Origin of the sequence: Sphingomonas edaphi (assembly GCF_003583725.1) — a bacterium.
GTDB classification, from domain to species: Bacteria; Pseudomonadota; Alphaproteobacteria; order Sphingomonadales; family Sphingomonadaceae; genus Sphingomicrobium; species Sphingomicrobium edaphi.
The window spans coordinates 112,761-168,916 of sequence record NZ_QXTF01000001.1 but is presented as its reverse complement, the minus strand read 5'-3'; the positions used below and the strand labels follow the sequence as shown (position 1 = coordinate 168,916).

General features: G+C 62.2%; 52 protein-coding genes, 3 tRNA genes and 2 pseudogenes (2 of these 57 cut by a window edge). 27 read left to right on the top strand and 30 right to left on the bottom strand.

All coding sequences use genetic code 11. The annotated features are described in order from the left end of the window. On the top strand, positions 1-512 hold the 3' portion of the coding sequence (locus D3M59_RS00850; protein ID WP_119530642.1) for an alpha/beta hydrolase. 145 nt of this gene lie to the left of the window's left edge; only the last 512 of its 657 coding nucleotides appear in the window; the start codon falls outside the window, past its left edge; it ends in the stop codon at positions 510-512. Between the two features lies 1 nt (position 513). On the opposite strand, the gene D3M59_RS12000 is transcribed toward D3M59_RS00850, so the two are convergent. After that, positions 514-681: a hypothetical protein gene (locus D3M59_RS12000; protein ID WP_158581910.1), complete on the bottom strand. Its 168-nt coding sequence runs from the start codon at positions 679-681 to the stop codon at positions 514-516. Between the two features lie 37 nt (positions 682-718). On the opposite strand from D3M59_RS12000, the gene D3M59_RS00840 reads away from it, so the two are divergent. Then, complete coding sequence (locus D3M59_RS00840; RefSeq protein WP_119530637.1) at positions 719-985, top strand: hypothetical protein; 267 nt, start codon at positions 719-721, stop codon at positions 983-985. On the opposite strand, the gene D3M59_RS00835 is transcribed toward D3M59_RS00840, so the two are convergent. Next, complete coding sequence (locus tag D3M59_RS00835; protein ID WP_199662332.1) at positions 982-1,941, bottom strand: threonine ammonia-lyase; 960 nt, start codon at positions 1,939-1,941, stop codon at positions 982-984. The genes D3M59_RS00840 and D3M59_RS00835 overlap by 4 nt on opposite strands. Before the next feature lie 191 nt (positions 1,942-2,132). On the opposite strand from D3M59_RS00835, the gene D3M59_RS00830 reads away from it, so the two are divergent. The 3 genes from D3M59_RS00830 to D3M59_RS00820 all read left to right on the top strand — a co-directional run bounded on the left by D3M59_RS00830 (position 2,133) and on the right by D3M59_RS00820 (position 5,021). Further along, a complete protein-coding gene (locus D3M59_RS00830) occupies positions 2,133-3,332 on the top strand; it encodes a type III PLP-dependent enzyme (RefSeq protein WP_119530635.1) in 1,200 nt (399 codons plus the stop codon). A gap of 91 nt (positions 3,333-3,423) precedes the next feature. Beyond that, positions 3,424-4,506, top strand: coding sequence for a 1,9-bis(guanidino)-5-aza-nonane synthase (locus D3M59_RS00825; protein WP_119530632.1), 1,083 nt, complete (start codon positions 3,424-3,426; stop codon positions 4,504-4,506). Between the two features lie 65 nt (positions 4,507-4,571). Further along, positions 4,572-5,021, top strand: a complete 450-nt coding sequence (locus D3M59_RS00820) for an MAPEG family protein (RefSeq protein ID WP_119530630.1) — start codon at positions 4,572-4,574, stop codon at positions 5,019-5,021. A 3-nt stretch (positions 5,022-5,024) separates the two neighbouring features. Here the strand turns inward: D3M59_RS00820 and D3M59_RS00815 are convergent, their stop codons facing one another. From D3M59_RS00815 to D3M59_RS00795, 5 genes are all read right to left on the bottom strand, one after another. After that, a complete protein-coding gene (locus tag D3M59_RS00815) occupies positions 5,025-6,209 on the bottom strand; it encodes a class I SAM-dependent RNA methyltransferase (protein WP_119530627.1) in 1,185 nt (394 codons plus the stop codon). Next, a complete protein-coding gene (locus D3M59_RS00810) occupies positions 6,206-7,528 on the bottom strand; it encodes an NAD(P)H-hydrate dehydratase (protein ID WP_199662331.1) in 1,323 nt (440 codons plus the stop codon). The genes D3M59_RS00815 and D3M59_RS00810 overlap by 4 nt, the downstream gene beginning before the upstream one ends. 10 nt (positions 7,529-7,538) lie before the next feature. Further along, positions 7,539-8,345 carry a 4-(cytidine 5'-diphospho)-2-C-methyl-D-erythritol kinase gene (locus D3M59_RS00805; protein ID WP_407695429.1) on the bottom strand — a complete coding sequence of 269 codons (807 nt, stop codon included), beginning with the start codon at positions 8,343-8,345 and terminating at the stop codon, positions 7,539-7,541. Next, positions 8,342-9,877, bottom strand: coding sequence for a tetratricopeptide repeat protein (locus D3M59_RS00800; RefSeq protein WP_119530621.1), 1,536 nt, complete (start codon positions 9,875-9,877; stop codon positions 8,342-8,344). Before D3M59_RS00800 ends, D3M59_RS00805 begins: the two co-directional genes overlap by 4 nt. 97 nt (positions 9,878-9,974) lie before the next feature. Then, positions 9,975-11,621 (bottom strand): electron transfer flavoprotein-ubiquinone oxidoreductase, encoded by a 1,647-nt coding sequence (locus tag D3M59_RS00795; RefSeq protein WP_119532793.1) that lies wholly within the window; start codon positions 11,619-11,621, stop codon positions 9,975-9,977. Between the two features lie 95 nt (positions 11,622-11,716). Here D3M59_RS00795 and D3M59_RS00790 point away from each other — a divergent pair, with 95 nt between their 5' ends. The 7 genes from D3M59_RS00790 to D3M59_RS00760 all read left to right on the top strand — a co-directional run bounded on the left by D3M59_RS00790 (position 11,717) and on the right by D3M59_RS00760 (position 17,304). Continuing rightward, positions 11,717-12,421: a uracil-DNA glycosylase gene (locus D3M59_RS00790; protein WP_119530618.1), complete on the top strand. Its 705-nt coding sequence runs from the start codon at positions 11,717-11,719 to the stop codon at positions 12,419-12,421. Further along, on the top strand, positions 12,422-14,182 hold the full coding sequence (locus D3M59_RS00785; protein WP_119530615.1) for a lytic transglycosylase domain-containing protein: 1,761 nt from the start codon (positions 12,422-12,424) through the stop codon (positions 14,180-14,182). Positions 14,183-14,226: 44 nt separating this feature from the next. Continuing rightward, positions 14,227-15,297 carry a PA0069 family radical SAM protein gene (locus D3M59_RS00780; protein WP_119530612.1) on the top strand — a complete coding sequence of 357 codons (1,071 nt, stop codon included), beginning with the start codon at positions 14,227-14,229 and terminating at the stop codon, positions 15,295-15,297. 57 nt (positions 15,298-15,354) lie between these two features. Beyond that, complete coding sequence (locus D3M59_RS00775; protein ID WP_119530609.1) at positions 15,355-16,734, top strand: M28 family peptidase; 1,380 nt, start codon at positions 15,355-15,357, stop codon at positions 16,732-16,734. A 32-nt stretch (positions 16,735-16,766) separates the two neighbouring features. After that, positions 16,767-17,036: a hypothetical protein gene (locus D3M59_RS00770; protein ID WP_119530606.1), complete on the top strand. Its 270-nt coding sequence runs from the start codon at positions 16,767-16,769 to the stop codon at positions 17,034-17,036. Between the two features lie 41 nt (positions 17,037-17,077). Then, positions 17,078-17,154 (top strand) — tRNA-Pro (locus D3M59_RS00765). Positions 17,155-17,227: 73 nt separating this feature from the next. Continuing rightward, a tRNA-Ile gene (locus D3M59_RS00760) sits at positions 17,228-17,304 on the top strand. A 6-nt stretch (positions 17,305-17,310) separates the two neighbouring features. Here D3M59_RS00760 and D3M59_RS00755 read toward each other — a convergent pair. After that, complete coding sequence (locus D3M59_RS00755; RefSeq protein WP_119530603.1) at positions 17,311-18,882, bottom strand: sensor histidine kinase; 1,572 nt, start codon at positions 18,880-18,882, stop codon at positions 17,311-17,313. A gap of 163 nt (positions 18,883-19,045) precedes the next feature. After that, complete coding sequence (locus tag D3M59_RS00750) at positions 19,046-20,281, bottom strand: tetratricopeptide repeat protein (protein ID WP_119530600.1); 1,236 nt, start codon at positions 20,279-20,281, stop codon at positions 19,046-19,048. A gap of 405 nt (positions 20,282-20,686) precedes the next feature. Between D3M59_RS00750 and gyrA the strand changes: the two genes are divergently transcribed. Both gyrA and D3M59_RS00740 read left to right on the top strand, forming a co-directional pair. Further along, positions 20,687-23,383 (top strand): DNA gyrase subunit A, encoded by a 2,697-nt coding sequence (gene gyrA / locus D3M59_RS00745; RefSeq protein ID WP_119532791.1) that lies wholly within the window; start codon positions 20,687-20,689, stop codon positions 23,381-23,383. Positions 23,384-23,437: 54 nt separating this feature from the next. After that, complete coding sequence (locus tag D3M59_RS00740) at positions 23,438-23,908, top strand: host attachment family protein (protein WP_233543088.1); 471 nt, start codon at positions 23,438-23,440, stop codon at positions 23,906-23,908. Here the strand turns inward: D3M59_RS00740 and D3M59_RS00735 are convergent. Next, positions 23,905-24,336, bottom strand: coding sequence for a DUF488 domain-containing protein (locus D3M59_RS00735; protein ID WP_119530598.1), 432 nt, complete (start codon positions 24,334-24,336; stop codon positions 23,905-23,907). The two genes, D3M59_RS00740 and D3M59_RS00735, sit on opposite strands and share 4 nt — an antisense overlap. Before the next feature lie 34 nt (positions 24,337-24,370). Between D3M59_RS00735 and D3M59_RS00730 the strand changes: the two are divergent. Further along, positions 24,371-24,541: pseudogene (locus D3M59_RS00730) on the top strand (FAD-dependent oxidoreductase); the annotation flags it as partial. A gap of 471 nt (positions 24,542-25,012) precedes the next feature. Here D3M59_RS00730 and D3M59_RS00720 read toward each other — a convergent pair. Further along, entirely contained in the window at positions 25,013-25,747 is a 735-nt protein-coding gene (locus D3M59_RS00720; RefSeq protein ID WP_119530592.1) for a hypothetical protein, read from the bottom strand. Between the two features lie 668 nt (positions 25,748-26,415). Between D3M59_RS00720 and trmFO the strand changes: the two genes are divergently transcribed. Further along, a complete protein-coding gene (gene trmFO / locus D3M59_RS00710) occupies positions 26,416-27,747 on the top strand; it encodes a methylenetetrahydrofolate--tRNA-(uracil(54)-C(5))-methyltransferase (FADH(2)-oxidizing) TrmFO (RefSeq protein WP_119530586.1) in 1,332 nt (443 codons plus the stop codon). Positions 27,748-27,842: 95 nt separating this feature from the next. On the opposite strand, the gene D3M59_RS00705 is transcribed toward trmFO, so the two are convergent. The 5 genes from D3M59_RS00705 to eno form a co-directional block, all read right to left on the bottom strand. After that, a complete protein-coding gene (locus D3M59_RS00705) occupies positions 27,843-28,454 on the bottom strand; it encodes a hypothetical protein (RefSeq protein ID WP_119530583.1) in 612 nt (203 codons plus the stop codon). A 4-nt stretch (positions 28,455-28,458) separates the two neighbouring features. Beyond that, on the bottom strand, positions 28,459-29,847 hold the full coding sequence (locus D3M59_RS00700) for a pyruvate dehydrogenase complex E1 component subunit beta (RefSeq protein WP_119530580.1): 1,389 nt from the start codon (positions 29,845-29,847) through the stop codon (positions 28,459-28,461). Next, a complete protein-coding gene (gene pdhA, locus D3M59_RS00695) occupies positions 29,847-30,938 on the bottom strand; it encodes a pyruvate dehydrogenase (acetyl-transferring) E1 component subunit alpha (protein WP_119532787.1) in 1,092 nt (363 codons plus the stop codon). Before pdhA ends, D3M59_RS00700 begins: the two co-directional genes overlap by 1 nt. 51 nt (positions 30,939-30,989) lie before the next feature. After that, positions 30,990-31,304, bottom strand: coding sequence for an FtsB family cell division protein (locus tag D3M59_RS00690; RefSeq protein ID WP_119530577.1), 315 nt, complete (start codon positions 31,302-31,304; stop codon positions 30,990-30,992). Between the two features lie 76 nt (positions 31,305-31,380). Further along, positions 31,381-32,670, bottom strand: a complete 1,290-nt coding sequence (gene eno / locus D3M59_RS00685) for a phosphopyruvate hydratase (RefSeq protein WP_119530574.1) — start codon at positions 32,668-32,670, stop codon at positions 31,381-31,383. A gap of 142 nt (positions 32,671-32,812) precedes the next feature. On the opposite strand from eno, the gene D3M59_RS00680 reads away from it, so the two are divergent. From D3M59_RS00680 to D3M59_RS00660, 5 genes are read left to right on the top strand one after another with little or no spacing between them, the layout of a single operon-like run. Beyond that, positions 32,813-33,304: a hypothetical protein gene (locus tag D3M59_RS00680; protein WP_119530571.1), complete on the top strand. Its 492-nt coding sequence runs from the start codon at positions 32,813-32,815 to the stop codon at positions 33,302-33,304. Between the two features lie 2 nt (positions 33,305-33,306). Continuing rightward, positions 33,307-33,642, top strand: a complete 336-nt coding sequence (locus tag D3M59_RS00675) for a phage holin family protein (protein ID WP_119530568.1) — start codon at positions 33,307-33,309, stop codon at positions 33,640-33,642. Then, positions 33,639-34,052: a DUF3618 domain-containing protein gene (locus D3M59_RS00670; RefSeq protein ID WP_119530565.1), complete on the top strand. Its 414-nt coding sequence runs from the start codon at positions 33,639-33,641 to the stop codon at positions 34,050-34,052. Before D3M59_RS00675 ends, D3M59_RS00670 begins: the two co-directional genes overlap by 4 nt. Next, complete coding sequence (locus D3M59_RS00665; protein WP_119530562.1) at positions 34,049-34,510, top strand: hypothetical protein; 462 nt, start codon at positions 34,049-34,051, stop codon at positions 34,508-34,510. The genes D3M59_RS00670 and D3M59_RS00665 overlap by 4 nt, the downstream gene beginning before the upstream one ends. 57 nt (positions 34,511-34,567) lie before the next feature. Next, entirely contained in the window at positions 34,568-34,810 is a 243-nt protein-coding gene (locus tag D3M59_RS00660; RefSeq protein WP_119530559.1) for a DUF4170 domain-containing protein, read from the top strand. Here D3M59_RS00660 and D3M59_RS00655 read toward each other — a convergent pair. The 5 genes from D3M59_RS00655 to carA all read right to left on the bottom strand — a co-directional run bounded on the left by D3M59_RS00655 (position 34,807) and on the right by carA (position 40,773). Continuing rightward, the gene (locus D3M59_RS00655) at positions 34,807-35,430 is read right to left on the bottom strand and encodes a rhomboid family intramembrane serine protease (RefSeq protein WP_119530556.1); all 624 of its coding nucleotides are present in this window, start codon (positions 35,428-35,430) and stop codon (positions 34,807-34,809) included. The genes D3M59_RS00660 and D3M59_RS00655 overlap by 4 nt on opposite strands. Further along, entirely contained in the window at positions 35,430-35,903 is a 474-nt protein-coding gene (gene greA, locus D3M59_RS00650; RefSeq protein ID WP_119530553.1) for a transcription elongation factor GreA, read from the bottom strand. Before greA ends, D3M59_RS00655 begins: the two co-directional genes overlap by 1 nt. 90 nt (positions 35,904-35,993) lie before the next feature. Further along, complete coding sequence (gene carB, locus D3M59_RS00645; RefSeq protein ID WP_119530550.1) at positions 35,994-39,323, bottom strand: carbamoyl-phosphate synthase large subunit; 3,330 nt, start codon at positions 39,321-39,323, stop codon at positions 35,994-35,996. Next, positions 39,323-39,607, bottom strand: coding sequence for a hypothetical protein (locus D3M59_RS00640; protein ID WP_119530547.1), 285 nt, complete (start codon positions 39,605-39,607; stop codon positions 39,323-39,325). The genes carB and D3M59_RS00640 overlap by 1 nt, the downstream gene beginning before the upstream one ends. Continuing rightward, positions 39,604-40,773 carry a glutamine-hydrolyzing carbamoyl-phosphate synthase small subunit gene (gene carA / locus D3M59_RS00635; RefSeq protein ID WP_119530545.1) on the bottom strand — a complete coding sequence of 390 codons (1,170 nt, stop codon included), beginning with the start codon at positions 40,771-40,773 and terminating at the stop codon, positions 39,604-39,606. Before carA ends, D3M59_RS00640 begins: the two co-directional genes overlap by 4 nt. 148 nt (positions 40,774-40,921) lie before the next feature. Here carA and D3M59_RS00630 point away from each other — a divergent pair, with 148 nt between their 5' ends. From D3M59_RS00630 to mtgA, 4 genes and pseudogenes are all read left to right on the top strand, one after another. Beyond that, positions 40,922-41,380: a GatB/YqeY domain-containing protein gene (locus D3M59_RS00630; protein ID WP_119530542.1), complete on the top strand. Its 459-nt coding sequence runs from the start codon at positions 40,922-40,924 to the stop codon at positions 41,378-41,380. After that, complete coding sequence (dnaG, locus tag D3M59_RS00625; RefSeq protein ID WP_119530539.1) at positions 41,377-43,233, top strand: DNA primase; 1,857 nt, start codon at positions 41,377-41,379, stop codon at positions 43,231-43,233. Before D3M59_RS00630 ends, dnaG begins: the two co-directional genes overlap by 4 nt. 11 nt (positions 43,234-43,244) lie before the next feature. Beyond that, positions 43,245-45,272 carry an RNA polymerase sigma factor RpoD gene (gene rpoD, locus D3M59_RS00620; RefSeq protein ID WP_119530537.1) on the top strand — a complete coding sequence of 676 codons (2,028 nt, stop codon included), beginning with the start codon at positions 43,245-43,247 and terminating at the stop codon, positions 45,270-45,272. A gap of 219 nt (positions 45,273-45,491) precedes the next feature. Next, a pseudogene (gene mtgA / locus D3M59_RS00615) lies at positions 45,492-46,211 on the top strand (monofunctional biosynthetic peptidoglycan transglycosylase); the annotation flags it as partial. A gap of 273 nt (positions 46,212-46,484) precedes the next feature. On the opposite strand, the gene dnaE reads toward mtgA, so the two are convergent. From dnaE to proS, 5 genes are read right to left on the bottom strand one after another with little or no spacing between them, the layout of a single operon-like run. Continuing rightward, positions 46,485-49,934: a DNA polymerase III subunit alpha gene (gene dnaE / locus D3M59_RS00610; protein WP_119530531.1), complete on the bottom strand. Its 3,450-nt coding sequence runs from the start codon at positions 49,932-49,934 to the stop codon at positions 46,485-46,487. Positions 49,935-49,994: 60 nt separating this feature from the next. Continuing rightward, positions 49,995-50,474 (bottom strand): glutathione peroxidase, encoded by a 480-nt coding sequence (locus tag D3M59_RS00605; protein WP_119530528.1) that lies wholly within the window; start codon positions 50,472-50,474, stop codon positions 49,995-49,997. Then, entirely contained in the window at positions 50,471-51,145 is a 675-nt protein-coding gene (locus D3M59_RS00600) for an ABC transporter ATP-binding protein (protein WP_119530526.1), read from the bottom strand. Before D3M59_RS00600 ends, D3M59_RS00605 begins: the two co-directional genes overlap by 4 nt. After that, complete coding sequence (locus D3M59_RS00595) at positions 51,138-52,388, bottom strand: lipoprotein-releasing ABC transporter permease subunit (protein WP_119530523.1); 1,251 nt, start codon at positions 52,386-52,388, stop codon at positions 51,138-51,140. Before D3M59_RS00595 ends, D3M59_RS00600 begins: the two co-directional genes overlap by 8 nt. Further along, entirely contained in the window at positions 52,385-53,707 is a 1,323-nt protein-coding gene (gene proS / locus D3M59_RS00590) for a proline--tRNA ligase (protein WP_119530520.1), read from the bottom strand. The genes D3M59_RS00595 and proS overlap by 4 nt, the downstream gene beginning before the upstream one ends. Before the next feature lie 369 nt (positions 53,708-54,076). On the opposite strand from proS, the gene D3M59_RS00585 reads away from it, so the two are divergent. Next, positions 54,077-54,442, top strand: a complete 366-nt coding sequence (locus D3M59_RS00585; protein WP_119530517.1) for a DUF1622 domain-containing protein — start codon at positions 54,077-54,079, stop codon at positions 54,440-54,442. Positions 54,443-54,447: 5 nt separating this feature from the next. On the opposite strand, the gene D3M59_RS00580 is transcribed toward D3M59_RS00585, so the two are convergent. Continuing rightward, positions 54,448-54,524: transfer RNA gene (locus D3M59_RS00580), tRNA-Met, on the bottom strand. Between the two features lie 123 nt (positions 54,525-54,647). On the opposite strand from D3M59_RS00580, the gene D3M59_RS00575 reads away from it, so the two are divergent. Continuing rightward, on the top strand, positions 54,648-55,058 hold the full coding sequence (locus D3M59_RS00575) for a DUF3775 domain-containing protein (RefSeq protein ID WP_119530514.1): 411 nt from the start codon (positions 54,648-54,650) through the stop codon (positions 55,056-55,058). Here the strand turns inward: D3M59_RS00575 and D3M59_RS00570 are convergent. The 3 genes in view from D3M59_RS00570 to D3M59_RS00560 are tightly spaced (at most 31 nt apart) and all read right to left on the bottom strand, a layout consistent with a single transcriptional unit that may run on beyond the window. Beyond that, complete coding sequence (locus D3M59_RS00570) at positions 55,055-55,573, bottom strand: 2'-5' RNA ligase family protein (RefSeq protein WP_233543086.1); 519 nt, start codon at positions 55,571-55,573, stop codon at positions 55,055-55,057. The genes D3M59_RS00575 and D3M59_RS00570 overlap by 4 nt on opposite strands. Further along, on the bottom strand, positions 55,558-56,124 hold the full coding sequence (locus D3M59_RS00565; protein WP_119530511.1) for a PRC-barrel domain-containing protein: 567 nt from the start codon (positions 56,122-56,124) through the stop codon (positions 55,558-55,560). Before D3M59_RS00565 ends, D3M59_RS00570 begins: the two co-directional genes overlap by 16 nt. A gap of 31 nt (positions 56,125-56,155) precedes the next feature. Beyond that, position 56,156: a 1-nt sliver of a potassium transporter Kup gene (locus tag D3M59_RS00560; protein ID WP_119530508.1), read on the bottom strand. Its footprint extends 1,949 nt past the window's final position; only 1 of the gene's 1,950 nt is visible here; its start codon lies beyond the right edge, outside the window — the gene reads right to left on this strand; its stop codon straddles the right edge of the window (only 1 of its three bases is visible, at position 56,156).

Genomic DNA, 56,156 nt, shown 5'->3' with positions numbered 1-56,156 from the left:
TCCACAAGGACTTTGTCCGCCGTGGTTTTGCGACATTGCGCTTCAACTTTCGCGGCGTTGGCAAGAGCCAGGGCACGTTCGACAACGGCATCGGCGAGCTGAGCGACGCCGCGTCGGCGCTTGACTGGGTCCAGCAGATCCATCCTGAGGCCGAGGTCACTTGGGTTGCTGGCGTCAGCTTCGGCGCGTGGATCGGCATGCAGCTTTTGATGCGCCGCCCGGAAATCCGCGGATTCATCTCAATCGCACCGCCGGCAAACATGTATGATTTCAGCTTCCTCGCGCCCTGTCCCGCATCGGGCATCATCATCCAGGGCGAAGCCGACGAGGTAGTGACGCCGGGCGCGGTCCAGAAGCTGGTCGATAAGCTGCGCACCCAGCGCCACATCACGATCGCCCATGACACGATCCCGGGCGCGAACCACTTCTTCGCGAACGAGCTCGACCTGCTCATGAAGAGCGTGGATGATTACCTCGACTTCCGCCTCGATCCGAGCTGCCCGATCCGCTGAGTTAAAGGGTCCAGATCAGGACGTTGACGACGAAGACGATTCCGCACGCGATCATCAGGAATCCGCGCTGCTTTCCGTTGGGCAGGCGAAGGCTCCGGATGCCAAATATGATGAGCAGGACGGCCGCGATCATCGTGATGGCCAATGCGGCGGATGCGGTCGTCCCCAATTCGGTTCCCTTCACGGCTTCTTAACCCGAATCCGCCATGCTGCGCGCCATGCCGGAAGTCCAGCAACAACAGGTTCGTCTCGAGGAAGCGTTCGAGCGCATCGAAGAAACCATCCTCCCCTGCATCGCAATGATGCTGGATACGTTGCTCGACGCGTCGGCAAACCTTGCGGAAATCGACCCCAAGGTGTTGATTGCCGAACTCCAGACGCTGGCCGCAGAACTGGAAGAACTAACGCGCGCGGTTGAGCGAAACTCCCCGGCGCACGTCGAACCTGGCGAATATCGGATCGCCAACGGCTAAGCGACCAGCCTGGCGTGAAGCGCCGGGTCGATATTACCGCCTGACAAGACAATCACCGTTTCCGGGACAACCGCGACCTTTTCGGAGAGAATTGCGGCAAGCGACGCCGCCCCGCCCGGCTCCACGGTCAGACCATGCTCGTGCCACGCCCAACGCACCGCTGCTGCCACTTCGGCATCGCTGACTGCGGCGCCTCGCGCGTTCCTCGCGGCGAGAATTCCGAACGTGATCGGCGAAACCTGCGGCGTCTGAATAGCGTCGCACATCGTCGCCGGCGCGTCCTTGCCAACAGGGACGATTGAACCAAGAGCGAGCGACTGAAGCATGTCGTCCCACCCGTCCGGTTCGATCGGAACTACGTCAGCGTCCGGGCATGCCAGCGCAATCCCGGCTGCGAGGCCGCCCCCGCCGCAATTGACGACAACTCGGGACAACTGGCCCGCGCCGCTAATGCTCAACTGCTCGGCGAGCTCGAGGCCGACCGTACCTTGCCCAGCAACAATGTGCGGATCGTCGAAACTCGGTACGACCGTTGCCCCAGTCGATTCCGCAAGCCGCTCCGCGATCGCGACCCTGTCTTCAGTCCGCCGGTCGTAAAGCAAGACTTCGGCGCCATGCGACTTGGTGTTCTCAATCTTCAGTTCGGGCGCGTCCGCCGGCATGACGATGGTTGCAGGCATGCCCAGCCTCTTGGCCGCGATCGCTACGCCCTGTGCATGATTGCCCGAAGAAAAGGCGACGACACCCCGCCGCCGCTCTTCATCGTTCAACTGCAACAGCCGGTTGGTCGCCCCGCGCAGCTTGAACGAGCCGCCGGTCTGCAGAGATTCGCATTTAAGCCACAGCCTGTGACCGCGAATCTGCGCTTCGATTAGCGGGGTCCGCTCCACCCAGCGGGAAATTCGCCCGGCCGCTGCCAGAACATCATCGCGTGTCACCGTCAGACTTTCAGCCAAGCTATTGTACTCCTTAGATATTCGATGAAGCGAGCCATGTAGAGGACTGCACGAGGGCCGACGACTTTATTGGGGGTCCAAAAAATCTTTACATGGGGGTCCGCCAACCATATATCGCGCCTCCGCTGCCCCATGGGACTTCCAACCGCAAGGCAGCTTTATGTCGAACTACCCGTTGGAGGTCCCTTGAATTGTTCAAGCACCATAGCGCGCTGGGGCTAGCGACTGCCCTCCGACCGGTTCAGCCGGTCACGCTTCTTCGTCCGCATGCCGCCAAGCGTGCTGCCCGCTTCTTCGTGGAGAAGTTTCCGGGTAAGTCGCTTTATGCGGTCAAAGCCAACCCGTCGCCGGATCTGCTGAAGATCCTTTGGGACGCAGGCGTCACACACTACGACGTCGCTTCGCTCGGCGAAGTGCGCCTTGTAGCGGCGACGCTGCCCGGTGCGACCTTGTGCTTCATGCACCCGGTGAAGGCCGAGGAAGCAATCGCGGAAGCCTATTTCACCTACGGCGTGAAAACCTTCAGCTTAGATACGCTTGAGGAGCTGGACAAAATCGTCCGCGCGACCTCGACCGATGGCGTGCCCGCGACCGATCTTAACCTGCTGGTGCGCCTGCGGGTTTCGTCGGATCACTCCAAGCTTAGCCTTGCTTCCAAGTTTGGCGCCGAGCCCGGGGACATCAAGCCTCTGCTGATGGCTGCGCGCCAGGCGTCCGACGCGCTGGGTCTCTGCTTCCATGTCGGCAGTCAGGCGATGAGCCCGTCTGCTTATGGTGAAGCAATGGGCCGGGTCCGCGACGCGATCGTCGAAGCAGCTGTCACCGTCGACATCGTCGATGTTGGCGGCGGTTTCCCCAGCTGGTATCCGGGCATGGAGCCCCCTGCCCTGGAAGCCTATTTCGAGGTCATCCACCGTTCGTTCGAAGCGCTGCCGATCAGCTATTCGGCCGAACTGTGGTGCGAGCCGGGCCGAGCGCTGTGCGCAGAATATGCGAGCGTGCTGGTACGCGTCGAAAAGCGTCGCGGCAGCGAACTGTACATCAACGACGGCGCCTATGGCGCTCTGTTTGATGCGGCGCACATCGGTTGGCGTTATCCGGTCAAGCTGATCCGCGAAGGTGGATCGGACACCCGTGAGATGCCTTTCAGCTTCTATGGACCGACGTGCGACGACCTCGACCACATGGCTGGGCCGTTCGAACTGCCCGCCGATGTCCAGGCTGGCGATTATATCGAAGTCGGAATGCTCGGTGCCTACGGCTGTGCCATGCGCACCGGCTTCAACGGCTTCGGCGTAGAGGATCGGGTTATCGTTGACGACGAACCCATGGCCTCGCTTTACGCGCCCCATTTGGAACGCGTGGCCGCTTCGAACGTCATCACGCTGTAGCGGCGTTGTGCTCCGGCAGGGCCGGAGACTAGTGGAAAAGTTGGACCGGTCCCCGGCATCTGCCGGGGGCCGGCCTGCATTGGAGATTTGAATGAGCATCGACACCCTCCACAAGGTCCAGGACGAGAGCCAGATCAACGACACCCGCAAGGCTGAGCTGCTCAAGACCGAAGTCGAGCATATCGACATCACTTCGTTCGACGCGCGTCCGATCATCGATGCCATGGGCAAGATGAGCTTCACCAGCCGCGATACTTCGCGCGCCGCGGGTCTCTACAACCAGATGCTCAATGATCCGGCATGCTCGGTTATCTTGGTCGTTGCAGGGTCGACCTCGGCGGGTGGCTGCATGGACCTCTACACCGAGCTGGTGAAGAACAATATGGTCGACGCCATCGTCGCCACCGGCGCGACGATCGTCGATATGGATTTCTTCGAAGCGCTTGGTCACAAGCATTATCAGGCGAACGAAATCCCCGACGACGATACGCTGCGCTCGCTTTACATCGACCGCATCTACGACACCTATATCGACGAAGTTGCGCTTCAAGATTGCGACCACACGATCGGCAAGATCGCCGACAGCCTGGAGCCGCGTCCCTATTCGAGCCGCGAGTTTATCAAGGAAATGGGCAAGTGGCTGGCCGCGGGCAATGCCAAGAAGGCCAACAGCCTGGTGCAGACGGCCTATGAGCACGATGTGCCGATCTTCTGTCCGGCATTTGTCGATAGCTCGGCGGGCTTCGGCCTGGTCAAGCATCAGGTCGATGCGATGAAGCGCGGCGGCCACTACATGGTCCTCGATGCCATCGCCGACTTCCGCGAACTGACCGACATCAAGATCAAGGCGGGCACAACCGGACTGCTGATGATCGGCGGTGGCGTTCCGAAGAACTTCACCCAGGACACGGTCGTCTGCGCGGAAATTCTCGGCCATGACGATGTCGAGGTCCACAAATACGCGATCCAGATTACCGTAGCCGACGTTCGCGACGGCGCCTGCTCCTCATCGACGCTCCAGGAAGCTGCCTCGTGGGGCAAGGTTTCGACGGCGCTCGAACAGATGGTCTTCGCAGAAGCCACCTCGGTTCTACCTCTGATCGCCAGCGATGCTTATCATCGCGGTGCTTGGAAGAACCGCGAGAAGCGCCGCTTCGCGAAGATGTTCGACTAATTCGGTTGCACACCGAAACGATCTGACGCACCCTCCCCTTGGTTTATCCAGGGGGAGGGATTTTCATGAGTTACAGCCCGCTGCTCGCGCCGGTCGTTGCGCTGGTCGGTTGGACACTCGTCGTCATGTTGTGGATGCTGGTATCGCGTGGGCGGGAATTTCGCCGGCTCGGCATCAACTTTTCAAACATTCCTGCCGGTGGCCGCGGCGTTGACCTGGAAGGCCGGGCCGACCCCAAGGCTCAGTGGAAGTCCCACAACTACAATCATCTCATGGAACAGCCGACGATCTTTTATGCGATCGTCATCTCGCTCGCGCTCATGGGCATGGACCAGCCGATCAACCTCTGGCTCGCCTGGGGCTATGTCGCTTTCCGGGTGATCCACAGCCTGATCCAGTGCACGTCCAACATTGTCCGTTTCCGACTGCCGGTATTCGCGCTGGCTTCGCTGTGCCTGTTTGGCCTGACGCTGCATGCGGGACTGCGGATCCTGCACGATTGTCTCGGCTGGTAGCCCCTAACGGCTGAAGGCAGCCGCCAGCTCGACGTGGGTCGACCATCGGAATTGCCCGACCGGCCGCACCCGGTCGAGGCGGTAACCGCCGGCAACCAGCATTTCTGCATCGCGCGCAAAGGTCGCGGGGTTGCAGCTGACGTAGGCGATGCGCGGCACCTCGGATTTTGCCAACTCACGCACCTGCTCCAGTGCGCCGGCCCGGGGTGGGTCGAGCACGATTGCATCGAATGCCGCCAATTCCTTTGGGTCGTACGGTCGGCGATAGAGATCCCGATGCTCGACTACCAAGGTCCTGCTCGCGCGCGAGGCTGCCAGCTTCAGTGACAGCACGGCGTCGCGAGCGGCCTCCGCTGCGGTTATTTGGCCCTCCAGCGAAAGCGCGAAGGTACCAAGACCGGAGAATAGGTCGCCAATGCGGGCGGCCCCGGCGCAGGCGCTGCGGACTTCCTGGACGAGCGCGGCTTCGCCATCGGAGGTCGCCTGGAGAAAGGCTCCCGAAGGAAAATTCACCGGCGTGCCACCGAGCGTTACAGTGGCGGGCTGCGGCTCAAACCGGGTTTCGGGGCCATAGCCTTCGTCAACGCTCAGCCGGGCCAGACCATGCTGCTCGCAAAAGTCGGTCAGGCGCTCGACACTTTCGAGGCCGGTCACCTCCACACCCTTCAGCGAGACGTCAACGCCTTGATCGACCAAGCTCATTTGCATTTCACCCGATCGGCGAGCCGGCAGGATGACGTCAAGCAGGCGGCGCAGCGGCGCTACAAGTTCGAACAGCGCGGGATGGAGCACATGGCATTCGGCCATGTCGACCAAGCGGTTCGACCCGGCTTCGTTGAAACCGATAAGGACACGCCCACCCGCCCGCAAGGCGCGCAGCGAGGTGCGGCGGCGGGTCCGCGGCGGCGAGAGATGCGGTTCAGCGATTTCTGTTTCCAGGCCATGCTGAGCGAGGGCGCCGGCCACCCGGGACCGGCAATAATCGGCATAGGCGGCATCGGTCAGGTGCTGGAGCTGGCAGCCCCCGCAGGCTGGAAAATGGCGGCAAGGCGGCTGCTGATGGCCGGGTCCCTGTTGGAGCGTGCCGTCGTCGAGAAGCATGTCGCCCGGAACGCCAAACGCTACGTGCTGTCCGCCTGCAGTGACCCCGTCCCCCCGGGCGGCAATGCGAACGATAGGATCGCTCATATGGCCGCGATCAGATCGTCGGCAATCATGCGAGGCCCGGCACGTTCCGCGGCGCTGCCGTGCAACCAGACACCCGCGCAAGCAGCCTCAAATGGAGGGAGGCCGCGCGCGCGCATCGTCGCGATGATCCCGGCAAGCACGTCGCCCGTGCCTGCGCTGGCTAGCCATGCGGGCGCCGGCGGCGCGAAGCCGAGGCGGCCGTCAGGTGAGGCTACCAATGTATCCGGGCCCTTGTAGACGACCACCGACTGCGAGCGACTGGCCGCGGCGAGCGCGCGCTCGGGCTTGCTGCCTTCAAGTTCTCCGAACAGCTTCACGAACTCGCCTTCGTGCGGGGTAAGGATGACGTCATGACCGTGCAATCGCTCCGGCTCGCCGACCAGGCCGATGGCGTCGGCGTCGATAACGATCGGTCGCGGCGCCGTCAGCGCGAGGGTCAGGACCTGCGGAATGTCGCCAAGACCGGGTCCGACAAGAAGGCAGCCGACGCGCGGATCATTGAGGACGGCCGTGTCCGTCTGGACGATGGCTGCCGGAAGTCCGTCGATGGCACGCGACGTGCTAACTCGAACATAGCCGGCACCGGCGCGCGCTGCCGCCCTAGCTGCCAAGGCGATGGCGCCCGGCATTTTGCCCGCAAGGCAATGCACCAGGCCGCGGTCGTACTTGTGGCCCGCCGGATCGAGCGGCGGAATCTGCGGAGCACCAATTTCAAACCAATTGCTTTCGGCCGCTATGCCAATGTCGGCGAGGACCAATCGGCCGAGATGCTGTTTCGCCGGCATCAGGCAGTGTGATGGCTTCAACGCGCCGAAGGTGACGGTCAGGTCGTAATCGCTGACCGTAGAAAGGGTCGAGCCGTCATCGGACGCGATGCCGCTGGGAAGGTCGCAGGCCACCGCTACGACTGAGCCGTCGACCAGTTCGGTCAACCGGCCGGCAATCTCCGTTTCGAGGCCTCGCGTCAGGCCGGTACCGAACAGGCAATCAACCAGGATTTCGGCCGGTCGCGCTTCGACAAAGGGTTCGACCGGTCCGGCCCATTGCGACGCCGCCCATCGCGCGGTGTCCGAGGCTGGCTCGGCAAGGGCCGCAACCCTGACGTCATAGCCTCTCGCCGCGAGGTGACGGGCCGCGACATAGCCGTCGCCGCCATTGTTGCCGGGTCCGGCAAGGACCAGCGTGGGGCGCGGGCCGATGAAAAGGTGGATGGCCTCCGCAAGAGCTTTGCCCGCGCGTTCCATCAGTTCGGTTTCCGGTACGCCCGAAGCCGCCTCGGCGGAGCGCATTTGATCGGCGGTCAGGATCGGGCGATTCATGAGCGCGCCCCTAGCGCAGAATGCTTGCCAGGCGCCACCAGTTAGACGGGCATTCATCGGCTGCGCGGGCGCGCGCTGCCTCACTCTCGAACAGGGCAAAGCAGGTCGCGCCGCTGCCCGACATTCGGGCGACGGTGACGCCATCTCGCGAGGACAGCCAGTTGAGCAACTCGCCAATTTCGGGAACGAGCGCCCGCGCGGGCGGCTCGAGATCGTTTCGTCCATTGCGCCAATCGCCGAGCGCGCCGCGATCCACTCCATCCCATCGCGCGAACACGTCCCTCGTCGATAAAGCGATGAGCGGATTGACCAGCAGGATTGGCGAACCTGGAATCGACGGATCCTGCACAAGGTCCAGCCGGTCGCCCGCTCCCACCCCCCGCGCCGTCATGCTGAGCAGGCAGGCCGGGACGTCTGAGCCGAGCCGTGGAGCTACCGCAGAAGCAAGCGCCGGGTCGATGTTCCAAAGGCGGGTCAACAGTCGCAGCGTCGCGCCCGCGTCGGCAGATCCCCCGCCGATGCCGGAAGCAACGGGGAGATTCTTGGTCAGTGTCAGCGATGCGCCGTTATCGATGCCGGCAGCGTCAGCCAGATGCTGCGCGGCATCGAGTACCAGATTGTTCGAAGTCGATAATTCTGCCGAGAAGGGTCCCTTGACTGCAAGGCTGATTCCGTCGGCGGGTTCGGCTTCGATCTTGTCGCCATCGACGCAAAAAGCGAACAGGGTTTCCAGCGCATGACGGCCGTCCGGCAGCTTTCCGCGCACATGCAGAGCAAGATTGACCTTGGCCGGAGCCGGCTCCGAAATCCGCATCAGGGCGCCGCGGTCGCCGGCGTGAGCCCCGTTTCGAGTTTCGATTCCAGCCGCGTCTTGGTCGCGTCATCGGCGTTCACCAGCGCCGCGCGCCAGGAGAAACGCGCCTCGATGCGGCGGCCTGACGTATATAGGGCATCGCCGAGATGTTCATGGATTTCGGCCTGCGACGGGTCGCCGGCGGCTGCCTTGCCGAGGGTCTCGATGGCTTCGGCAAGCTGGCCACGCTTGAACAGGGCCCAGCCAAGCGAATCCGTGATCGAGGCATCGTCTGGCTTTAGCGCGCTGGCCTTCCGGATCATCGCCTCGGCGGACTCCAGGTCTTCGCCGCGTTCCAGCTTCCCATAGCCCAGGAAATTGAGGACGATGGCGTTGTCCGGCTCGATCCTCATCGCTTCTGCGAGGTCGGCCTTAGCTTCCGCCCAGCGATTGGCCTGTTCGAGGCTGGCGGCCCGAAGCAGGTACAAGGTCCACAGGCTGTCTTCGCCAGGTTGGACTCTTGAGCGCGAAATAGCCTGCTGGTAGGCGGCGGCCGCTTCGGCGTGCCGGTCCATGTCGCCAAGCACATTGCCCAGGCGCGCGAAATCGTGGGAGCCCGCCGAGGGCAAGGCTACCGCCGCATTGGCCCGCGCTAGCGCCGCCGGATACTGTTTGCGATCACTTAGCAGGCGCACCTCGACGTCGAGCGCCTCGCCGGCAAGCAAATCGTTGGCCGGAACGGTCTTGAGGACCGCGAGCGCGTCTTCGTCCCGGTCGGCGCCGTCCAGCAGCAGCGCGAGGAGGATCGTTGCTTCGCTGTTCGAAGGATTGGCGTGCCGCGCGACCTGTGTGAGCGCGATCGGCAGGGCCTTGTTGTCGTCGCGACTCAGCTCGATCGCTAGCGCGATCAACATTTCCGCATAGCCCTCCGCGGGTGTGCGAATCGCCATGTCGAGCGATTGTCCGGCCGAGAGTCTGGCGCGCCCTGCGGCCAAGGCCTGGTCCCCGCCCTGCAGCATTCCCAGTGCATCCTGCGGCCGTTTCAAGCGCACCAGAGCGTCCGCATAGGCCAGCCGAAGGCGAGCGCCGCGCCCACCGCCCCGCTCGACGACCTGCCGAGCGATCGGCAGCGCCTCGTCGGCTTTGCCCATGGCAAAAAGCATCGCAGCGCGCTGTTCGTCCGCGATCGGCCGAAGCGGACTGGTTTCCGGCAATGTGAGGAGTGAAGCCGGTCCGCTCTCCTTGCGACGCGATGTCTGCTCCCACGCCCTCACCAAAGGAGCGAACAGGTCGACCTCAGTCGTCGTGACGCCTTTTTCAAGGTCCGTCACGGCCTGTTTCGCCTTGCCCTTACGAAGCGAATCCGCGGCCAGCATGAGCCGAGCGTCGATCGGCAATTGCTCAGCCGGCAATTTTCGCGCCAAGGAAATCGCCAACTCGGCTTGTCCGGACTGAATGGCCGTCGCGATAGCCCTGCGCGCGATGGTGCGGTCCGCCGGATCCGCTGCGGCCATTGCTGCGAACAGCTGGGCCGAGCGCGCCTCGTCCCCCTGCATCTGCGCGGCCCGAGCCTGCACATAGGTCGACAGCGGCGCAGCGGCGGCTAGAGGTGTCGTCGTTAGCGCCGAGGCGAAGAGCAGGCCGGCAAGGCGATTACATGTTCGGATAATTGGGTCCTCCGCCGCCTTCGGGCACGACCCAGTTGATGTTCTGCGTCGGGTCCTTGATGTCGCACGTCTTGCAGTGCACGCAATTTTGGGCGTTGATCTGCAGCCTGGGCTGCCCGCCTTCTTCCACGATCTCGTAAACGCCGGCCGGACAGTAACGCTGCTCTGGCGCGTCATAAAGGGCGAGGTTGACCTTAATCGGAACTTCCGCGTCCTTCAGGGTCAGGTGGATCGGCTGATCTTCCTCGTGATTGGAGTTGCTGATGAACACCGACGACAGGCGGTCGAAGGTCAGCTTTCCGTCCGGCTTTGGATAGGCAATTGGCTGGTAATGGTCTTTCCGGCCGATCTGCGTGTGATCGGCATGGTGCTTCAGCGTCCAAGGCGTCTTCAGCTTCAGGAAATTAAGCCACATGTCGATGCCGGCAAAGACCGTTCCGATCGTGCCGCCCCAGCGTGCCACAGCTGGCTGTGCATTGCGCACGACCTTCAATTCGTCAGCAATCCAGCTAGAACGCACCGCCGGTTCATAGCTGTCGAGCACGTCCGAGCGGCGATCGGCCTCGACCGCCGCGAAGGCAGCCTCGGCCGCCAGCATGCCGGACTTCATTGCAGTGTGTGTGCCTTTAATGCGCGGAACGTTCACGAAGCCGGCAGCGCAGCCGATTAGCGCCCCGCCCGGAAAGGCCAGTTGCGGGACCGCCTGCCAACCGCCCTCGTTGATCGCCCGAGCGCCATAGCTGACGCGCTTACCGCCCTCGATCTCGGCCCGGATGGCAGGATGGGTCTTCCAACGCTGGAATTCTTCGAATGGCGAGAGGTACGGATTCTTGTAGTCGAGCGCCGTGACGAAGCCGAGCGCGACCTGGCCGTTGGCTTGGTGGTATAGGAAGCCCCCGCCCCAAGCGTCGTCTAGCGGCCAGCCTTGCGTATGAATAACTCGGCCTGGTTGATGTTTGTCCGCAGGAACGTCCCACAACTCCTTGATACCTAGGCCATAAACTTGCGGTCCGGAATCCTTGCGCAGGTCGAAGATGCGGGTCAGCTCCTTAGTGAGGTGTCCGCGCGCGCCTTCCGCGAAGAAGGTGTAGCGGGCGTGCAATTCCATTCCCGGTTGGTAATCGTCGCGGTGCGTCCCGTCGCGGGCGACGCCCATGTCGCCGGTTGCGACGCCCTTGACCGAGCCGTCGTCGTTGAACAGCACTTCCGCCGCCGCGAAGCCGGGAAAAATCTCGACCCCGAGCGATTCCGCCTGTCCGGCGAGCCAGCGGGCAAGGTTGCCGAGGCTCGCGGTGTAGGTGCCCTCGTTATGCATGAAGGGCGGCATGAAGAGCGCTGGGAGCGAATATTTGCCCTTGCGGGTCAGGACCCAGTGCAGGTTTTCGGAAACCGGGACGGTGAGCGGGCTGTCCTTTTCCCGCCAGTCCGGAATGAGTTCGTCCAGCGCTTTGGGATCGATCACGGCGCCGGACAGGATATGGGCGCCGACTTCCCCACCCTTTTCGAGGATGCAGACGCTGAGGTCCTGGCCTTTTTCTTCAGCCAGTTGCTTCAGCCGGATCGCCGCAGCCAGGCCCGCAGGGCCGGCGCCAACGATGACAACATCATATTCCATCGATTCGCGCTGGCTCATATGACCCTTTCCGTCGTGCGCCGCCGGGCGTACCGGCATATGCAGCCCTGCCAATTCCTTGACCGCGCCGTCAACCTTGGACGACAACAAGCCCGATGAACGCCGAACCATCAACACAAGGCCAGCGCGCAGCGGCCAGCCTTTTGGACTGGTGGCTGGATGCTGGCGTCGATGTTGCGGTGAGCGAAGAGGCGCGCGACTGGCTGGGTCGCAAGCCAGCGGCGATTGCGCCCATCACGGCGGCAGAGGCCGATACGCCGAAGCCGTCCGACCTCGGAGGCTTCCGCGAGTGGCTGTCGATCGGCAGTGGCCTTCCGCTCGACGGTCCGGGTGCGATCCGCATCGCTCCTCACGGCGATGAAAATGCGCCGGTCATGCTCATTTCCGACCTTCCAGGGCGGGAGGATGCGGCTGATGGAAGGCCGATCGGCGGCGAGGCGTGGGCTCTCACGGGCAAGATGCTGGCTGCGATCGGCATGTCTGCCAACGATGTCTACAGCGCGTCGCTGGCCTGCTTCCACGCGCCGGGCGCCAAGATCGGACGGGCAGAACTGGACCAATGCGCCGCCATCGCTCGCGATCATGTGCGACTGGCGAAGCCGCAGCGGCTGATTCTGTTCGGAGATGCGCCGTCGAGAGCGCTGCTGGGCGAACCGCTGGCCCGAGCGCGAGGTCGCGTTCACAAGGTCGAGGGTGTACGGACCATCGCTACCTTTCATCCGCGCTGGCTGCTGCAGCGGCCGTCTGACAAGGCACTTGCCTGGCGCGACCTGCTGCTATTGATGAGCGAGGAACAGTAGATGAAGTCGGTTGCAGTGTTGGCCTGCGCGGGCCTGTTTTCGTTGCCCGCTGCCGCCCAGCAAGCGGATGATCCGCTCGCACCCCTGGATCCTGTGCCCGCCCCGCAGACGGTATCACCCCCCGTCACAACGCCGACCCCAGCGCCGACCCCAGCGCCGACGCCGGCACCCGCACCACCGCCCCGCGTGATACCGCGCGACTGGCGGGGCGTTTTCGCGGCGATCGATGCCGGTGACTGGGAAGGCGCCCGGTTGGGCATTGCCGCCATGCCGGCCGGGCCGCTGAAGCCTTATGCGACGGCAAAACTGTTCGCCGCCCGGGGATCGCCAGTGGTGGCGCTACCGGACATTACCGCGCTGCTGGCCCAAGCGCCGGAACTACCGCAGGCGGAGCAGCTGTCCCGGCTGGCCGTGACTCGCGGCGCGACGCAGGCGCCGGCGGTCTACCTGCCTCGCCCGACGATTCCGCTAGGCCAGGCGCCACGGCGCGGGCGTACGCGGCCGGTACAGGGCGAGCCGGCGGCGGACGCCTTGCGGATCGCGCTGGAGCCGTTCGTGAAGGTAGATGACGGGCCGGGTGCCGAGGCGCTTTACCTGCAGGCAGTCCCTACCCTCTCCTACGAAGCACGGGCAGAAGCCGCCCATCGCGTCGCTTGGATTTATTTCGTTGCTGGACGGGATGCGGATGCGCGGCGGATCGCGACCGAGGGCCGCGTCGGCGCTACCGGCGAATGGGCGGCCCAGACCGCGTGGATTGCCGGGTTGGCGTCCTGGCGCCTGAACGACTGCGTCGCAGCTTATGACGGGTTCCGTGAGGCGGCACGGCTCGGCCGCGATGCCGAGTTCAATGCGGCGGCGAATTACTGGACTGCGCGCGCCGCCCAAGCCTGTCGCCGGCCGCGTGAGGTGTCGCCGCTGTTGAGGGCCGCAGCACGCTCGCCAGAAAGCTTTTACGGCCTGTTAGCGCGCGAGGCGCTTGGGATGGACAAGAGATTGCCCCAGTCCGCAGCGGCGCGTGACGTCGATCATGTCGAAAGCCTTCCAAATGTGTTGCGTGCTGCGGCGCTAGTTGGCGTGGGGCGCCGGGCGGACGCGGAAGAGCTACTCCGGCATCAGGCGAAGATCGGCAATCCGGTGCATCACCGCGCGCTGATCAGGATCGCGGCCAAGATGAACTTGCCGGGCGCGCAGTTCTGGCTGGCGCACTTCGGGCCCGTAGGCGCGTCATCCGACCCGGCCGATCGCTATCCGAGGCCAAACTGGACGCCCTACAATGGCTGGCGGGTCGATCCAGCACTCGCCTATGCCCACGTCATCCAGGAATCGAATTTCCGTGCTGAGGCGGTCAGTCCCGCAGGCGCGGTCGGTCTGATGCAGGTGCGACCCGGAACGGCCGGCGACACCGCGCGGGCTCGCGGAACGGGCGCCAGCGTCGGCACCGCTGCTCTCCAGGACCCATTGGCGAATATCGATTACGGGCAGGCGTTCATCGAGCTCATTCGCCGCAACGGTGCGACCCAGGGCCAGTTGCCGAAGGTCATCGCTGCTTACAATGCGGGACCGGTGCCCGTGGCGCGCTGGGCCTATTACGACCGCGGCGATCCGCTTCTTTGGATCGAGAGCATTCCTTACTGGGAAACCCGATTTTATGTCCCGGCGGTCCTTCGCAACATGTGGGTGATCCAGGGACTGGAAGGCGAAGCGACACCGACGCTGGACGCGCTTGCACAACACAAATGGCCGGAATTCCCCAACCGCTAATTGATGTTCTTGTTTTGTTCTACGTACTGGGGCATCCTCGCGAGATGCCGGTCGAGTCGATTCAGGGGCGCGGAGCGCCGCGCAACGCCACTCCCACCCGCTTCAACCTGAAAGAGCGGCTGGTCGAGGGCGACTGGCTGGATAGTGTCGAGAGCCTCGACGGAATCGTCCCGCGCCGGACGACCGTGACAGTGGAGAAGCCCAGGTCGATTTTGACCAGGAACAGCTCGCCGGACATCGGGTTCGACAGGTCGGTCAATCCGTATCGAGGGTGCGAGCATGGATGCATCTACTGCTTCGCGCGGCCAACCCACGCCTATCACGACTTGTCGCCCGGTTTGGACTTTGAAAGCCGGCTGTTCGTTAAGCCTGATGCAGCCAAGCTTCTTCACGCGGCGCTGTCGCGTCCAGGCTATGAGGCCGCGCCGATAGCGCTCGGCACCAACACCGATCCCTACCAACCCATCGAGGAGCATTGGCAAGTAACGAGATCGGTCCTCGAACTGCTGCTGGAAACGAAGCATCCCTTCACGATCACGACCAAATCCGACCGAGTTCTTCGCGATCTGGACATCATTGCACCTGCGGCCAAACTGGGCATTGCATCCGTGGCCATTTCGGTGACGACGCTCGACCCGAAAATCCATAAGACGTTAGAGCCACGGGCTCCCGCGCCCCGCAAGCGCCTTGCCGCCATTCGGACTCTGATTGAAGCTGGCGTCCCCGCGTTCGTGTCGATCGCGCCGGTGGTTCCGCAAATCACCGATCATGAGATGGAAAGCATCGTCGCCGCGGCGGCAGAGGCTGGAGCGCGCGGCGCATTCTGGTTGCCGGTTCGACTGCCGCACGAGGTGGCCCCGCTCTTTCGAGCGTGGCTGGACGAGCATTACCCCGATCGAGCTGGAAAGGTGATGGCCACGATTAATTCGATCCGCGGCGGGCGGGACAACGATCCGAATTTCTTCAGCCGGATGCGTGGCCAAGGCGTGTGGGCCGACCTCCTCCGCACTCGTTTCGAAAAAGCTACGAAGCGATACGGTTTGCCACAGGCGCGCTTCGCCCTTCGCCGCGACCGTTTCGAACCACCGCAGGGCGATCAGTTACGATTATTGTGACGACTTTTTCGACAAACGGCGGTGACAGCGGGGTCAACGCTGGCTAGCCCATGCATCATGATCCGCACGCTTGTTGCAGCCGCTCTGCTGTCCACCGCTTCCGCCCTCCCCGCCCAAACGATCCCGAGCCCAGAGCGCATTGGTTTACTGCGCGACGCCGCGCTGGAAAGCGACCAATATGCCTGGGACATCACGGAAGGGCTAACGACGGAAGTCGGGCCTCGGCTCGCCGGTACGGAGGCAGAGGCGCGGGCACGAGACTGGGCGGTCCGAAAGCTGACCGCCATGGGTTTTGCGAATGCCCGCATCGAGCCGTTTGACATGCCGGTCTGGACTCGCGGGGAGGAAAGCGCTGAAATCATCGAACCCTTCCCCCAGAAGATGGTCGTGGCCGCACTGGGCAACAGCGCGTCGACCGGGCCACAGGGTGTCAGCGGCGAAGTGGTGGCCTTCGACAGCGTTGATGCGCTGCGCGCAGCGCCGGATAGCGCGGTCCGGGGCAAGATTGTTTTCATCGACCACCGGATGATGGCGAACCAGGACGGATCGGGATACGGTCAGTTCGGTGCACCCCGTCGCCAGGGACCGACCCTTGCGTCGCAGAAAGGCGCGATCGCCATTGTCATCCGGTCGGTCGGCACGGACCATGATCGACTGCCGCACACTGGCGTCATGTCGTTCGACAACGGCGCTAAGCCCATTCCCGCCGGCGCGCTATCCGTTCCCGACGCCGAGCAGATGATGCGGATCATCAAGCGGGGCAAACCGGTGACCATGCGCCTGGTGCTTGTCAGCAAGAGTGTTGGCACGCGCCAGTCAGGCAATGTCATCGCCGAGGTTCCCGGGCGGGACCCCTCGTTGCCGCCGATCCTGGTGAGCGGCCACCTCGATAGTTGGGACCAGGGTACCGGCGCAATCGATGATGCGTCGGGTGTCGCAATCGCCGCAGCAGCCGCCAAGCGCATTATGGACGCCGGCCGGCCGCTTCGTACGATTCGGATCGTCTGGTTCGGCGCGGAGGAAGTCGGCCTGTTCGGCGGCCTCGACTATCGCGCCCGCCACGGCAAGGAGCCGCACCACGCGCTGATGGAAAGCGATTTCGGCGCCGACCGCATCTATCGCGTCAACTCCAAGCTGGGCACGGCGCGTCGCGCCGAAGCGGAAGCGATTGGCAAAGCGCTAGCCCCGTTGGGAATCGTCACGGGATCGTTCGAACAAGCTGAAGGATCGGATATCGGCCCGATGCTGGCAGATGGAATGCCCGGTGTCGGGCTGAGCCAGGACGGCACCCGCTATTTCGACATCCATCACACGGCGAACGACACTCTCGACAAGGTCGATCCGGCTCAACTTCGTCAGAATGTCGCGGCGTGGACTGCGGTCCTCGCGGTGCTTTCTGGCGGCATTGAGGAGCCGAAACGGTCCAAGCGGCGTTGACCCTTCCGGACTGCCATTTCCGGAGAACGATCATGCGTCTTTTCATTGCCCTTCCCCTCCTCGCGCTCGGCGCGTGCCAGGTGACGACCGATGACCAGAACGACCAGGTCACGGTACAGTACAATCAGGATGTCGCGGAAAACGGCATTGCAGATGCCGCCAATACTGCCGAGGACCTTGCCGGCAAGGTTAGCAATGACGTGCAGGCCACGGCAGACAAGGTTGAAAACAAGGTCGACAATGTAGATGTCGACGTCGACGTCAAAACAAACGGCGATACTGCGACCGCCAACGCGAATTAGACTTTTCGCCTCCGCAGTGCGCTGCTAGGCGGCTCCCAAGTCGGGGAGTAGCGCAGCCTGGTAGCGCATCTGCTTTGGGAGCAGAGGGTCGCAGGTTCGAATCCTGTCTCCCCGACCAACCTCCGCGACGAATCGTCCGGGGGCGGCCACCACGCGGCTCCTACGACGCTCGGTGTCCGAAGCGCACGGTGGGGCCTGTAGCTCAATTGGTTAGAGCTGGCCGCTCATAACGGCTTGGTTGCGGGTTCGAGTCCTGCCGGGCCCACCAGGCGCGTCACGCCTTGGTGGCTGGAATGGCCAAGACAACCTGCTCGGCTGTAAAGCGCAACGTTCCGCCCGCGAGCCGAACGAGACCACGTACGAGCCGTAGCGCGAATCCCAGGCCAAGCTTCGACGAGGCATCCTCACCCGCCAATTGGTGCGACGGGTCGAGCATCTGCCGGTCTGTCAGGTGATGGGTCGCCTGTGGGCGGGTAACGGCGAAGTGGCATTTGCCTCGATCTTCTCGAACATCGACCTTGATCGTTTCATCGGCAGCCGACGCATCGAGCATCGCGCCAAGCAACCGGCGCAACAGCCGCTCCGTCAGATCGCGGTCGAGCAGGTAGCGATGATCTTCCGAAACCGGCGCGACGCGCAGGTGTACGCCACGTTCCAGCGCCTTTGCCGCTAGTGCCTCAATCGTCGCAGGCAGGAAATCCCGAAGCGGCTCGGGCGGCCTCCTTGCCGCCGTGCCTGTCTGCACCTGTGCTGCAAAATCGAGATCCTCGATCGCCGCTAACAAGATCCGCGCCTGCAACACGATCTCGGCTGCGCGATGGCGGTAGCTGCGATGGGCAGGTCCCAGATATTGGCCATCGATGATTTCGGCGAAGCCGATGATGGCGTTGAGCGGGGTCTTGATCTCGTGAATGGTTTCGCGAAGAGATTCCGCGTCATTGGCCAGCGCCATTTGACGCCTGGGCGCGGGTAGCTCTGGCTCCTCTTCGCCCTGTCGCCGCGCGATACCGCGATAACCCAAGAAGCGGCCGTCAACCGGCGAAAAGGCTGGAATCCCGCTAAGCCGCCACTCCCCTTCTATCGCCGGGGTGGCAATGGTGAGCGACGCCGCATCGAACGGGAGCCGATCTGAAAAGGCGCGAACGAGTTTCCTGTCCGCCCCCTCGTCACCGGGCAGGCTGCGCCCGATTAAAGCCCCACGCGGCGCGCCTTCAACCCAGCCGATCTGACCCGATGCGTCGCATTCCCAACTGAACAGCATTGGGTCACCGGGCGCGCGAACCTGCACCGCCGGCACCGCCTGTTCTGTAGGGCCTTCCGCGAACTTCTCGACGAGCGGCGCAAGTTCCTCGCGCCGTGCCTTGAGCCGTTCGATGCGAGCCACCAGTTCGCTGATAGAAGGGACGTGTTCTTCCGACTCATCCGGAATTGGCGCGGTACCCGAGCCTGACACCGGTAAATCCACCTGCTCGCCGCGCAGCGAACGGATAAATGCTCTTACCTCCGGGCTTGCCGCGGCTGTCACCTCGGCCCAGCCGCTATCGTCCATTTTCGCCGACGAAAGTAGCGGAGCCGCGACCTCCAGCCGGTCGGCAGCAAATATCGCAATCAGGCGCGGCTCGCTTGCCCGGCCCGCAATGCTCCTGGCGGTCGCGGCACGGATCGGCCGGGCCACGGTCCGAAGGCCCGCGCGTACCATCGTCAGCGCGGCGTCCAGCAAGGCAGGATCGATACTGTCGTGCGGCCGGGAAAGCAGGTCCACGAGCTGACGCCACCGGACGGTCCGGTCGTGCGCATCCGCCACCGGTTGGGTCATCACGGTCTTGAGGCGGTCGTCGAAGCGCACGTTTGTTGAATGTCCTTCGCGTTTACGAGCCAGATGTGGGGTCACCCGGCACTTGGCGACAGGGGGTGACGATTAACCATCCCGTTTCGGGACAATGAAAAAGGGCGGCGGACCCATCGGCCCGCCGCCCCCAATCATTTCGCGATAGGACGCGTGGGCGTCGTCAGGCCTTGGTGCTGAGGTAGGTCAGCCAGAGTTTCGCAACCTCGGCCTGCGCGCCACCGGCAGCATTCAGCGCGGCGGTCGCACCAGCCTTATCGCCGGAGCGAGCAAGCGCCATGCCGAGCCGCAGGTTCACGAGATCCTTGTCTGCGCCGGCCTTCCCGAGCGCGGCGCGGTAGAGGTCAGCTGCCTGAGCATAGTCACCGTAGCCGTAATATGCGTCGGCGATCACCATTACCTTCTTTGCGTCGCCGCCAGCCTTCGCGGTGCTGGCCGAAGCAGCCAGCGACGCGCGGTCGCCCTGCGACTTGGTCGTTGCCGACGCATACATTTGCGAGAAGGTCGCCTTCGACTTGTCGATCGCCTTGGCCGCAAAGCCCTGTTCCAGGACGGCCTTGGCCTCGCCCGGATAGCCCTTCAGCATCAGCGCATTGGCGAAGCGATAATAATCGTTTTCGCCGGAAAGCGCTCCAGCCGCATGAGCGAGGCGCATCGAGTCGATGAGCGCACTGTCTTCCAGCTGGCTGTTGGTCTGGTAAATGACGATCGTGTCGCGCCAGTTCTTCGGCGTCGGGTAAGCCTTGACCCAATCACGGCTAAGCGTGACGGCGGCCGGGCTCTTCGCCTTGTAGGCGAGCGCAACGGCGCGCTTGTACCAAAGCTCTTCCGGCTTCTGGCCGGCGGCAACGCGTGCCCCGATCGCCTTCTGGAACAAGGCGACGGCGTCCGCCGGACGGCCCTGTGAGTTGCGGACTTCGCCGAGCATGATCATCGCATTGACGTTGTTCGCGTCCAGCTTGAGCGCATTTTCGTACGCAGCAGCTGCCTGGTCGTACTGTTTGGCATTCGACCGGAGGCTGCCCAGATTATTGTACAGATCGATGCTTTGGGCGGAGTCCACCACGCCGGAAGCGAGGACAGATTCGATCGCCGCCGCGACCGCGGCGTCGTTCTTCGACGCAACGGCGGCCTTCAGCTCAAGCTGGCCGACGACATATTTGTCGTCGTTCGTCTTGGCCTTTGCCTTGGCGGCCGCGATGGCAGCAGGAATGGCGGCCGTGTTATTGGCGTTCACCGCTTCCTGAAGCGCGACGATTTCCTTACGTGCCTGGCTCGAAATATTGAACTTACGCTCTGGGGCCGCTGCTGCGGGCTTGTCCTGGGCAAGAGCCGGCGCTGCGACCGCAACAGATGCAGAGGCCAGCAAGACAGCCAGCACGCCTCGATTGAGCTTCATATTTCTCTCCTTTCGTTCCGGGCATCAACCAGCGTCGCCCGGCATTAGAAAATCCAGTGGCAGCCCCCATAAACGGCTTGCCCGATTGCGGGAAGCGCGAATGGCGGCAATCCCATGAACCGCGATTGAACCACTTGAAAACCCACGCGAAACCGGTGCTAGACCGATGATGCATTCCGCGTTCCTTCGCGCGCGTACATGCGCGTACGCGGGGTGGCGCCGCGACTGCCTATCGGCTAGCAGCGGAAAACATGGGGGTTAAGCCGGCGATGTGCTGGCGATTCTTCCGCGTACCGACAGAAATAGAAACGACAGGATTTTTCCTTGGCGACCAAGCCTCCGGCCGACGACAGCACCCTGCCCCCTGACCATGGTGACATTGCTCCCATCTCCATCGTCGAGGAGATGAAGACCAGTTACCTTGATTATGCCATGTCCGTGATCGTCAGCCGTGCGCTGCCGGACGTGCGCGACGGGTTAAAGCCGGTGCATCGTCGCATCCTGCATGCCTGCCAGGAGGCGGGCTACGTGGCGGGCCGGCCGTATCGCAAGTCGAGCCGCATCGTCGGTGACGTCATGGGTAAATATCACCCGCACGGCGACCAGGCGATCTACGACGCGCTGGCGCGCATGACGCAGGACTGGTCGATGCGCGTTCCGCTGATCGACGGCCAGGGCAACTTCGGCTCGATGGACCCCGATCCGCCCGCTGCAATGCGTTACACCGAAGCGCGCCTCGCCAAGGTCGCGAACTTCCTGCTGGGCGACATCGACAAAGACACGGTCGATTTCCAACCCAACTATGACGCATCCGAACGCGAACCGCAGGTCTTGCCAGCCCGCTTCCCCAACCTGCTGGTCAACGGTGCAGGCGGAATCGCGGTCGGCATGGCGACCAACATCCCGCCGCATAACCTCGGCGAAGTGCTCGCGGCCTGCCGGGCCTATATCGATGATCCGGCGATCAGCGTCGAAGGTCTAATGGAGCATGTGAAGGGCCCGGACTTCCCCACCGCGCCCCTGATCCTGGGCACCTCGGGCATCCGCAGTGCTTATACGACAGGCCGCGGCTCGATCCTCATGCGCAGCCGCGCCCATGTCGAAGAAGGCCGCAACGACCGCCGCTCGATCGTCCTCACCGCCATACCCTATCAGGTCGGTAAGTCGGGCCTGGTCGAAAAGATCGCCGAGGCCGCGAAGGAAAAGCGTATCGAAGGCGTGTCGGACATTCGAGACGAGTCCAACCGCTTGGGCGTCCGGATCGTGATCGACCTGAAGCGCGACGCGACGCCCGAAGTGGTGCTGAACCAGTTGTGGCGGCACACGCCCGCTCAGTCGAGTTTCCCCGCCAACATGCTGGCGATTCGTGGTGGCCGGCCAGAAACGCTCTCGCTGCGCGATATCATCGAAAGCTTCGTGACGTTTCGCGAAGAGGTCATCACCCGCCGCTCCAAATATGAGCTGCTGAAGGCGCGCGAGCGGGCCCATATCCTGCTTGGCCTCGTCGTCGCTGTCACGAACCTTGACGAGGTGGTGAAGCTGATCCGCGGCTCGTCGACCCCGGCCGAAGCGCGCGAGAAACTGCTGCTTCGCGAATGGGACGGTGCGCAGATCCGCCCCTACATCGCCCTCGTAGAAGCGGTCGAGCCGCAGGCGGCGTCGGTCACTTATCGTCTCAGCGAAGCCCAGGTGAAGGCGATCCTCGAATTGCGCCTGCACCGCCTGACCGCGCTGGGCCGCGACGAAATCGGCGAAGAGTTGGAAGGCCTCGCCAAGAACATCGGCGAATTGCTTGAAATCCTTGGTAATCGTGCCCGTCTTTATGAGGTCATGCGTGAGGAATTCGATGCGGTCGAGGCCGAGTTCGCGACACCCCGCGTGGCGGAGATCGCGCCAGCCGCTGACGGTATCGATGACGAAGACCTGATCGAGGTTGAGGACATGGTCGTCACCGTGACCATGACCGGCTACATCAAGCGGACGCCCCTCGCGCTGTTCCGCGAGCAAAAGCGCGGCGGCAAGGGTCGCAGCGGCATGAGCACCAAGGACGAGGATATCGTCACCGAGTTGTTCGTGACCTCGACCCACAATCCGGTCCTGTTCTTCACCAGTGTCGGCCGTGTCTATCGGATGAAAGTGTGGAAGCTGCCCGAAGGCGGCCCCACCGCCAAGGGCCGACCGATGGTCAACATCCTGCCTCTCGCTGCGGGCGAGACAGTGACGACAGTGCTTCCGCTTCCGCAGGATGAGGATGAGTGGAAGAATCTCCACATCATGTTTGCCACGGCGCGCGGTACCGTCCGACGCAATAGCATGGACGCGTTCACCAACATCCCCACGGCCGGAAAGATCGCGATGAAGTTCGGCAACAGCGACGAAGGCGGTGCTGAGGATGACGGCCTCGACCGCCTCATCGGCGTTGACCTGCTGACTGAGGACGACGACGTCCTCCTCGCTACCAGGCAGGGCAAGGCGATCCGCTTCGAATCCACCGCAGTGCGCGAATTCCAGAGCCGTGCTTCCATGGGCGTTCGGGGCGTTCGGTTGGCCGAGGGGGACGAGGTCATCTCGATGTCGATCCTCCGCCGCGCCGGCACAACGCAGGAGGAACGCGAGGCCTATCTGAAATCGCCCAAGTGGCGCGGCAACGACAGTGCCGATGGCCTGTCGGACGAGCGCTACGCCGAAGTCGCGGAGAAGGAGCAATTCCTCCTGACCATTACCGAAAACGGCTACGGAAAGCGCAGCTCGACCTATGAGTATCGCCGCACCAACCGTGGCGGCCAGGGCATCATCAACATTGTCACGTCCGACCGGAACGGCGGCGTTGTCGCCAGCTTCCCCGTGAAGCCCGGCGAGCAGCTGATGCTGGTCACGGACCAGGGTAAGATGATCCGTACGACGGTGGGAGATATCCGTATTGCCGGCCGCAACACGCAGGGCGTAACCATCTTCAACGTTGCCGATCGTGAGAAGGTCGTATCCGTCGCCAAGATCGACGAGAGCGAGGAACAGGAAGTCGAACTCGAGGCCGGCGGGGATATCGCGCCCGACAGCGGTGCGACGGTTGGAGAAGATCTAGCGTCCGGCGGCGAAGCCTGAAGAGGAACGGGGACGTCGGCGGGCGCGTTGAAATGGAAACCATAGAAGGAGACCATGATGCCGCTCGCCAACAACGCCCTCGTTCTTGTTACCGATGGTCGCAAGACGCTCTATTTCCGCAACGAAGGTGACATCAACCAGATCGACCTTCGAACGGAAGCGCATGACGAGCGCGAGGCACTGGAAAACAAGGACCTGAGGACCGATGCGCCCGGCACGGTTCAACAGTCGGCGGGTTATGGTCATTCGACCTATGAGGAAACGGACTTCAAGCAGCTCGAAGAAGATCGCTGGGCGCATTCCGCGGCGGAGGAAGTGAACCGTCGGGCGCTAGCGAACGATTTCGATGCTCTCGCGATCATCGCACCGCCCAAGACACTGGGCGAACTCCGCAAGAAGCTCCACAAGGAAGCGGAAAAGCGGGTGGTGTGTGAAATTCCCAAGGAGATGACGGGCCGCCCGATCCCCGACATCGAAGCGCTCATCGTCGGCCATACCGCGCCGGAAGCCCCGGCCGCCGTCTAGGCGAATAGGTCCACCCGCTCGGCATCGCTCGCCACGGCTTTTAGCAGTAGCGAGCGATGGCAGCCGGCAGGTTCGCGTTCGAAGCAGAGCAATGCGCTTGGCTTCTCCGCTGCGAGCTCGCGCATTTGCGCTGCCGCGACGACCGCTTCCGGCAAGTCGAGCTGGCCAGCGTAGATGCGCTTAAGATCCGAATGGCGTCCCTTTCGTGCGGCCTCGCGCCCCTCGGCGGGCGTGCCTAGCGCCTTGAAGTGGACGTAGTCGATGCCTGCTTCCGCGAGCGCATTGCGTAGCGGGGTCTTTGAAAAGCTTGGACGGCGCGAAAGTGGCAACGCGCGGACATCGATGACGCGTTCGACGCCCGCCTCGGTTAAGGCGCGAAGGAATTCGTCCATGGTCGCGGCTTCGTAGCCGATGGTGAAGATGCGCATGGACCATATGTAGTGATACGCCTAGGGGATCGCCATGTCCCATGACGTCCATATCATCGGTGGCGGGCTCGCCGGTTCCGAAGCTGCATGGCAGTTGGCCGAAGCCGGTCTCAAGGTCCGCCTCAGCGAAATGCGCGGCGGTGGCGACATGACGCCCGCGCACGAGAGCGACCGGCTCGCCGAAATGGTCTGCTCAAACAGCTTTCATTAAGCAGACCAGCTGACCAAGTGATTCAATTTGTTGGCGTTTTTCCTTCAGAATGAAAATGAACTGGTGTGGGGAAAATGTGGGGATTTTGACCCACAGTCCCGTCAAGCTATTGTTTTTGCTACTTTTTATGCGATCGAGATGGTCTGCTATGTTACCGCGTATCTGAGAAGTTGAGTGATGCAGAACAGGGATTTTGTAGCGGCATTAGAGCGCAAGTGTTTGGCCGTGATGGTTCTCAATGACGATCGGTGGGTGGGCATATGGCCCGATTCCTTCGGGCGCTACTGGCTCGTCGAGGGAACCGTAGATAACTTGGAACCGCTGCGAGAGCATTTCTATTGCGGCGACTATGCCAGTGCCTACGAGAGATTCATGGTTTGGTGGGAAGCCGATTTTGTCGGCGCCCCAACGCGCAGCGATGGGGGGCTGCGGGTAATTAAATAGCGCGCCAACCGCAAAATGAACTTAACGGCCCAAGGCTTTCCGCGCTCCTCCACTAAGTGATGCCAAAGGCACTAGTTGCGCCACCTGAAGCATCAGGGCCACGTCTTCGTTCCGGAGGGGTGAGTCATGTACCGAGAAGCGCTTGATCCGATCCCGCTCGGCAGCAGCGATGTCGCCAAAGGCGGTGTAATTTGAGTTGATAGAATTTGCGTCAGGAGTGACTGCCTTCAGGAGCAGAGGCGACTTAACCTCGACGACCGCGAAATCAATCGGCCAGAGACGCCCGCTTTCACCGCGATATTCATACTCGCTTGCGATCGTATGCTCCGGAACAATTTCCGCGAGAGTGTCATGAATACGCTTCCGGAGTTCAGATACTTTTCGATGCAAGACGCGCGCCGAAGTCTCAGCTGAAGCTTGCGCAGCCCCATTTGCCACAGCCAATATGGCTGAAAAGAGCCATTCTTTGTCAGGAACGTCCGCAACGAGACTACTCTCATTGGCCATCAGGCCAAATCTGTTGCAGGCCTTCTTTAGGCTAGTTTCGAATGCCGCCTCGTCGCGGCCATGGATGAACGCCGATCTAGCCGCGTCGCCCGCGTCGGTTACGCGAAATCCATCACCGTATTTTGAGATATGCACAGCAACGCGATCGAATGACGGATAATAGCAGTGCGTCTCGAAGCGCACTCCGTATTCTGTCGTCTGGCAAAGGTCATTCTTTGCGAAGAGATTGCGGAGTTCGTCACAGTTCATCTGACTCCCCCTTCCCTTGCAAATAAGCCAGCCTGAGCGGGCAGTGCCACACTTCGCTGGCCCGCAGCCAGTGTCAAATTTACAGCATCTGCCACTATGTCCAAAGCGTGTTCAAAACTGGTTACCGATCCGACCAACGGTTTCCGGAATGGTAACTCGCCCAACCCCTGCGCCCGAACCCATTCCCTATGTTCCACCCAAGGGTGAGTATGCGGGCCACAGACTTCCCGCGGCAAGCTTGGCGCATAGCGCCGGACCGCGAACGGGTTTTCCTTTCGCTCATTGTCCGGGACGACATCGAGCCTGAAGATGGGCCTCTGATTGTAAATCACGCTGATACTTAACTGCGTGAAGCTGCCATCGCACTCGAAGCATAACATGCCACAAGCGATGTGCATTGCGTCAATAATAGGCCAACGACTCTGCCAATCGCGGCCTCTGCCACTCGCTTTCACCCACGGCGGCATGAAACCATCGCAGGTTTTATATCCCTCGATGAAAGTATCTACGCTGGAAACTTGTATGTCCGACACGGGTGAGACGTTATATTTCGCTTCCGAAAGAGTCGAGCGCGCGGCGACATTGGCTAGAGCGGCACGTTCAGTGTGGGGATTTTGTGGGGATTTAGGGTCCCCAGAGTCCCAAAAAGCGCCTAAATGCCCCCTCAAATGACATATCAAGTTCACATCATCGGCGGCGGACTGGCCGGGTCTGAAGCAGCGTGGCAACTCGCAAATATGGGAGTTTCCGTGCGTTTATCCGAGATGCGCGGCCTCGACATGACACCCGCGCATGACACTGATTTTCTTGCAGAATTAGTATGTTCAAACAGCTTCCGGTCCGATGACGCCGAGAATAATGCGGTCGGCTTGTTGCACCAGGAAATGAGGACGCTGGGATCGCTCATCATGGCCTGCGCCGACGAGCATCGAGTTCCCGCCGGGTCAGCCCTTGCGGTAGACCGCGAGGGATTTGCCGGAGCGGTTACCGGTCGCATCACAGGCCACCCCAATATCGACGTCGTTCGGGAGCGGATCGACGAGCTACCTGCTGCGGGACAAACGATCATCGCCACGGGACCCTTGACGGCGCCCGGCCTGGCACAGGCGATTGCGCGAGTGACCGGGAGCGACGCCCTCGCCTTTTTCGATGCGATTGCCCCGATCATTCACCGGGACAGCATCGACATGGACGTGTGCTGGATGGCCGCGCGCTGGGACAAGGGCGGCAAGGACTACATCAACTGTCCGATGAACAAGGAGCAATACGAGGCGTTCGTCGCGGCTTTGAACGAGGGCGAGAAGACCGAGTTCAAGGAATGGGAGAAGGACACGCCGTATTTCGAAGGCTGCATGCCAATCGAAGTGATGGCGTCCCGCGGCGTCGAAACGTTACGCTATGGTCCAATGAAGGGCGTCGGCCTAGATGATCCGCGCACCGGCCGATGGCCCCATGCCTGTGTCCAGCTTCGCCAGGACAATGCGCTGGGCACCTTGTGGAACATGGTCGGCTTCCAGACCAAGCTGAAGCATGGCGAACAGGTGCGGATTTTCCGCACCATCCCGGGCCTTGAGAATGCAGAGTTTGCGCGGCTTGGCGGCATCCACCGCAACAGCTTTATCCGGTCGCCGGAACTTCTCGACGGGCAGTTGCGGCTGAAGGCCCTACCCCACGTCCGTTTTGCCGGCCAGATTACCGGCTGCGAGGGATATGTGGAAAGCGCGGCAATCGGACTGCTGGCGGCAAGATTCGCCGCCGCGGAGACAAAGGAACGCGAACTTCCCGCACCGCCGCCGGAAACCGCGCTCGGTGCGCTGCTCGGTCACATCACTGGTGGAGCGAACGCCGAGACCTATCAGCCGATGAACATCAACTTCGGGCTGATGCCGCCGATTACTGGCCCGAAAACCAAGAAGGCCGATCGCAAGCGAATTTACACTGACCGGGCTCGAGATGCGCTGAAGGGTTGGCTGCCGGAAGCCGAGGCTGTTCCCGCCTAGCCACAGCTGCAGGCTGGCCTCGTATTTCGTTTTGGTCGTCGCTGCATATTCCGCCGTCCCGATGCCCAAGGCGGACCGCGCTGACTACATTTTCGCTAAGACAATCCTCCAAATAGCTTGTGTGAAAGCAGGCGGGCTGCGCGGCCAGGTGTTGCTTCCGGTTCGAATGGTGATCCGCCTTGACGCATATCGCGCGCAGCGAGGGCAGCAAGACAGGTCAGCGGGCGCAGTCTTCGTTCGAAAGTCGCTGTGATTGGCTGGCACGCGCCCAATGGCGCCAAACCTCTGCGGGCATAGTCGGCCCGTGCGAAAAGCCTGCCTGCTTCGGCAACGTTTGCATTCGGGGTTCTCAGCAGCTTGGCACCCATAGCGAACAGTCGCTCACCCCTAACGAGGGCTGCTTCCGTGTCGGCGTCCTCGTCGAGTAAGTGTGCCCAGCCCTCCTCCAGCGCTGCCAGGTCTTGCCCGGTAACTCCTTGCACCAGCAACTCCGCGACGGCCGCCTGCAAGCGCGGCTCAGGCGGCGGCGAGCCAGAATCGAGCCGGACCAGCGCGTCCCGCCACCAGGCGAGGCGGATCGCGCCGAGCGCGGCCTGCGTGGACGACGCCACGATATCGGCCATGGCATCATCGATCGCGAACAGTGCATCGAAAGCCGGCCGCAGCTCGACCGGCCAATAAAGCCGGACGAGGTCGCGGTCCCGCAACGCCTTAGCGATAGGTGACGGCCTTTACCGCTTTCACCACATCGTCCGCCTTGATCAGCGCCAGCTTTTCGAGGTTTGCCGCATAGGGAAGCGGCACATCTTGGTCGGTAACACGCAGGACCGGTGCATCGAGGTCGTCGAAACCTTCTTCCATGCAAATCGCCATGATCTCGCTGGCGATTGAGCAGGTGGGCCAGCCTTCCTCGACCACGACAACCCGATTGGTCTTGGCGAGTGACGTCAGCACGGCCTGCTTGTCGAGCGGGCGAAGCGTGCGAAGGTCGATCACTTCCGCCTCGATGCCCTCGGCGGCTAGCTTGTCCGCCGCTTCGAGTGCCACTCCGACGCCGATGGAATAGCTGACCAGAGTGACGTCATTGCCCTCCCGCATGATCCGCGCTTTGCCGATCGGAAGAACATAGTCGTCGACTTGTGGTACGTCGAAATTCTGGCCGTAGAGAAGCTCATTCTCTAGGAAGACGACCGGATCTTCGCTGCGGATTGCGGCCTTGAGAAGCCCCTTGGCATCGGCGCTGTCATAGGGCGCGATGACGACGAGGCCCGGCACACTAGCATACCACGGTCCGTAATTTTGGCTGTGCTGCGCGCCAACGCGGCTCGCCGCGCCGTTGGGGCCGCGGAACACGATTGGGCAGCGCATCTGGCCGCCAGACATGTAATTGGTTTTGGCAGCCGAATTGATGATGTGGTCGATCGCCTGCATGGCGAAGTTGAAGGTCATGAACTCGATGACCGGCTTCAGGCCGCCCATCGCCGCGCCCGACCCCAAGCCCGCAAAACCATATTCGGTGATCGGCGTGTCGATGACACGCTTGGGGCCGAATTCGTCGAGCAGTCCTTGCGTGACCTTGTACGCGCCCTGGTACTGGGCGACTTCCTCGCCCATCACGAAGACGCGCTCATCGCGACGCATTTCCTCCGCCATCGCGTCGCGCAGTGCTTCGCGGACGGTTGTTGGCGTCATCGCCGTGCCTTCGGGGATCGCCGGGTCGGCCATCGTGCTGGTGTCGCGCTTTGGTGCGACCAGCTGGCTCGTTCCGCTGTCTGCCTTTACGGGCGCCGCAGTCGGTTCTGTGGCCTGTTCTGCAGGGGCAGGAGTAGTAGCGGCAGGTGCTGGCGCGGCGGCCTCCCCCTCTCCCCCCATCATCGCGATGACCGTGCCGACCTTCACGCCGTCGGTGCCTTCAGGAACGAGGATTTTCGAGATCGTTCCTTCATCAACGGCTTCGAATTCCATCGTCGCCTTGTCGGTCTCGATCTCGGCCAGGATGTCGCCGGACGACACGGTATCGCCTTCCTTGACCAACCACTTGGCGAGCGTGCCCTCTTCCATCGTCGGCGACAGCGCCGGCATCTTCAGTTCGACGCCCATTAGTAGGTCTCCACCAGTACGTCGGTATAGAGTTCGGAAGCATCCGGCTCAGGCGCTTCTTCAGCGAACTTCGCGGCTTCCACCACGATGTCCTTGATTTCCTTGTCGATTGCCTTGAGTTCGTCTTCGCCGACGCCGAGCTTGGTCAGTTCCGTGGCGGCATGATCGATGGGGTCGTTGCCCTCGCGATAGCTCTGCACCTCCTCGCGCGTCCGATACTTTGCCGGATCGCTCATCGAATGGCCGCGATAGCGATAGGTCTTGAGTTCGAGGATTATCGGGCCCTTGCCGGATTGCGTCCATTCCATCGCGACCTCGGCCGCCCCGCGAACCGCCAGCACGTCCATGCCGTCTACTTGCAGACCGGGAATCTGGAAGCTCTCCCCGCGTTTGTAGAAATCAGGTTCCGACGCTGACCGCTCGACGCTGGTCCCCATGGCGTACTGGTTATTCTCGATGGCGTAGATGACCGGGAGGTTCCAGAGCTTCGCCATGTTGAAGCTTTCGTAAACTTGGCCCTGGTTGGCAGCGCCGTCGCCGAAATAGGCGAGGCAGGTGCCGCCATCGTTCGAATACTGGTGCTTGAAGGCCAAGCCGGTGCCGAGCGCCACCTGCGCACCGACAATGCCGTGGCCGCCGTAGAAGCCATGTTCGACGCTGAACATATGCATCGAACCGCCTTTGCCGCGGGAGATACCGGCTTCACGGCCCGTCAGTTCGGCCATGATGACTTTCGGGTCGATGCCATAAGCGAGCATGTGACCGTGATCGCGATAACCGGTAATGACGCTGTCGCGCCCCACCTTCATCGCCGACTGCAGGCCAACGGCGACCGCTTCCTGACCGATGTACAGGTGACAGAAACCACCGATCAGCCCAAGTCCATAGAGCTGCCCTGCTCGCTCCTCGAAGCGGCGGATCAGAAGCATCTGCTTGTAGAAGTCGAGCAGTTCTTCCTTCGACGCGTTGTAGCGCGCCGGTTCCTTGGGCCGCTCCCTGTTGGGTGTCGCGGGCGCTGCAGTCGTCGCAGCGGATTTGCGGGCGGTTTTCGCCACGTAGCTCTCCACTTTATCGTTGCTTGGGCGCGCTATAGGAGCGGCAGGCCGCAAAGGGCAATGCCGTAGCGTCGGACCGACGTGATTCTAGTCTTCGAGCGGGACTACGACCTCATCAGCCCGGACCAATCCGAGTTCCTTGCGGACCATTTCGTCGGCCAGGTCCGGGTCCGCGCGGCGCGGATCGAGCAGAGTCGAGCGATGCCGAAGCCGGTCGCGCTCCCCTTGCAGCGCGGCCAACTCCGCCTTGCGCACTTCGAGCTGTTGCGAATATCCCCGCCAGGCGAACAGCCCGTTCGGACCGGCAATCGCATGGCCGGCGAAGGTGCCGACAACAAGCAATGCCACCGCGGGCCACAGCGCGCGGCGGATCAATCCGATACTCTTGGGCTTCCCCCTCATAGGGTCCAAAGAATCAGAAAGACGCCATGAAGGCAAGTGCTTTCAGGCAACTGATTCAAATAAACTTTTCCGGAACTTACGAACGCTTGTAGGCGCGTAGCGCCGACAGTCCCGGATAGCGCGCTGCGTCGCCCAGTTCTTCTTCGATACGAAGCAGCTGGTTGTACTTGGCGGTGCGGTCGGAACGGGCCAGGCTACCGGTCTTGATCTGGCCGCAGGACAGCGCGACCGCGAGGTCGGCAATGGTTGAATCTTCGGTTTCGCCAGAGCGGTGCGACATGACCGCGGTATAGCCCGACGACTGAGCGAGCCGGACTGCGTTCACGGTCTCAGTCAACGTGCCGATCTGGTTGACCTTCACCAAGATTGAGTTAGCGATACCGTCGCGAATGCCGTCGGCCAGGCGGCGCTCGTTGGTGACAAACAAGTCGTCGCCAACCAGTTGCACGCGTTCGCCTAGGCGATCGGTCAGCGCCTTCCAGCCTGCCATATCGTCCTCGGCCATGCCGTCCTCGATCGACGCGATCGGATAGGCGTCGCACAGGTCGGCAAGATAGGCGGCCATCTCGTCCGGGCTCAAGGTGCGATCCTCGCCTTCCATCCGATAGGCGCCGTCCTTGAAGAATTCTGTCGACGCGCAGTCGAGCGCGATCAGCACATCTTCGCCGAGAGCGTAACCGGCCGAGGCCGTCGCTTCGGCGATGAGGTCGAGTGCGGCGCGAGCCGACGCGATGTTGGGCGCGAAGCCGCCTTCGTCGCCGACTGCGGTGCTAAGGCCCTTGGTGTGCAGCGCCGACTTCAGCGCGTGAAAGATTTCCGCACCGCAGCGAAGGGCTTCCGAAAAGCTGTCAGCGCCAACCGGCATGACCATGAACTCCTGAAAGTCGATCGGATTGTCGGCATGGGCGCCGCCGTTCAGGATGTTCATCATTGGCACGGGTAGGATCGTCGCTCCGACTCCGCCGACGTAGCGATACAAGGGCAGTCCCCTCGCCTCCGCGGCGGCGCGCGCGGTCGCCAGGCTGACGCCGAGGATCGCGTTGGCGCCGAGCTTGCCCTTATTGTCCGAACCGTCGAGATCGATCATCGCCGCGTCAATTTCGGCCTGGTCCTCCGCATCGAAGCCCAGGATCGAGTCGGCGATGGCGCCATTGACGGCGTGGACGGCGTCCCCAACCCCCTTGCCGCCCCAGCGCGACTTGTCGCCGTCACGCTTCTCGACCGCTTCGTGGGCGCCCGTCGATGCGCCCGACGGAACGGCAGCACGGCCCAGTGAGCCGTCCTCCAGGGTCACGTCGACTTCGACCGTGGGGTTGCCACGGCTGTCCAGGATCTGGCGGGCGTGGATGTCGACGATCGCGGTCATTGCAGTCCCTTTTTCGATGAAGCGGCCGGTGCGCTCGATGCGGCCCCTATACGGCGCGCGTCAAAGCGTGCAACTTTGCTAGTCGTCACCGGAACGATGGCCCGGTCTGCCGGGTTGATTGGACCAAGAAGGAGACACAGATATGGCCGACCAGGATAACAAATTGCCCGAAGGTACTGACAGCATCGTCGCCGGTGCATCGGTCACCGAGAACGAGGAGGCCCTCATCGTGAAAGAGCCCACCGCCCGCGACAAGGCGATCGAAAAGTTGAAGACCGGCAGTGAAAAGCTGTCCGGGCAAGCCGCTGACAAGGCGCGCGGTTTCGTCGGACAGGGTCTTGAACGATCGAGCGAGGCGTTGGCTAATGTGTCCAAACTGGTCGGAGACACGGCCGCCGGCCTGGATGAGCGGCTTGGTCAGGAATATGGCGATTACGCTCGCAAGGCCGCAAGCGCGATCGAGGAAACGGCAAACAAGATCGCATCGAAGGATGCCGACGAACTTATCGAAGACACGCGCGAATTCGTCCGCAAGAGCCCCGGCGTTGCCCTGGCCGGCGCGGCGGTGCTCGGGTTCGCTCTGGTCCGTCTCGTAAAATCGGGCCTCGACCAGGGCAAGTCAGACAAGAGCTGATAATGGCGGACGGGGGCGTGGACGAAGATGAGAAGCCGGTCGGCGAGCTGTTCGGTCGTCTGATCGACGAGAGCAAGGCTTATGCCAAGGCGGAGCTTGGCTTGGCCAAGGTCACCGCGGAGGCAAAGGCGCAGGCGGCGAAGAAGCCCGCGTTGCTGGGAATCGCCGCCTTCCTGTTTCTTCAGGCGGCGGTAGTCGTTCTCTGCATCACCCTCGCTCTCGCCCTGGCGACCCTCATCGGGCCCCTGGCGGGTGGACTGATTGCCACCATCGTCGCACTCGGCATTGCAGCCGGCCTTGGCCTGATGGCGAAGAAAGCGCTGGAGAGCGGCCAATGACCGATACGCCAAAGGTTGCCGCGGCGCGCATCGAAGTCGCCAGGACCCGCGCCGCTCTGATCGAAACCGCGCGCGAACTGCAATTACGCCTTCAGCCAAAAACGTTGGCCAACGAAGCCTGGGAGAAGGCCAAGGAAAAGGGCGCTGACCTTGCCGAAGATGCTGTCGACGCGGTTCGCAAGCGACCGGTCGCCGTGGGCGGCGTAGTCGCGGCCCTGACGATGTTTCTTGCGCGGGAGCCGATCAAAGATGCGGCGGTCAAATTATACGACGCCATGACGTCATCGGATGAACCCAAGCCCCCACCCGCTGCGTTGGAAACCCGAGAGAAACCAGTGCCAAAACCGACGGTGCGGGGGCGCGTTCGCAAATCGCCCGCGCCGGCCAGGAAGACGGAGAAAGCAACATGACAGCCAATTCCACCCGCAACGATACGAGCAAGGCCGCATCACCCAGCTTCCGAGATCGGGCGGAAGACGCTTACGAAGGCGCGCGCGAACGGGCGATCGAAGCCTACGACAGCGCCCGGGAGCGCGCTTCTGAAGCTCGTGTTAAAGCAAAGGACGGGATTGGTGAGGCTCCGCTGCTCGCGCTGGGTGGTGGCTTGGCGCTTGGAGCTCTGCTCGCTGCCCTCCTTCCCCGCACCAAGGCCGAGGACAAGCTACTGGGGCCCGTGGGTGAACGCATCACTGGGGGCGCAAAGGCTGCCGCCGACGCCGCCAAGGAAGCTGGTCGGGAAAAGCTTTCCGAGCTGAATATAACCCGTGACGCGGGCACAAGCGCCGTCCAGTCGCTGGTTCAAGGACTTAGCGAGGCGGCCAAGAGTTCCGGACAGGCCGCCATCGGCGCAGTTCGCAAGAAGGATTGACCGCCTTGCATCAATTGGCTGGTTCGCATTCCGGCCAATTGATGCTAGCGGGCGCGCATGAGCAAGCTTCACCTGGTATTCGGTGGCCGCGTCAAGGATCCGCGCGGCCTGGACTTCGTCGACCTAAGCGCCATCGACCTCGTCGGCCTGTTCGACAGCTACGCTGCCGCCGAAGAGGCGTGGCGGGGCGCCGCGCAGCGCACGGTCGACGATGCTGAAATGAAATACGTGGTCGTACACCTGCACCGGCTGCTGGAGCCCGACGCGGACGGCATCGCCCGTCCCAAGTCGAACGCTTAAGCTTTCCGGTAACGCCAAAGTAGCAGCGGGCGGTGGAGAGCCAGCCCGGCAACGAAACCACCAATATGGGCGGGCGTCGCCAGCATGACACCCTGCCCGCCAGCCAGAAACTCGCTCATCCACTGAAGCGCAACCCAGGCCACCAACAGCCAGCCGATGTGGATCCAGCGATTGACCTTCTGGTTCTGCGTGATTTGCTTCGGGCGGCCAAAGAACACCGCGTACAGACCGAACAGGGCGCTGATCGCACCGCTCGCGCCTACCATGGGCACGGGGCTGCCGGGATCGGTTGCGAATTGCGCCGCGGCTGCTGCTCCGGCGCCGATGATGTAGGCCAAGACGAGACCCGACCCACCGACAACCCGTTCGACCTGACTGCCGGCAATGGCGAGCATCACCATGTTTATGATGAGGTGAAGCCAGCTTCCGTGCAGGACTGCGGAAGTCCAGGGCGTCAGCCACCCCGGCAACGCGCCCGAAAACGTGATGATTCCGCTCAGTCTGGCGGGAATGAACCCCCCCATCATGACGAAGCGGTCGAGCCCCGACAGGATCGCGAGCGCCGAGATCGCCACCGTAACCAAGGCGATGATCGCGGTGGCGCTCCTGAGGCGAAGCATCAGATGAATTCGATCTTCGCGATCTCGTAGTAGCGGTCGCCCGCTGGGGTCGACACTTCGACCTCCTCGCCCACTTGACGGCCGATCAGCGCACGGCCGAGCGGCGAGTTGTAGCTGATCCGCCCGACCTTAGCGTCCGCCTCGGTCTGCCCGACCAGTTGGTAGCGAATTTCCTTGTCGTTTTCATCCAGCAGCGAAACAGTCGCGCCGAACACGACCTTGTCGCCCGACAGCGTGGTCGGATCGATCACCAGAGCGCGGCTGAGGCGGTCCTCAAGCTCGGCGATCATCGCCTCGACCTGGCCCTGCCGCTCCTTTGCGGCGTGATACTCGGCGTTTTCGCTGAGATCGCCGTGCGCACGAGCCTCCTCGATCGCATCGATGATATGCGGCCGCTCGAGCTTCAGGCGCTTCACTTCCTCGCTCAGCTGGCGATGCCCTTCCGCCAGCATCGGCACCTTGTCGCTTGCCATGTCCTCACTCACCCCTTTGCCAAAATCCGCCCCGGCGCCGGTCAGTTGATTCGGCGCATCGTCGGACGGATTGTCAGAAAAATATCGGTTTCAGGCCGAATAATAGGACTGCAGCGACTTTACTTCAAGCGCATGGCCCCGGAGCGCCTCGATCGATCGCGCCGTCGCGACGCTCGCCGCGGCGGTTGTGAAGTAAGGCACCTTGTTCTTCAGCGCGGCCTCGCGGATCGCTTGGCTGTCTTTCAGCGATTGCCAGCCCTCCGTCGTGTTGAAGACCAACTGGACATCCCCGTCGACGATGCGGTCGACGATGTGCGGCCGGCCCTGCGCCACCTTGTTCACCCGCTCGACCGGAAGACCCTCCGCCTCAAGGTGCGCGGCGGTGCCGCTGGTTGCGATCAGCTTGAACCCCAATTCGACCATCTTGGCCGCGGCCGGCAGGATATGGTCTTTATCGGTGTCTTTGACAGACACGAAAACCGTCCCCGAGTCGGGCAACTTGACGCCCCCGCCAATCTGCGACTTGGCGAAGGCTATATCGAAATTCGTATCGATGCCCATGACTTCACCGGTGCTCTTCATTTCCGGTGACAAAACAGGATCGGTGCCCGGGAAGCGCGCGAACGGGAAGACCGACTCCTTGATCGCGATATGGTCGATGTCGCGGTCGATAGGATCGAACGACGCGAGCGCCTCTCCGGCCATGACGCGCGCTGCGATCTTGGCTACCGGGCGGCCGATGGCCTTGGCGACGAACGGCACCGTGCGGCTGGCGCGCGGATTGACCTCGATCAGGTACACCTCGCCGTCCTTCACCGCGTATTGGACGTTCATCAGTCCCTTGACGTTCAGCGCCAGGGCCAACGCCTTCGTCTGCCGTTCGATCTCGGCAATGAGGTCGGCCGAGAGGCTGTAAGGCGGGATCGAGCAGGCGCTGTCGCCGCTATGCACCCCTGCCTCTTCGATATGCTCAAGGATGCCGGCAACTGCGACGTCCGTCCCGTCGCAGATCGCATCGACATCAACTTCAGTCGCGTCGCGAAGATAACGGTCGATCAGCACAGGGGAATTGCCCGACACCTGGACCGCCGTCGCGATGTAATTGTCGAGTTGCTCCGGCCCGTCGACAACTTCCATCGCTCGCCCGCCCAGAACGTAGCTGGGTCGCAGCAGGACGGGATAACCGATGCGCTCGGCAACCGCGATCGCTTCGTCCCGGCTTCGTGCCAACCCGTTGGAAGGCTGCTTGAGGCCCAGCTTGTCGACCAGCTTGGCGAACCGCTCGCGGTCTTCGGCAAGGTCGATGCTGTCAGGCGAGGTGCCGAGAATGGGAATGCCCGCAGCCTGGATTTCCGCCGCCAACTTCAGCGGGGTTTGCCCGCCCAGCTGGACGATCACGCCTTCCAGCGCGCCCTTCTCCGCCTCTCGGTGGAGGATCTCGAGCACGTCTTCGCCGGTCAACGGTTCGAAATAGAGGCGGTCCGACGTTTCCGGGTCGGTCGACACCGTCTCCGGATTGCAGTTGACCATGATGGTCTCAAAGCCGGCTTCCTTCAGCGCGAAGGATGCGTGACAGCAGCAATAGTCGAATTCGATGCCTTGCCCGATCCGGTTCGGCCCCCCGCCCAGGATGACGACCTTACGGCGGTCACTGATGTCCGCCTCGTCTTCCGGCTCGCCGAACAGCGGGGCCTCGTAGGTTGAATAGAGGTAGGGCGTGGCCGCATCGAACTCTGCCGCGCAACTGTCGATGCGCTTGAACACCGGCCGGACTCCAAGCTTGAGCCGTGCCTTGCGTACTTCTTCGGCGGTCACGCCGCCGGTCATTCCGCGAAGCGCGTCGTGAACGATGCCCGACCCATAGGCCGCCGCCTCGGACATTTCCCGCTCGACATGGGCAGAGCGCAGGGCCAGCTGCGCCATACGCCCATCGGAAAAGCCCATGGCCTTCAGGCGCCGCATTCCCGCCGCGTCCTGGGGAATGCCCTCCGCCCGGATCTGCTCTTCGGCACCGACGATCTCGGCTAGCCGCTCGAGAAACCAAGGATCGAAACCGGCAATCTCGTGGATACGCTGGATGGTGAAGCCGTGACGCAGCGCCTCAGCTGCGACCAGCAAGCGGTCAGGAGTTGCTCGGGCAAGCGCGTTCTCAATTTCCTCGGGCGACGCATTCTCCAGTTCGCGTACCCGGTCGAGTCCGCACAGGCCCGTCTCCAGCCCGCGCAACGCTTTCTGCAGGCTCTCTGCAAAATTTCGCCCGATCGCCATGACTTCGCCAACGGACTTCATCGCGGTCGACAGCAACGGGCTGCTGCCCTTGAACTTTTCGAAGGCAAACCTTGGGATCTTGGTAACAACGTAATCGATGGTCGGCTCGAAGCTGGCCGGTGTTGCGCCGCCCGTTATGTCGTTGGCGATTTCGTCGAGCGTGTAGCCCACTGCCAGGCGCGCGGCGACCTTGGCGATGGGAAAGCCGGTGGCCTTCGATGCCAATGCCGATGATCGTGAAACGCGCGGGTTCATCTCGATCACGATCATCCGGCCATCCTTGGGATTGACCGCAAACTGGACGTTAGAACCGCCGGTTTCGACGCCGATTTCCCGGAGCACCGCGATGGATGCCGACCGCATCCGCTGATATTCCTTGTCCGTGAGCGTGAGAGCGGGCGCTACGGTGATGCTGTCGCCCGTATGGACACCCATCGGGTCCACATTCTCGATCGAGCAAATGATGATGGCGTTATCGTTCCGGTCCCGGACGACCTCCATCTCATATTCTTTCCATCCAAGCAGGCTTTCCTCGATAAGCACCTCGTTAGTCGGGCTTGCATCCAGGCCGGACTTTACGATCGCCTCGAATTCCTCGCGATTATAAGCGACGCCGCCGCCAGTTCCGCCCAAGGTGAAGCTGGGCCGGATGATCGAAGGAAGTCCCGTCCGTTCAAGGACTTTGAGCGCGTCTTCAAGACTATGTGCGATCCCGGACCGAGCGCTTTCCAGCCCGATCTTGTCCATCGCCGCCTTGAATTTCTCGCGATCCTCCGCCTTGTCGATGGCCTCGGCCTGCGCGCCGATCAGCTGGACGCCATATTTCTCCAGTGTGCCATTCTTATTGAGCGACAAGGCCGTGTTGAGCGCCGTCTGCCCGCCCATCGTCGGCAGCAGCGCATCTGGGCGCTCCTTTTCAATGATCTTGGCGACGATTTCGGGCGTGATCGGCTCGATATAGGTCGCATCTGCCAGCTCGGGGTCGGTCATGATCGTCGCCGGGTTCGAATTGACGACAATGACCCGGTAACCCTCGGCCTTCAGCGCCTTGACCGCCTGGCTGCCCGAATAGTCGAACTCCGCCGCCTGCCCGATGACAATCGGGCCGGCGCCGATGATGAGGATGGAGCTGATATCAGTGCGGCGGGGCATTATGGTCCTTCGGAAAATTGGATGCCGTCGATGACGACCAGTTTGAGATGGTTCCTGCGCGCCCAGTCGTAGACGCAGCGGCGTTCGGACGGACTCGGCTTTTCGCGGAACAGGATAAGCAGCTTCTTCGCCTCCTCGTCCTGGATCAGCTCGCCGTAAGTAAGGCCACAGCTAAGACCGGCGCTATTGAGCTCCGACTGGCTATGAAGACGGGGCGTGGCGCAGCCGGACAGAAACGAAACGGCGGTTAAGGCGATAACGGTCTGGCGGGCCCGGCGGCTCACCGCATCATCCCAACGAATTTTTCGAACAGATAGAAGCTGTCTTGCGGGCCCGGGCTTGCCTCGGGGTGGTACTGGACGCTGAAAGCCGGGCGATCGGTCAGCTCAAGTCCGCAATTGCTGCCGTCGAACAGGCTAACATGAGTTTCACGGGCGTTCGGCGGCAGGCTGTCACGCTCGACCGCAAAGCCATGGTTCATGCTAGTGATCTCGACCTTTCCATCCTCGAGCCGCTTGACCGGGTGGTTGGCGCCGCGGTGTCCCTGGAACATCTTGGCGGTCTTGCCGCCGACGGCCAGCGCCAGCAGTTGATGGCCAAGGCAGATGCCGAACAGCGGCTTTCCAGTCTCCAGCATCTGGCGGATGACGGGGATTGCATACTCTCCTGTAGCGGCCGGGTCGCCCGGACCGTTGGACAGGAAGAAGCCGTCGGGTTGCTGGGCAATGACGTCCTCGAACGTGGCAGTAGCCGGAAGGACCGTCACGCGTGCCCCGGCCTCGACCAGGTTGCGAAAGATGTTGCGCTTGGCGCCATAGTCGATGGCGACGACATGGGGCAGCGAAGGGTCGTCGCCGCCCATGCGATAGCCATTGCCAAGCTCCCAACGGCCGCCCGTCCAAGCTTCCAACTGATCCCGGGACACTTCCCGGGCAAGATCCATTCCTTCCAGGCCCGGCCACTGTGCAGCTAGTCGTTGGAGCGCGTCGAGGTCGAACTCGCCCCTCGCATTATGCGCAATTGCGATCGTCGGCGGGCCTTCGCGCCGCACAAGCCGGGTCAGCGCTCGCGTATCGACGCCGGAAATGCCGATGCGGCCGGTGGCGGCCATCCACGCCGGGAAATCCTGTTGGCTGCGGAAGTTGGACGGTGACGTCACCGCCTCCCGCACCAGGCAGCCAAGGGCATGCGCCTCGCCCGCCTCGACGTCCTCCTCGTTGGCCCCGACATTCCCGATATGTGGAAAGGTGAAGGAGACGATCTGCTTCGCATAGGAAGGATCGGTCATCACCTCCTGGTAGCCGGTCATGGCGGTGTTGAAGCACAGCTCACCAACAGCGCTTCCCTCGGCGCCGAAGCCCCTTCCCCAGGCGGTCCGGCCATCGGCGAAAACGATGACTCCCGTCGCGCCTTCCGGTTGTTTCGTGGGCACGGGTCGAGCGTCGGCCATCGGCGGGAGGAGCCTTCCGTTACAAGGTGTTGCAGCAATGTCGCTAAGCGATGGCCGCTACGCGCGAATCGATGGCAGGTCAACGCTGGGAAAGCGGCGATTTCACAGCTAGGACTGGACTTTTCCGCTGAAGCGAGACGGGCAGGCGATGATTCGCGACACGATCAAGGATGCACTGGTGACCGCCATGAAGGGCGGCGACAAGGAATCGACGGCGACGATCCGCCTGATCCAGTCGGCCATCAAGAACCGCGACATCGAGCTTCGGACCGCCTCGCAGGCGCCCGACGACGACTTGCTGGTCACCGAAGTGCTACAAAAGATGATCAAGCAGCGCCGTGAATCGGTCGATCTGTATCGCAAGGGCGACCGCGAGGAGCTTGCTGCCAAGGAAGAGGCGGAGATCGCAGTAATCGAACGCTTCCTGCCCGCGCAGATGAGTGAAGAGGAAGCAAAAGTCGCGATTTCCGCCGTCATCGCGGAAACCGGCGCATCGTCCATGAAGGACATGGGCAAGGTCATGTCCGAAGTGAAGGCCCGCCATGCTTCCAGCATTGAACCTGCCCGCGCCAGCGCGCTGGTCAAGGCGCTGCTCTCCGGCGCGTGAGCCTTTCGCCGCAATGGCTCGATGAACTCCGGGCGCGGATCACCCTATCCGCGGTGATCGCGCCGTCGGTAAAGCTCATCAAGGCAGGTCGCGAATATAAAGCCTGCTGCCCCTTCCATAGCGAGAAGACGCCCAGCTTCACCGTCAACGACGAGAAGGGCTTCTACCATTGCTTCGGTTGCGGAGCGCATGGCGATGCGATCCGTTTCCTGACCGACGCTCGCGGCCTGCCCTTCATGGACGCGGTGAAGGAGCTGGCAGGAAAGGCCGGGATGGATGTCCCCGCTGCCGACCCCCGCTCCCGCGAGCGACAGGAACGGTCCGCCGGACTTCACGACGTCATGGCCGCCGCGCAGACTTGGTTCACGGAGCAGTTGAACGGCGTCGATGGCGGCGAGGCGCGCGCTTACCTCGCGAGGCGGGGAATTGATGCCGCCGTCATCAAGCGCTTCGGAATTGGCTTCGCGCCCGACGCGCGGGGCAAGCTCAAGGCGGCGCTGAAGGATCTTGGCGAGGAGAAGCTGGTCGACACCGGCATGCTGATCCAGCCCGAGGAGCCGAAGAAGGAAAGTTACGACCGATTCCGCGGCCGCATCATGATCCCGATTCGCGACCAGCGCGGACGGATCATCGCGTTCGGCGGCCGTATCCTGGGTTCCGGCGAGCCGAAGTACCTGAACTCCCCCGACACGGTCCTCTTCGACAAAGGGCGCACCCTCTACAACATCGATCGCGCCGGGCCGGCATCGCGGCAGGCGAAGCGGCTGATTGTTGTCGAAGGTTATATGGATGTCATCGCCCTTGACCGAGCCGGGATCGCGGAGGCGGTAGCGCCCAACGGCACTGCGGTGACCGAGGACCAATTGCAGCGCATGTGGCGGCTCGACCGGGCGCCGATCTGCTGCTTCGATGGCGACGCCGCGGGGCAGAAGGCGGCTGTTCGCGCGGCCCTGCGAGCCCTCCCCCACCTTGGCCCGGACCACACGTTGCGCTTCGTCGCGCTGCCGGCAGGGCAGGATCCGGATGACGTCATCCGGGAAGGCAATCGTGAAGCAATGGAGGCCATTCTCGACAAGCCGGAACCGCTGGTTGAGCGACTGTGGCGGCACGAGGTCGAGGCGGGCGCGTTGGATACACCCGAGGCACGCGCGGGGCTGAAACAGCGGCTGATGGACCATACCCAGGCGATCGCCGATCCGACGGTGCGGCAACTGTACCGCGAGGAATGGTCGCGAAAGTTCAACGAACTGGTCCGGCCAGAGCAGCAGCAGGGCGCCCGCTCCCTCTACCCTCGGCGCGAGTGGAAAAAGGGAAAGAATGGCCGTTTCCAGCCTCCTCAACCACCCACTAGCGCCGCCGCGCGCGCCATCGGGGTCGGCGGAATTGATCATTCAACTGCCCGAGCCCTGGTGCTTGGCCATGCGCTTTATCCCGACGCGATTGGCGACCATGTTGAGACCTTTGCGCACCTGCCGATCGCCGACCGCGCTGCCGCCTCCTTACGCGACCGGATGGTCGATCTCATCATGTCCGGCCAAACGCTTGATCGGGAAGGCATCGTTACCATATTAGCGGGCGAGGATACGGCAGCTGCCTGGCGTGACGTGTCCAAAGGCGGCGACATTGGTTTCACCTTCACCAAAATCCGAAGCGACCCCGAGCTTGCGCGACGCGACTTGGGGCTGGCGGTCGAGACGTTGGTAGCGAAGGCTGAAATCGAGGCGGCGCTGGCGGATGCGACGAAGCGGCTGCAGCAGGAATTCACCGAAACCGCCTTTGCCGAGCAACAACGGCTGAAGGCGGCACAGGCTAGGTACAACGATAGGCTGGCGTCTCTCGCCGGCAATGAGTAAGCGGGCGCACAATGGCGAAAACTGAAACTCCCGAAACCGAGACGGAAGCTGGCGATGCCCCGCTGATCGATCTCAACGATGTGGCGATCAAGAAGCTGATCGCGCGTGCCAAAAAGAAGGGCGTCATCACCTATGACGAACTTAACGAGGCGCTGCCCCAGGACCAGATGAGCTCCGAGCAGATTGAGGACATCATGTCCGCGATCAGCGAAATGGGCGTCAACATCGTCGAGAACGACGATTCGGACGACGAGGACAAGGAAGCCGAGCCCGAGGAAGAGGTCGATCCGATCGACGACGGCGGCTCACCCCGCCCCGCGGTCGCGACCAAGAAGGAAGCGGTCGACCGCACTGACGATCCGGTGCGCATGTACCTGCGCGAAATGGGCGCAGTCGAGTTGCTGTCGCGCGAAGGCGAAATCGCCATCGCCAAGCGCATCGAGGCGGGCCGCGACACGATGATCTGGGGTCTGTGCGAAAGCCCGATCACCTTCAACGCCATCATCGAATGGTCGAACGCCCTCAACGAGGGCACGATGCAGCTGCGCGAGATCCTGGACCTCGAAGCCATGCTGTCGAAGGGCCCGACCGCCGAACAGATCAGCGAGAGCGAGGAAGGCGGCGAAGAGGGCGACGGCGAGATCAGTGAAAAGACCGCTGGACCGTCGATCAAGGAAGAAGAGGATATCGAGGAAGAGGCGTCCGCTGACGAGGAGGACGAACTCACCGAACGCCGCACTCCGCGCCCGACGGAAGAGGAAGACGAGGACAACACCCTCTCGCTCGCCCAGATGGAAGAGACGCTCAAGCCGATGGCGCTTGAGAAGTTCGCCGGCATCACCGCGCTCTACAAGAAATTTTCCAAGCTCCAGCACGCCCGCATGGACGCGATGGGCATCGGCCAGGAATTGGCCGCGGCTGACGAGAAAAAGTATCAGAAGCTCAGTGAGCAGCTCACCGCGGAAGTGGAGAGCGTGCAATTCCACGCGGCCAAGATCGAATATCTGGTCGACCAGCTTTACGCCTATAACCGCCGTCTGACGGCGCTCGGCGGGCAGATGCTTCGCCTGGCGGAGCGTCACCGCGTCCCGCGCAAAGCGTTTCTGGACAGCTACATGGGCAGCGAGCTGGACGACAGCTGGCTGGAACGCGCGGCGAAGATCGACAAGAAGTTTGCCGCTTTTGCTGTCGCTGAAGCCGACAGCGTCGAGCGCATCCGTGGCGAAATCGCCGAGATCGCCCAGTCGACCGGCATGGCACTCAGCGAGTTCCGCCGCATCGTCAACCAGGTGCAGAAGGGCGAGCGCGAGGCCCGAATCGCGAAGAAGGAAATGGTCGAGGCCAACCTGCGCCTCGTGATCTCCATCGCCAAGAAATACACCAACCGCGGCCTGCAGTTCCTAGACTTGATTCAGGAAGGAAACATCGGCCTGATGAAGGCGGTCGACAAGTTCGAATACCGTCGCGGCTACAAGTTCAGCACCTATGCCACCTGGTGGATTCGGCAGGCGATCACCCGTTCGATCGCTGACCAGGCGCGCACCATCCGCATCCCGGTCCACATGATCGAAACGATCAATAAGCTGGTCCGCACGTCCCGCCAGTTCCTGCACGAAACCGGCCGCGAGCCGACACCGGAAGAACTGGCCGAGCGCCTCTCCATGCCGTTGGAGAAGGTCCGCAAGGTGATGAAGATCGCCAAGGAGCCAATCTCTCTGGAAACGCCGATCGGCGACGAGGAAGACAGCCACCTGGGCGATTTCATCGAAGACAAGAACGCAGTCATTCCGGTCGACGCCGCGATCCAAGCGAACCTCAAGGAAACTGTCACCCGCGTTTTGGCTTCACTAACGCCACGTGAGGAACGCGTGCTTCGCATGCGCTTTGGTATCGGCATGAACACCGATCACACGCTGGAAGAGGTCGGGCAGCAGTTCAGCGTGACCCGCGAGCGTATTCGCCAGATCGAGGCAAAGGCTTTGAGGAAGCTGAAGCATCCGAGCCGATCGCGGAAGATGAGGTCGTTCCTCGACCAATAAATCACTCGCCCGCCCAAACTGGATGACGCGTCATTTCTTTTCTGATGGCCCGTCGGAATCAGTCGAACCGGCGGATAGCAGCTTGGTCGTTCTCGCGCCCTGGGCGCAGCACAACTCGAATCGCTAAGCTGCGACTGGGTTCGACGATTTCCGCTCGCGGTGAATCGCTGCCTTTTGCCACCTCTCGACGGCGCGCCCTCATCCGGTTAGCAACCGCCCATGGCGAAGCGGTCAACCAGCAGTATTCCGGCGTACAAGCGAAGGCGTAAGGGGCGCGGCTTTTTTGGCTGGCTCATCCGGATCGTCTTCGGCCTGATCATCTTCAGCATCTTGTGGGTGCTGGCTTACCGATTCGTCCCACCGCCTGTTACGGCTACAATGCTCGGTGATCTGTTCGCCGGACGCGGCATCGAGAAGGATTGGATGAGCCTGGATGAGATGGACCGCGACATGGTTCGGGCCTCGATTGCTGCCGAAGACAGCAAGTTCTGCCAGCATTCGGGCTTCGACTGGGACGCTATCCAGGACGCGGCAAAGCGGAATGCTTCGGGCGGTCGGATCCGCGGTGGTTCCACGATTAGTCAGCAGACCGCGAAGAATGTCTTTCTCTGGCAGGGCGGCGGCTATGCGCGGAAAGCGGCCGAAGCCTATTTCACTTTCCTGATGGAAAACCTGTGGGGAAAGCGGCGCATCATGGAGGTGTACCTCAACGTCGCTGAGACTGGCATCGGTACCTATGGGGCCAATGCCGGATCGATGCGCTATTTCGGACATGACGCCAGCGCCATGAGCGCGACAGAGGCGGCCCGGATCGCCGCAGTCCTTCCGTTGCCGAAAAAGCGCGGCGCTATTGCGCCCAAGGGGTTCACCCGAAGCTACGGCAACACCATTGCCGCTAGGATCGGCCAGGTCCGCCGCGACGGCCTCGATGCCTGCGTCTACGAGGGATCTACCGCGCCGAAGGACAAGACCCCGCCGCCGAGCAAGGCGCAGCGTGAATTGCCCGGCACGGAATATGAGACCGCGACGCCGCCTCCGCCGGAGCCCGATGTCGATGCCTCGGAAATCAATCTCACGGTTTCCGATGAGACGGGTTTGTCAATCACTGAACCAGCTGAGGATGATCCCGCGTCGGCGGCGACTAATGTCGAAGCGTCCGCAGAGCCGGAAGAACCGGTTCAGCAAGAGGAGCCTCAGCCGTTCTAATCGCGCTTATCCAACTAGCGCGAGTCTTGGCGGCTCCTGCGCGCTGAGATCGACAGCCCCCTCACCCAATATCCGCTCCAGACGCGCCGCCAGGTCCGCATCGAGCTCGAACGATCTTCCCAACAGGAGTGTCGCCTCGCGATTGCCGCTGACCGGCAGGATTGCGCGAACCGATCCGTTCCCGCTGGCGGCGCCGGCTAGCTCACGGGCAACAGCAGCAACCTGAGCAATGTCGGAGATGCGAATAGTCATTTTGAGCCGCGTTTTTTTTGCCAGGCTATCGAGGAGCTGGAATTTCTTGACCGTTACGCGCGGCGTTTCCTCGCCGGGACGCCGGTCTAGTTCGACGGTCATCAGGCCGCATTGGCCGGCCTTGGCTGCCGCTTCCAGGTCGTTGGACGGTTCATCGTCGAACGCCGTGGCTTCATATTGCCCACTGGGATCGGAAATCGTCGCCATCATGTAGCGCCGACCCTTGGCTGATGTCCGCCACCTCACGCCCTCGATAAGGCCAGCCATCAGGGCAGACGAACGATTGCCGTCGCCATGCATGGGCAGGGCCGCTAGCTCGGTAAATGTCCTGACCTTGTGAGCCGAGAGCAGGTGACGCTGCGCATCCACCGGGTGGGCGGAGAAATAGAAGCCGAAAGCGTCGCGTTCGGCCGCCATCCGGCCCGCCAGCGTCCAGCTTGCATCCCGAGGGAGGCGAATTGGCGCGACCCCGGCATCGGCCGGGCCGCCGAATAACCCGCCCTGCCCGCTCGTCCGTTGGGAATGGGCGGACGCGGCATGGGCCAGAATCGTTTCGGCCGCCGCGTGAACTGCCGGGCGATCCGGATTGAGGCCATCGAACGCCCCGCCCGCGGCTAGGCTTTCGAGCTGACGCCGGTTGAGCAGTTTCGGATCGATGCGTTCCGCAAAATCGTCGAGCGATTTGAACGGGCCATTAGCGTCTCGCTCTGCGACAAGCGCCTCCATGGCTTTTTCGCCAACGCCTTTCAGCGCCCCGAGCGCATAGCGAACTTTACCATCCTCGACCGAAAATGCCGCTTCCGACCGGTTCACATCCGGCGGCAGGCATTCAATGCCCGATCGGCGGATATCTTCCACGAACAACGCCAGCTTGTCAGTCTGGTGAATATCGTAGCTCATGGAGGCGGCGAAGAATTCGGCCGGGTGATGGGCCTTCAGCCAGGCGGTGTGATAGGCGACGAGCGCGTATGCCGCTGCGTGACTCTTGTTAAAGCCGTAGCCTGCGAACTTGTCGATCAAGTCGAACAGTTCGTTGGCCTTGGCGGCACTGATGTCGTTCTTCGCGGCCCCCTCAATGAAGCGGGCGCGCTGCGCGTCCATTTCCGCCTGGATCTTCTTGCCCATCGCGCGCCGCAAAAGGTCGGCTTCGCCAAGGCTGTAGCCAGCGAGTACCTGGGCTGCCTGCATGACCTGTTCCTGGTAGACGAAGATGCCGTAAGTTTCCTTGAGCACCTCTTCCAGCATGGGATGCGGATAGGCGATCGGAACCCGGCCGTTCTTCCGGTCACCGAACAGTGGTATGTTGTCCATCGGTCCCGGCCGGTAAAGCGAGACGAGCGCGATGATGTCGCCAAAGCTTGTCGGGCGAACGGCGGCCAGCGTCCGGCGCATGCCTTCGGATTCCAGCTGGAACACTCCGACGGTGTCGCCACGCTGCAACAGCTGGTAAATCGCCGGATCGTCCCACGACAGGCCCGCAAAATCGACGTCCAATCCCCTCTTGGCGAGGAGGCGTTGGCCTTCCTTCAGGACTGATAAGGTTTTTAGACCGAGAAAGTCGAACTTCACCAGTCCCGCGCCCTCGACATATTTCATGTCAAACTGCGTCACCGGCATATCCGAGCGCGGGTCTCGATAAAGAGGAACAAGCTCGTGGAGCGGGCGGTCGCCGATGACCACGCCTGCGGCATGGGTTGAGCTGTGGCGCGGCAGGCCTTCCAGCTTCATCGCAAGATCGAACAGCCGTTTCACCTCCGCGTCGCCGCGATATTCCTTTTCCAACTCCAAAACGCCGTTGAGGGAGCGCTCCAGCGTCCAAGGGTCGGTTGGGTGATTGGGCACCAGCTTGGCCAACCGGTCGACCTGGCCGTAGCTCATCTGAAGCACGCGGCCGGTGTCCTTCAGGACGGCGCGCGCCTTCAGTCGCCCGAAGGTGATGATCTGAGCCACCTTGTCGCGCCCATATTTCTCCTGGACATAGGAGATCACCTTGTCGCGATGGGTTTCGCAGAAATCGATGTCGAAGTCGGGCATCGACACACGCTCGGGATTGAGAAAGCGTTCGAACAGCAGATTGAGCTCGATCGGATCCAGGTCCGTAATCGTCAGCGCCCAAGCGACGGCGCTGCCTGCGCCCGAGCCGCGGCCCGGCCCGACGGGAATGTCGTTCGCCTTGGCCCATTGGATGAAGTCGGCAACGATCAGGAAGTAGCCGGCGAAACCCATGCGGGTGATGACGTCGATTTCGAAGTCCAGGCGTTCCCGATACGCCCGCTTTTCGTCCTCCTCCTTTCCGGCAATCCGCCGTTCCAGGCCCTCATGAGCTTCACGGCGCAGTGTTTCGTCTTCGTCGTCGCTCAACCGCGGCAAGATAGGACGACGCTTGGGCGCGGTCACCGCGCAACGCTGGGCAATCACCGAGGTGTTGGCCAGGGCCTCTGGAATATCGGAGAATAGTTCCACCATGGCAGGTGCAGGCTTGAGCCAGGCTTCGGGCGACGAGGTTTGCCGGTCATTGTTCTCGACATAGGTCGAACCGGCAATGCACAGCATCGCGTCATGCGCCGCATGAAAGCTCGGGTCTGAATATTGAGCCGGATTGGTGGCAACTACAGGCAGCTCCATGGCATAGGCCAACTCGATCAACCGGACCTCGGCCGCTTCCTCGACGGGATTACCTCGCCTCGACAGTTCGATGTAGAGCCGATCCGCAAACAGCGCCTTCAGCTTGCCCGCATAGCTTCCGGCTTTGTCGGACTGCCCATCATAAAAAAGGCGCGCAACCGCCCCTTCTCCGCCGGCGGTCAGTGCGATCAGGCCAGCACTATGCCGCTCAAGTGCATCAAACGATACATGCGGATCTTCGGTGATTGGGCGATCGAGGTGCGAAGCGGATACGAGGCTGCACAGATTGTTATAGCCCGCCTCGTCCTGAGCGAGGAGTACGAGCCAATCAATGGCGCCGACCGGACCGATATCGGCAGGCCGTGCTACCGCCAACATCGCCCCGATGATCGGCTGGATACCCTCGGCAAAACAGGCGTCGCCGAACGGCATAGCCGCATAGAGTCCGTTGCGGTCGACCAGTGCCACGGCAGGGAAGCCCAGTTTTGCGGCCTGCTTGGCGATCGCCTTAGGTTCGATCGCGCCTTCCAACATCGTGAATGAGGAAAAGACACGAAGCGGAACGTAGGGGCCGGACATGGCCCGACTATGGGCCAGCCCCGCCCGATTCTCCAGCCCGGCCCCGCCAGTTATCCCCAGCTAAAGAAGAGCTTCGATATCCTTCGCCAGCCCTTCCGGCTTGGTTTGCGGAGCATAGCGGTGCACGACCTTTCCTGACCGGTCGATCAGGAATTTGGTGAAGTTCCACTTGATCGCCTTGGAACCCAGCAATCCGGGCGCATTGTCTTTCAGGTAGCGGTAGATCGGCGCCGTATCGTCGCCGTTCACGTCGATCTTTGCGAAGATTGGGAAGTCCACGTCGTATGTCAGCTTGCAGAAACTGGCGATTTCCTCTGCGTCGCCCGGCTCCTGCGCCCCGAACTGGTTACAGGGAAACCCCAGCACGCTGAACCCGCGATCTCGATATTGCCGCTGGAGGGCTTCCAGTCCTTCATATTGCGGGGTGAAGCCGCACTGTGACGCGACGTTCACGATTAGCATCACCTCACCCCTGTGCGGCCCCAGGTCGGTCGTTGAACCGTCGGCGGCCTTCACCGGGATTGAGGTGATGTCGGTCATTCGAGATGCCCCTCATGGAGTCGCACCACGCGGTCCATCTTGGCAGCGAGGCGCTCATTGTGGGTCGCAACCAGAGCCGCGCTTCCTTCGCCCCGCACCAGTGCGAGGAATTCCGCCAGCACCTTGTCGGCCGTCGCCTCGTCCAGGTTGCCGGTCGGCTCGTCGGCCAGAACCAGCGGCGGACGATTGGCGAGTGCCCTGGCGACTGCAACGCGCTGCTGCTCGCCGCCAGACAATTTGGACGGTCGATGATCGATCCGGGCCGAAAGGCCCAGTTTTCCGAGCAAATCTTCAGCACGCGCCCGCGCGTCATCGGGCTCCGCTCCATGGATCAGTTGGGGCAACAGGACATTTTCAAGCGCATCGAAGTCGGGCAGCAGGTGATGAAACTGATAGACGAAGCCCAGCGCATCTCGCCTCAAGCGAGTGCGCCCGTCATTGTCCAGCGCCGAAGCCTCTTCGCCCGCGATGCGGATGGATCCCTGAAACCCGCCTTCGAGCAGTCCAACCGCCTGCAGCAGCGTGGACTTGCCTGATCCTGAGGGCCCCAAAAGAGCAACGATTTCACCTGGCTGGACGGCAAGGTTCACACCGCGCAACACTTCGATCGTTACATCGCCTTGGGTGAAGCTGCGCCGAAGGTCGCGCGTTTCGAGAACCGGCTCACTCATAACGCAGCACCTGCACGGGGTCGGTGGCCGCTGCATTCCGGGCTGGGAACAGCGTCGCCAGATAGGTCAGCACGAGCGTAACCAAGATAATGGCTAGTACCTCGAACGGGTCGGTCCTAGACGGCAGTTCCGAAAGGAAGCGGACCGACGGGTCCCAGAGATTTTGGCCCGTAACAAGCTGAATGAAGTTCACGACATTCTGCCGGAAGAACAGGAAGATCGAGCCCAGGATAACGCCGATCACGATCCCGATCGCGCCGATCGTCAGACCGACCGTCATGAACACCTTCAACATTGATTTGCGGCTGGCGCCCATCGTCCGGAGGATGGCGATGTCGCGTGTCTTCGCCCTGACGAGCATGATGAGCGACGAGGCGATGTTGAAAGCCGCGACGAGAATGATGATGCAAAGCACTACGAACATGGCGATACGCTCGACCTCGAGCGCCTCGAACAGCGCACTGTTCATCTGCCTCCAATCGACGATGATACCCTTGCCCTGCACCAGCGGCTGCAGCGGCGCGAGCGTCGGCCCGACCTTGTCGGGATTGTCGACCTGCACCTCGACCATGCCCACTTGGTCGCCCAGCATCAGCAAAGTCTGCGCGTCCTCCATCGGCATGACGACAAATGCCTTGTCATACTCGAAGATGCCGACTTCGAAGATCGCACCCACGGTGTAGCTGACAATGCGTGGCACCGTGCCGACCGGTGTGGAGCGCCCTTCCGGGCTAATCAGCGAGATTTCGGCCCCGGGAAATGCTCCCAGCGTTTCGGCCAAGCGGGCGCCGATGGCGACCCGCCCGCTACCCGGCGTGATCGTTTTCAAGTCGCCCGATACGACCTTGCCATTCAAGACGGGATTTTCGCGAATATCTTCCAGGCGGTTGCCGCGCACCAGCACGCCTTCCACCCGGCCATTGGCCGACGCCATCAGCGGCTGCTCGATCAACGGTGTCGCGGATTGCACTCCCGGCGTTTTTCGAGCTGCTTCGGCAATTCCCTGCCAATCGGCGAGCCGCCCGTCGTAACCTTGGATAATCGCATGACCGTTCAGGCCAACGATCTTGTCGAACAGCTCCGCACGAAAACCGTTCATGACGCTCATGACGATGATCAGCGCCGCAACGCCCAAGGCCACGGCCCCGACGGAAAAGCCGGCGACCACGAAAATAAAGCCTTCGCCCTTGCCCGGGAGCAAGTAGCGTTTGGCGATCATTTTTTCATAGCGATTGAGGATCATGCGGTGAGGCGCTCAAGCGCGGAATCGATGGAAAGTTCCACCTTTTCTCCCGTCCGTCGGCATTTGAGCTCGACTACACCTTGAGCAAGACCCCGCGGCCCGATCACCAGCTGCCAGGGTAGGCCGATGAGGTCCATTGAGCCGAGCTTCACCCCGCCTCGTTCGTCCCTGTCGTCGTAGAGAACTTCGATCCCCGCGGCGGTCAGCTTTTTATAGATATCCTCTGCAGCCTGGACCGACGCTTCATCATCCCCGCGCATTGTCACCAGTCCGACTTTCCACGGGGCGACCGTTTCCGGCCAAACGATGCCATTCTCATCATGGCTCGCCTCGATGATCGCCCCCACAAGGCGCGACACGCCAATACCGTAGCTGCCCATCTGCGGCGTCACCATCGAACCGTCAGGGCCCGAGACCTTCAGCCCCATCGACGCAGAATATTTGTCGCCGAAATAGAAGATGTGTCCGACTTCAATTCCCCGGCCTTCACGACGACGGTCCGGTGACACCTCGGCCCACCTCGCCTCGTCATGCGTCTCGTCGGTGGCGGAGTATGTCGTACTAACCTTCTCGAATAGCGCCTTCAGCCCATCTGCATCGTCATAGGATAGGGCCTCTTGTGCCCAGTCGAACTCCTCGAAGGCCGCGTCATAGAAAACTTCGCTCTCACCTGTCGGGGCAAGGACAATAAATTCGTGGCTGAGGTCACCGCCGATAGGGCCGCTTGCCGCCTTCATCGGCACCGCGCGGATGCCGAGGCGCTGGAATGTCCGCAGGTACGCCAGCAATTGCGTGTAGTAGCTATTCCGAGCGCCCGCTTCATCAATGTCGAAGCTGTAGGCGTCCTTCATTAGGAACTCGCGACCGCGCATCACGCCAAAGCGCGGGCGAACCTCGTCCCGGAACTTCCACTGGATGTGATAAAGCGTGCGAGGCAGATCGCGATAGCTTTTGACGTCGCCCCGGAAGAGATCGGTGATCATCTCTTCGTTCGTCGGACCGTACAGCATGTCGCGGTCGTGCCGATCCTTAATACGCAGCATTTCAGGGCCGTAGGCGTCGTAACGACCCGACTGCCGCCACAGGTCTGCGGACTGCAGCGTCGGCATCAGCATCTCGATGGCGCCGGCGCGGTCCTGCTCTTCCCGCACGATCTGGCCGATCTTCTGCAACACCCGCCATCCGATTGGCAGCCAAGCATAGATGCCGGCCGCCGTCTGGCGAACGAGGCCTGCGCGGAGCATCAGCTTGTGGCTGACGATCTGGGCGTCGGACGGACTTTCCTTCATCACGGGCAGGAAGCAGCGGGACAGGCGCAAGGGGGATTTTCCTGAAGCTTGAGTGATCGTTTCGGCGTTGTCCTAGAGAGGCGTCACCCGCATGGCAATCGTCCGTCCCCGTGTGGCCAGCTGGCAACAGCTTGATGGAGAATGTGTCCGCAATGCGCAATTAGGGGTGACAGGCAGCGGCCGCCGGGCGTAGCCAAGCCCCATCGGATCAAGGCTTTAGCCGGAAGTCCGGGGAGGATGCCAATCGCCCGTCAGGGGGTGAGGCGCATTGAAACTTCCAAGGGGGCTGACGAGCAATCGTCACGCAAAGGACGCCCGGGCCATGTGCCCGGGCGTTTTTGTTTGGCAAAGCACGGCCATTCCGCCCAACTATTGCTTCACCAATGGTGGAGGGGTCCGATGGAAACCGCGAGCTGGATGGAGATTGCTGCCCGCGTTCTGGAATGGGCAGGTGTCGGCGTCATCGTCGCCGGATCGCTGCTCGCCAGCCTCATCTTCGCGCGTGACTTCCGTGGCGGGGATCGAAAGGCCGCCTATGACCAGTACCGCGCCAACCTCGGCCGCGGAATCCTGCTGGGGTTGGAGTTCCTCGTCGGCGCCGACATCATTTCGACCGTCACCGCGCCGCTGACCTGGGAAAGCGTCAGCCTACTGGGCTTGATCGTCCTGATCCGTACCCTACTCAGCTTCAGCCTAGAAATTGAAATTGAAGGCGTTGCGCCTTGGCGGCGGCGAGATAGCGCAAACGATAGCGGTTCGCGTTGATGGAATGGTAGCGGAGGAGGGACTTGAACCCCCGACACGCGGATTATGATTCCGCTGCTCTAACCAGCTGAGCTACTCCGCCCCAAAAGGGCGCTGCCTATCGGCACGCGGGCGAGCCTATAGGTGGGGAGAATCTGCCCGTCAACAAGGGTGGAACCCCCACCCCATCTCATCGTTCAAGCCGAAAGACTGGAGAGCCTTGAACATGGAACCGCTGACGCCGCTTGAGACGCTTTGCCGCATAATTCTTCGCGCGAAGGAGTATGAGGCTCAGGTTCCGACCGACTATGACGGCGGTGAGGCTCCCGAGAACGTCGACGATGAAGGCGAGGAAGCGCTTTCTGTTCTCGACGATTCGATCAACACGAGCGTCGAGGAAGAGCTTACGAATGCTCTCGAAGACCTCGCCGACGACCAGCTTCAGGAACTCCTGGCTTTCGCCTGGGTCGGACAAGGTACCTATGACGCCACCGACTGGGACGAGGCGCTGGAAGCGGCCGCCGAGGAAAACAATATCGTCGACGAGCTCATGGACATGCCAATGCTGGCCTCGGTGCTCGAATCCGGAATGGCGGCATTCGAACTTAGCTGCGACGGGATCGGCGATCTCAGCTAGCCGCCGCGGAATGGGTATTGGGCGATCGGTTCCCAAGGTCCGCCCAAATAGCGGTGCAGCGACAGACCGGTGAGGACCAACGGCCTAGGCCGGAAATCCCGTTCCAAGTCTGCCAGTAACGTGAGAGCTATTCTGTTGGATACCTTGTTCTGGACGGTGACGTGCGGCCGCCAGCCTGCCGCGTCCTGCGCCGTCAACATGCCGTGGAAGTGGGCGGCGATCTCGTTCCTGATCGATTCCAGTTCGTCGGAGACGATGCGATAGGCCACCCCTCCACCCAAGTTCATTAAACCTGCCACCAACGCTTGGGGACGTGTGCCGCTCGCATGCCTCGAGAGCTCATGCTTGGCCTCATCTTCAACCGAGGGCGGTAGAGCGTGAAACATGGTGAGGTGCGCAGGAAGCTGATTCCGTTCGGGCGGAAAATGCTTGATCCGGAGGCCGTTCAACCATGCGAAATCGGCGTCACCGAGGTTGGCGGTGACGATCAGTGGCCCGGTTATCGTGCCGGCCACTCGTCGCGTTCCACTGTTGGTCTCCGTTCGAAGTCGGCAGCGTCGATGGACGCTTCAATCGTGTCCCCTGCCATTTCCGCTTCGCTCCAAGGCAATTGCCGGAAACTTTCTCCGACGCCTGCCACACCGCCATTGCTGACGACGACATAGCTAAGCTTTCCGGTGCGCGCGCCAACCATCGCATCAACCGCCTTCCCCAACTCGGCGCCCTGCCGGTCCGTAACCGGCGCCTTGCACAACATCGATGCCGGAAACAGCGTTTCTGCCGGCAGGGCTTGGCTTTCCCGCTGCGCTGTCTTCCCGCCCTCCTCGATTTTCGCCTCTCGGCCCAGCCATCGCCAGATGCCAAACAGGTTGAGCGCGGTCAGGATGATATTCTGCCAGACAAGGCTTTGCTGCCCGGTCACGATCCCCAGCGCCAGCCAAGCGAGCGAACCGACCGTGAAAACAGCAAACCCGAAACCCGTGACTCGCGAGCCAAGATTGGACGCGGTCATCATCGCGGCAATAGTCGTGGCTAGAGGAGCGACCCAGTTGGCGATTTCTTCCATGCCGCGCCCAACAGGCGGGCGACGCGATGGTT

Bases quoted from the DNA above. Each gene is read 5' to 3' on its own strand.
- D3M59_RS00740 (WP_233543088.1), top strand. From the start codon at position 23,438: ATGATGCCGCTCGCCAACAACGCCCTCGTTCTTGTTACCGATGGTCGC.
- D3M59_RS00775 (WP_119530609.1), top strand. From the start codon at position 15,355: ATGATCCGCACGCTTGTTGCAGCCGCTCTGCTGTCCACCGCTTCCGCC.
- D3M59_RS00735 (WP_119530598.1), bottom strand. From the start codon at position 24,336: ATGCGCATCTTCACCATCGGCTACGAAGCCGCGACCATGGACGAATTC.
- D3M59_RS00785 (WP_119530615.1), top strand. From the start codon at position 12,422: ATGAAGTCGGTTGCAGTGTTGGCCTGCGCGGGCCTGTTTTCGTTGCCC.
- D3M59_RS00630 (WP_119530542.1), top strand. From the start codon at position 40,922: ATGATTCGCGACACGATCAAGGATGCACTGGTGACCGCCATGAAGGGC.
- greA (WP_119530553.1), bottom strand. From the start codon at position 35,903: ATGGCAAGCGACAAGGTGCCGATGCTGGCGGAAGGGCATCGCCAGCTG.
- D3M59_RS00700 (WP_119530580.1), bottom strand. From the start codon at position 29,847: ATGGGCGTCGAACTGAAGATGCCGGCGCTGTCGCCGACGATGGAAGAG.
- D3M59_RS00670 (WP_119530565.1), top strand. From the start codon at position 33,639: ATGACCGATACGCCAAAGGTTGCCGCGGCGCGCATCGAAGTCGCCAGG.
- D3M59_RS00600 (WP_119530526.1), bottom strand. From the start codon at position 51,145: ATGAGTGAGCCGGTTCTCGAAACGCGCGACCTTCGGCGCAGCTTCACC.
- D3M59_RS00565 (WP_119530511.1), bottom strand. From the start codon at position 56,124: ATGGAAGAAATCGCCAACTGGGTCGCTCCTCTAGCCACGACTATTGCC.
- D3M59_RS00690 (WP_119530577.1), bottom strand. From the start codon at position 31,304: ATGAGGGGGAAGCCCAAGAGTATCGGATTGATCCGCCGCGCGCTGTGG.
- D3M59_RS00675 (WP_119530568.1), top strand. From the start codon at position 33,307: ATGGCGGACGGGGGCGTGGACGAAGATGAGAAGCCGGTCGGCGAGCTG.
- D3M59_RS00585 (WP_119530517.1), top strand. From the start codon at position 54,077: ATGGAAACCGCGAGCTGGATGGAGATTGCTGCCCGCGTTCTGGAATGG.
- D3M59_RS00575 (WP_119530514.1), top strand. From the start codon at position 54,648: ATGGAACCGCTGACGCCGCTTGAGACGCTTTGCCGCATAATTCTTCGC.
- D3M59_RS00800 (WP_119530621.1), bottom strand. From the start codon at position 9,877: ATGCAGGGGGACGAGGCGCGCTCGGCCCAGCTGTTCGCAGCAATGGCC.
- D3M59_RS00660 (WP_119530559.1), top strand. From the start codon at position 34,568: ATGAGCAAGCTTCACCTGGTATTCGGTGGCCGCGTCAAGGATCCGCGC.
- D3M59_RS00815 (WP_119530627.1), bottom strand. From the start codon at position 6,209: ATGAGCGATCCTATCGTTCGCATTGCCGCCCGGGGGGACGGGGTCACT.
- D3M59_RS00840 (WP_119530637.1), top strand. From the start codon at position 719: ATGCTGCGCGCCATGCCGGAAGTCCAGCAACAACAGGTTCGTCTCGAG.
- trmFO (WP_119530586.1), top strand. From the start codon at position 26,416: ATGACATATCAAGTTCACATCATCGGCGGCGGACTGGCCGGGTCTGAA.
- D3M59_RS00820 (WP_119530630.1), top strand. From the start codon at position 4,572: ATGAGTTACAGCCCGCTGCTCGCGCCGGTCGTTGCGCTGGTCGGTTGG.
- D3M59_RS00780 (WP_119530612.1), top strand. From the start codon at position 14,227: ATGCCGGTCGAGTCGATTCAGGGGCGCGGAGCGCCGCGCAACGCCACT.
- D3M59_RS00665 (WP_119530562.1), top strand. From the start codon at position 34,049: ATGACAGCCAATTCCACCCGCAACGATACGAGCAAGGCCGCATCACCC.
- rpoD (WP_119530537.1), top strand. From the start codon at position 43,245: ATGGCGAAAACTGAAACTCCCGAAACCGAGACGGAAGCTGGCGATGCC.
- D3M59_RS00605 (WP_119530528.1), bottom strand. From the start codon at position 50,474: ATGACCGACATCACCTCAATCCCGGTGAAGGCCGCCGACGGTTCAACG.
- D3M59_RS00790 (WP_119530618.1), top strand. From the start codon at position 11,717: ATGAACGCCGAACCATCAACACAAGGCCAGCGCGCAGCGGCCAGCCTT.
- D3M59_RS00750 (WP_119530600.1), bottom strand. From the start codon at position 20,281: ATGAAGCTCAATCGAGGCGTGCTGGCTGTCTTGCTGGCCTCTGCATCT.
- D3M59_RS00655 (WP_119530556.1), bottom strand. From the start codon at position 35,430: ATGCTTCGCCTCAGGAGCGCCACCGCGATCATCGCCTTGGTTACGGTG.
- D3M59_RS00595 (WP_119530523.1), bottom strand. From the start codon at position 52,388: ATGATCCTCAATCGCTATGAAAAAATGATCGCCAAACGCTACTTGCTC.
- D3M59_RS00680 (WP_119530571.1), top strand. From the start codon at position 32,813: ATGGCCGACCAGGATAACAAATTGCCCGAAGGTACTGACAGCATCGTC.
- gyrA (WP_119532791.1), top strand. From the start codon at position 20,687: ATGAAGACCAGTTACCTTGATTATGCCATGTCCGTGATCGTCAGCCGT.
- D3M59_RS00825 (WP_119530632.1), top strand. From the start codon at position 3,424: ATGAGCATCGACACCCTCCACAAGGTCCAGGACGAGAGCCAGATCAAC.
- D3M59_RS00795 (WP_119532793.1), bottom strand. From the start codon at position 11,621: ATGAGCCAGCGCGAATCGATGGAATATGATGTTGTCATCGTTGGCGCC.
- carA (WP_119530545.1), bottom strand. From the start codon at position 40,773: ATGGCCGACGCTCGACCCGTGCCCACGAAACAACCGGAAGGCGCGACG.
- carB (WP_119530550.1), bottom strand. From the start codon at position 39,323: ATGCCCCGCCGCACTGATATCAGCTCCATCCTCATCATCGGCGCCGGC.
- eno (WP_119530574.1), bottom strand. From the start codon at position 32,670: ATGACCGCGATCGTCGACATCCACGCCCGCCAGATCCTGGACAGCCGT.
- D3M59_RS00810 (WP_199662331.1), bottom strand. From the start codon at position 7,528: ATGAATCGCCCGATCCTGACCGCCGATCAAATGCGCTCCGCCGAGGCG.
- D3M59_RS00720 (WP_119530592.1), bottom strand. From the start codon at position 25,747: ATGAACTGTGACGAACTCCGCAATCTCTTCGCAAAGAATGACCTTTGC.
- D3M59_RS00770 (WP_119530606.1), top strand. From the start codon at position 16,767: ATGCGTCTTTTCATTGCCCTTCCCCTCCTCGCGCTCGGCGCGTGCCAG.
- dnaE (WP_119530531.1), bottom strand. From the start codon at position 49,934: ATGTCCGGCCCCTACGTTCCGCTTCGTGTCTTTTCCTCATTCACGATG.